Raw genomic sequence first — 57,210 nt, 5'->3', positions numbered from 1 at the left:
CGGCGATCGCCCGCCTGCTCGCCGGCGAGCGATCGCCGGGAGACGCGGCGGCGGCGGCGGTCCTCGACTGGCTCGGAACGGGAAAAACGCCCTAAGCTATTGAAACAGGCGCAAACGGGCCTTATTGCAATGGCCTTGGCCTAGGGGTGTAGCTCAGTTGGTAGAGCATCGGTCTCCAAAACCGAGGGCCGTGGGTTCGAGTCCCTCCGCCCCTGCCATTTCCGGAAGGTCCGTTCCGGGGCGGCGTATCGGGTCAGAAGCTGCTTTGTTCGGATTTTTTATTGTATCCGATTCCGATGATTCTCGGTGGAATCATCACGGAATAGACCTCGACATTTTCCATGCCCTCGAAAAGAACTTCGCGATAACATTGTGGGCTGAAACGGTAATAATCGCCCGGCCAGTTGTGAATGTCGAGGGTGGAGGTTCCCAGTGTTAGGAAATGAAACTTGTTGATCAGGAAGCGTCTGATCTTCGTCTTCAGCGCCGGAAGCCTCACATTGTCCAATATGTCATAGCCGGGCGAGGCGATGGCGATCAGCGCGCCGTTTTTCGCAATGCGCTTGATTTCGGAGATGGTTTTCCAAAAGAACTTGTCATGCTCAATGACTGAGTTTGTGATGATCGTGTCGAAGTAACTGTCGCTGAACTGCGGCATGTCGTTCGCGTTTGCCTTGACTATGTTGTATCGTTTTTCATCTGACGTCGCGCCGAAGATATAACTTTCGCCGCCGTCGAGATTGACGCCAACGCGCTCGGCGCAGTTGTCGAATGCTTTCAGATTCAGGAGGCTGTCGGAGGTCGGCACGGCGCCTATCTCCAGAACGCGTTCTCCGACATTCCGGCCAGACAGAATTTTTTCAAATTCTGCAAACATTTGCGGTGTCATACTTTCCCCTTGGATTACCCCTGATAATATTTCCCGTTAAAGAGAGCGATGCGGGAATGCAATCTTCGTCCAGCGCGCCGCAATCGCTTCTCTTGCGCAATCATTGTGCCGCAGCTGTGTAGAATTGGCGCCTGAATGGTGTATAAGTTATTGATTTTCTGAATATTATTATTTTATTGAGGTGGAAGGGGCGAGTATCCGACGTTAAAAAGAAGCCGCGAAAGGCTTGCGCGAATTTATCTGCCCTCGAAAGCCGCCATGCAGGCGTGGAGAGGGAAATCAGGGAGTGGCGGCTCGGCGAAGTCGATAGCTCGGTGCTGGATTTCGCCCCGGCGATGCGCGACAATAAAGCTGGCGTTTGGGGAGGCTTTTTAATGATCCGGTTTTGCAGTTTAGCGCGGTTCGGCGCAGTGCTGAGCGCGCTGGTCGTGCTGCTCCTTGGCGCCGGTCTACAAAGTTGCGGACGCGCGCATGCGCAGGAAGCGCAGTTGCAGGCCGGCCTCTGGTATCCCGTCAGCTATAATATCGAGGATTATTACATCAACCTCTTTCAGCTTGGCGACAACAATTGGGGCGTCAACAGCCAAAGGCTCAGCAACGAAGAGCTTTTGGCCGGGGGCTATATCAGCCCCGAAGGCTATCCGCAGAAAATGCCGGAGAACGACCGCCTCTATTATGGCGGTTTTCTTCAGGGGGAAAACTGGGATGGCAAATGGCTTATTCTCTGGGGCCCGGCGGCGTGCGCTGAGTTCAAAATCAATGACGGGCCCGGCGACGAGGTTTCCGTCTCGCCGGGACGGCTCGCCTTCACGCGGGATTATGAGAAAAATCCGAGGCTCGGTTTCAGGGTGACGATAACGCGCCTCGACTGTCCGCTGACCGAGCTTGCTTATATCCGCGCCGAAAACGAGGACGCTTATAAGGCGGGCGAAATCTGGAATCCGCGCCTTAAACCCTATCTCGCCGATTACGACATGCTGCGCATGATGGACCCTATGGCGGGCGGCACGGCGACCGTCACGCATCCCGACCAACTGGCGAAACCGGGCTCGCTTTTCTGGGGACGGGCCGGATGGCCGCCTTCTGGAACGGCGAAACCGCTGCAGCAATCCATGCCGCTGGAAGCCGTCATCGACGCCGGGATCGCTTACGACAACGCGCTGTGGCTGAACGCGCCGCTGATGCTGGGCGCGCCGCAATCCTTCTGGGACCTGCGGCCAGAAAGCGGCGACGGGCAGGAGTGGAATCAGGCGTTTTTCGCCATGGTGCAGGACAACGCCGAAACGATCCTCGACAGTCCGGCCTGGGACGCTTACGCCGACGCGCTGATCGCCGCGATGGCGAGCGAGGGCTATCCGCAAAACCGCCCGCTTTACATCGCGCCCGGCAACGAGGTCTGGAACTGGTCCAGACAATATTGGCTGGGCTCCCATTACGCCCATGAACTGGCGAAAGGTCTTCCCGAAATCGGCGACAATCTCCGCCATGGCTATGGCGTGCTCGTCGCCCGCCTGAAAATGGCCATCGACGGGGCGCAAGCCCGCGCCGGAACGGATTTCGACATCACCGTGATTTTCGAGGGCCAGACCGGGGCGGGTACGACAAAGGCGTCGCTTGAAGCCGCCAAAGCGTGGCTCGAATCGAAAGGCGAAAACTGGGACGATTACGCGCCGGGATTCGGCTCTTCCGTCGCGTCATACTGGTACGCCGACTGGTGGGGGCCGATGCTGACGGACGCGGAGCGCAGGACATATTGGCAGGTTTCCAAGAAAGAGCGGGAAGCTTTAAAAGGTCTTGCCAGGGAACGCTGGCGGGAAAGCATTGCGAGCGATCCGGAAGGAACGGCTGAACGCGTCGCCGATTTTATCCTGAACGGACCGGCGTCGGGGTTCGGCCTCACGCTTGCCTACCATCTCGCAACGCTTCGCACGCTTGTTGACGTGAGCGAAGGCCAGTACGGCGTGCGCTTTGTCGGCTTCTATGAAGGCGGGTCGCATTTCGGCAGGCCCGACTGGATGGACAAGGACTGGTACGAGACCTTCCTCTGGGGCGAACAGGGCGGGCGGCTGAATTACGAAATCAATGTCGCGCTGGCCAAGGCGTTCCCGAGCGTCATGCTGTCGAACTACATCCTCGCCGGAGTGGTCGGAAACCACCCCTTCTCCGAAGGCCCGCTCGGGGCGGACAACCCTTATGCGGTGAGCTGGGGGAAGATTAAGGAAGCGGTGAGGGGACAGTAAGCCCCGGCCCAGGGCCCCGGAATGGCGGGGCGCGGGGGCTTGTCCGGCCTTGAAAAGCCCCCACGAGGTCCGCAAACGGCCCATCGCAGGGGCTTTTCAAGGCCGTAAAATGGGGGCGGACCCCATTTCCCCAGCCAGCCGCCTTGACGGGGCTGCGAAAAAGTATACCTAGGGCCAATCTTCCGGAATTTTCGAAGATCGAGAGCGCGAACCCCGCGCACGAGAAACTGTGTCCCGAAGGCGGCTTGGAATGGCGAAAAGCAAAAAATCCGGCGGCGACGCCTCAGTAATCGAAGGCAAAGCGGCCGAAGTCACGAAAAAGAAAAAACGCACCAGTCCGTTCGAGTTCATTCAGCAGGTGCGTAACGAAGCTGCGAAAGTTACTTGGACGACGCGCAATGAAACGGTGATCTCGACAATCATGGTGCTGATCATGGTGGCGATCATGTCGATCTTTTTCTTCGGCGTGGATCAGGGACTGCGCTTTGTCGTCTGCCACGTTCTCCCGATCGATTGCGTCGGGTCGAGCAATTAAGAATTCAAGAACGGAAACCGTCATGGCCAGCAACTGGTATATCGTTCACGCCTATTCGAATTTCGAAAAGAAAGTCGCCGAGTCCATCCTGGCCTCCGCGAAAGAGAAGGGACTCGATCCTCTCATCGAGGAAGTTTTCGTTCCGACTGAAGAAGTCACGGAAGTGCGCCGGGGCCGCAAGATCAATACGGAGCGTCGTTTCTTTCCGGGCTATGTGCTCGTCAAGATGACGCTCAATGACGAGACCTATCACCTGATCAAGGACACGCCGAAAGTCACCGGCTTTCTCGGCTCGGGGAACAAGCCGATGCCGGTCCCGCAAAAAGAAGTGGACCGTATTCGCGGCGTTATCGAGGAGGGGGAAAGCCGTCCGCGCTCGACCATCACCTTCGAGATCGGCGAAACCGTGCGCGTCACCGACGGGCCGTTCGCTTCTTTCTCCGGCATTGTCGAGGAGGTCGACGAGGACACCGAGCGCGTCAAGGTCGCTGTGTCGATCTTCGGGCGCGCGACGCCGGTGGAGCTCGAATTTACGCAGGTTGAAAAGGGCGCTTAACGCGCTTCTATAAGCCTCGCCGCATTCGTTTTCAGGCGGCGCAGGATCGCGAGATCAAACCAGAAGTTCACCGGGTCGAAACGCGGGCGCAGGCCTTTGCAGGCGTCTTGCGTATAGATTTCCGAGACGGCTTCCGGCATAGCCCGGACGCCTTCTTCTTTCAGAATTCGATAAAGAATTTTTTTCTGAAAATGCCGTTCGGAATAGCGCAGCAACCGGCGGGCGTAGAGTCCGGCGTCGCGCAGGCTCGCCTGCAGGGACTCGAATTCGAAGGTCGCGTCTTCGGCGATGACGATCCGGCGCTTATGGCTGTCGTCTTTCCCGCCCTTCAAATCCGTCAGCAGAAGATAAGACAAAAGCCCGTCCTCGCCTTTGGCGCCGAAAGGCAGCCTGATGCGTTTTTCACGGAAAAGGGCGAGCGCATCGCCGGAAAGCGCGTAAAGATTGCCGCTGAGATAATGATTGGCGATGAGGCTGCGCGCCCACGCGCGCCGGCTGCGTCCTGAGGCGGGCAAGGCCGCGGCGGCGTAGCTTTCCGGCGAAGCGGCGAGGGCTTTGGCAAGCGCTGTCAGCGCGTCCGGACTGGCTGCAATATCGCCGTCGATGAAGACATGCGCGCCGGCGCGCGCCGGCGCAATCCGATGAACATATTCGTTCCAGGCGTTCACCTTATCGCCGACAGGCAGGTCGTGGACGCGTATTCGCGGATCGGCCGCGCCGAGCGTGCGCGCCGTCAGCCCGGTATTGTCGGCGGACCCGTTGACCAGAATATGGACTTCATCCGTCTCGCCGAGCCCGGCGCGCACGAGCGAGCCGACGCATTGCGGCAAAAGCCGTTCTTCATTTCTGGCGAAAATGCATGTTGAAAGCATGGGTCCCGCATCCGTAAGGCGCTTCCAGCCATGCTCAGCAAGATGCATTCCAGCGGAAATTAACCTTCGCGGGCGTTGTCCTCCGGCGGCTCGGGATGCTTTGCCGGATCGGTGTCTTCGAAGGTTTCATGAAAGCGCGGCGGCGACCGGTGCGCGGCGAGGCGCACCATTTTGTCAAACCAGCGCCAGCGCCGGCGCATGGCGAGGATGAGCGGGCGCGCGGCCGGATTGGCGGCGGCGATCATGATAAGACCGAGCACGATAAGGACAACGCCCAGGGGCAGGGGAGATATGGCGGCGATGACGCCATAGATCACCAGGATGGCCCCGGTCAGGGTCGTTGCGGCTCTTGCGAGCATCTTGAAGCGCTCCGTTTCGAGAGAAGGCCGGCGGGCAAGTCCGGAACTTTATGCCGATCCTTGAGGAAACGCCACGTTCCGCGCGGGCGCCTAACGGACGGCGCTAGAGCGTCAGCCGCCGCTCATGGAAAAAGGCGTAGTCTTCCGCGCACGCCTTCGCGACCTCTTCAAGCTCCGGGCTCAGCGTCAGCGCGCGTTCCTCATAGGGCTTGAAGCCGGTCGAGGCGCGCACTGCGTCATACCAGTGGTCGGCCCAGACGCCGTCGCTCGCGCGCGGGCCGGCTTCCCATGACAGCATCTCCTCCATGAAGGGCATGTCCAGCGCGGCGCAGAGCGCGCGCAACATAGCGCCCGGCGCTTTCAGGATGTCGCCAGCGTCGATGACGGGGGCGGGCGATTGTTTATAGAGGCGGCGCTGAACGCGGTAGCTGTCGATGATCGGCCGGACGTCGTCATATTTGTTCTTGTAAGAAGCGACCATGGCGCGCGGGTCGCGGATCAGGTGAAGAACCTTCGCGCCTTTGAGCCAGCCGAAATCCGAAATATCGGCGAAATGAAAGGCGATGTGTTTTTCGAACACATAGGCCGGGCCGGCAGCCGGGGAGCATAGGTCTTCGACCACATCCGCCCAGTCCGTCGGCATGCTCGCCATGATCTCGGCGCGCATCGGATGATCCGCGCCGCTTGTTTTCAGATACCAGCCATAGAAAGGCTCGTCCCGGACCTCCGTATCTGGACGGCTTTCGAAACTGCGCATCATCGTTGTGGAGATGTTGCGCGGGCCTGAGAACATGATGATCCGCATGCGGGTGGTTTATTCCTGATTGTTTTCAGCTGACTTCTTCTTGGCCAGCGCTTTCTGGACCGGCGCCGCATCGGTGTTTTGAGCGGGCTCGGCGGTGACTTTCGGCGCCTGTTTCTTCTTCGGCTCGATAACGTAAGGTTCCGGTTCGGCGCCGGAATATTCGTCGATCATGCGTATGATATGGCGGGAGGAGGCGATGACTTCCTTGCCGCCGTCGCTTTTCAACCGCGTGAACTTCGCCTGATTCTCCATCGCCTGAATGGCGGCGTAAGCCTTGTTTGCGGCCGCGTGGAGATTCTCAAGGAGATCGTCGAGCTTCGGATCGTCGCCGGCGAGCTTTTTCTCCGCCACCGATCGCAACCGGACGATCTCGCTACGCACTTCCTGATAATGTTTGCGCAGCTTTCGGTCTGCAAACCATGCGCCGATAAGCGCGCCAAGCGCCATGCCGCTGACCGCCGCCGCGGCTCCGATAAGAATGAAATTCAACACCCCAAACGCCCCTTGTCCGCCAAACAACCCCAAGGGGGAAATTCTCGCATTTTATGGCCGTTTGACAAGACCGCGAGGGGGCCGGGAGGCGCCCAAACACCATTCAGCCGCCCGCATCATAGGCTTTGAGGAGCCTTTTTGGCGCCTGCTCACGCCAGACGCGCAGGAGATTCGCCTTCGCCCAGTCCATATCGAGGCGGTCCGGGCGCACAAGGACGAGTTTGTGGTTTTTATAGTGATCCGTGAAGAAAAACGTTTCCGGCTCGGCCTCGACGAGCATATCGCGCTCTTCGAAAGGGACTTTGAAGACCGGCGCGTCTTCCGTCGGGCTCCAGAAAAACCAGAGCTTGCCATGAGCTTTGAGGCAGGGCTGGCCCCAGGAGACGGCTTCCGTGACGCCGGGCAGATCGAGCGACAGCGCGAGCGCCTTCAGATCGTCATAGGCGATGCGTTTTCGTTTCGCCATCGTCAGCGCCCTTGAGAAGGTCAGTCGAAATTCACGCGCCGTCCGTCTTTGATGTCGTTCGCCACGCGTTCCTTGTAGAGGCCGCGCAGCTTTGCCACCATCGGGCCGGAAGCGGCGCCGAGCGTTCTACCGTCGATTTCCGCCACCGGCGTGAGTCCGGCGAAGGTGCCGGTGACAAAAGCTTCGTCCGCATTATAGGCGTCATGCAGCGAGAAGTTGCGTTCATGGACGGTGACGCCGGCCTCGCGCGCGGTTTCGATAATGACTTTGCGCGTGATGCCGCCAAGACAGAAATCGCCGGTGGAGGTCCAGATTTCGCCGTCTTTCACGATAAAGAAATGCGTGGAGTTGCAGGTCGCGACAAAGCCGTGCGGGTCGAGCATCAGCGCTTCGTCGGCGTCCGCTTTCGCCGCCTGAATGCACGCCATGATGCAATTCAGCTTCGAGTGGGAGTTGAGTTTCTGGTCCTGCACGTCCGGGTAGCCGCGCCGGACATGGACAGTGAAAAGACTGAGGCCGCGCGCGCCGGCGTCCGGGGAGGGCGTTTTAAATTCCGGAATGATGACGATGGTCGGCGGCGTAATGGTCGCGCGCGGGTCCTGATAAGGCGTCGCCTTGACGCCGCGGGACGTCATGAGGCGCACATGCACGCCGTCATGCGCTTCGTTCGCGTCGAGGCAGGCATAGAGCCGTTCGGCGAACTCGGTCTTGCTGAGCGGAAATTCGTAATCGAGGGTTTTTGCGCCAGCATAAAGCCGCGCCAGATGACGGTCGAGAAAAGCGATGACGCCTTTGCCGTCCGGTCCGGCGTAAACGCGCAAACCTTCCCAGACGCCGTCGCCGAGCACGAAACCGGAATCGAAAACCGAGACCTTCGCGTCGGCGCGCGGAAACAATTCGCCGTTGATGTCGATAAGGATGGAGTCGTTTCGCGGGTCGGGCGCATAAGCGTGTGTCGAATGGGTCATGGCGCCTTTATCGAACAGCACAGGTCGATCCGCAATCGGGGACGTTCAAAAGCCAGCCGGAAGCCGCGTCTCAGGCTTCATGCATTTGTTGCACAATTTATATTGTCGCAAATTATTGGAATGTGCGGAAGGGCGGATTTTAGGCGGCGGCGCCTATAGGAATCGGACCCAAAAACGTCGGGAACGCACAAACATCGCGGCGGCGAGGCTTGTGCGTTCCCGTGATGCCCAGAACCTCGTCCCCCGCCGGTCTCTCCCTTCCGGCTGGCTGGTTCTGGTAGCGGCATTCTCCCTACAATGTCGGCACATTACCCTGTAATTCAGCGTCGCTATAGGAAATATTGGCCATCTCAATATTAAACTGCAGAATTAGAAGCTTGCCAGCGGCAATGACAGCGCCTCGGAGCGCTGGCTTTGGATCTCCGTGATCAGCTGAGCCTGGTTGCCCATGAGCTGTCTCGGCGTCACGCCGATGAAGGTCCTGAATTCCTTGATGAAATGGGATTGGTCATAATAGCCGTCGCCGGCGGCCGCGAGCCAGTCCGTCTCGCCGGCGCGGATCCGGTCGGCCGCACGCAAGGCGCGGTATTTGCGCTGCAGATATTTCGGCGACGCCCCGAAATAAAGTTTTGCGATCCGGTCGGTCTGACGTCGGGACACATCCATCGTGGAAAGCAGCGAATCGAGACCGAGATCGTTCGGATCGAGCAGCCAGCGCCCCAGCGCTTCCGGATATGGCGCTGTGCGACGCGCGCCTTGTTTCATTAAAATTTGAGCGAAAAACCGGTCCGCCGCGAAGGCCAGCTCGCTGAGACTGCGGGCGTTGCGCATTTCCTCGATGCTCGAACGCGCCATGCCGCCCGCGAAAGATGTGAGGTCGATGACCCGGTCCGTGGCCTCCTCGGCGCTCACGCCGCAAAGCGTCATCCATCCTTTCGGGCGCACGCCGATGCCGAAGACGCGCGTGCCCGCTTCCGCCTCCATGCAGTAAGCGCCCATGGTGGGACCGATCAGAAACGCCGAGATGATTTTCTGTTTGTCCCCGTTGGGCATGTGCAGGAACCCGCCGCCGCCAAGGACGACGCGAATATTGCCCATTTCCGCGCAAAGCGGCTGGATCGTCGGATTGTCCGTTGAGAAATAATAATAGGCGCGGACATAGTCGCGAAGATCCGCTCGCGGCATGTAATATTCCAGCGCCATCGCCTTCCCCTGCGCAATTTACACACGCATTTTACTGCGCCAATGAGCCCGTTTTGCGGCGAAAATGCGAAACGGGCCGTCAAATACTCATTGCAGCGGCGGCATCTCGTCCATCGCCTCGCTTATCGTCTCTAAATATTCCGGATGCTCGCTTGTAAGTGTCTGCATGGCCATGCCGATCCGCATTTGCGGTTTGGTCAGATCGTTTGCGCGCGCCGCCATGGCGGCGGTCAATTGCATCTTGTTCGCCTCGTTGAATTTCTCGGCGAGAATTTCAAATTCATTTGTCGCATCGGCGATGACCTGCGCCGCCGTCTGCGCGCCCGCTTCCGACTCCACCGCCTCCAACGCATCGGCGATGCGTGTGAGGTGTACGGAATAAACCTCGACGGCTTCGCTTGCGCTATCCGCGTTCTCGGCGTTGACGGTTTTTGCGTCGGCGCCGGCCTCTTCGCCGCCGCTGCAGGCGGCCGCGCCCATCGCCATCAAAACAAGCAATATTTGCTTGAAATTATTCATATTTCCCTCACCCCGGAACGCTTGAAAAACGCCTCTTCCGTTATTCAGCATTTCCCATGATCGTCAAGCCGTCATAAGCAGGCGCGACGCCCGCCGGAAGCCGGTTTTTGAGGGTTTCGTAGTCCATATGGACGTGCAGGTTAGTGAGAATACCCTTCTCGGGCCCGACGCGCGCCAGCCATTCCAGGGCGAGATCGAGATGGGCGTGGGTTTTATGGGGTTTGTATTGCAAGGCGTCGACGATCCAGCATTTTACACCAGTCAGTGTAGCAAAGCTTTCTTCGGGCAGGCCGACCACGTCGCTGGAATAGGCCATATCGCCGAAGCGAAAACCGAGAGAGTCGACATTGCCGTGAAACTGCAGGAACGCTTTTACCGGGATCGGCCCGCTCGGTCCGTCTACGGAGAATTCCTCACCGCAAGGCGGCATGTCGATTTTTTCGAGGATCGCCGGATAAAGACTGCCCGGCGGCTGTTCGAAACAATAATCGAACCGCTCCAGAAGACGGCCGGCTGTCGCGTCATCGATATAGACCGGCATGCGCCGGCGCATCTGCAGGGCGAAAACGCGCAAATCGTCGATGCCGTGCGTCTGGTCCGCGTGATCATGGGTGAACAGCACCGCATCGAGGCGCGAACAGCGCGCCGCCAGCAATTGCGCGCGCATGTCCGGCGACGCATCCACCAGAACGGAGGTCACCTTGTCATGGGCGAAACCGTGTTCCGGGTGTTCGCGCTGCACCAGGATCGAACAGCGCGTGCGGCGGTTCTTCGGTTCGTTCGGATCGCATTCGCCCCAGTCGCCCGCCCCGTCAGGTCCGCCGAAACGCGGCACGCCGCCGGAGGAGCCGGAGCCCAAGACGGTGATGCGCAACTTAGCCGTCATGAAACCTCTTGCGGCGCGCGCGCCTTTGAAAACAGGCGGAAGAAATTATCCGTAGTGACGGCGGCGATCTCCTCGACGCTCATCCCTTTTATCTCCGCCAGCTTTTCCGCCACATGAACCACATAAGCCGGCTCGTTGCGCCGTCCCCGCTTCGGGACTGGCGCGAGATAAGGACAGTCGGTCTCGATGATGATCCGCTCCAGCGGCGTCGTCTCGGCGACCGCGCGCACATCGCTTGCATTCTTGAAGGTGATGATGCCGGAAAAAGAAACGTATCCGCCGAGCCCGAGCGCCGCCTCGGCGAGCGCCGGCCCGCCCGTATAGCAATGGAGGAGGGGGACGAAGCCCCCTTCCCCATGCGCCTCTTCCAGCTTTGCGCGCATGAGGTCATCGGCGTCGCGCGTATGGATGATCAGCGGCAGCCGCGTTTTCTGCGCCGCGGCGATATGAGCCCGGAAGACGGCTTCTTGCGCCTCGCGGTCGGAATATTCGTAATAGAAATCGAGGCCGCATTCGCCGATGCCGACAACGTCGTCATCCGCCGCCATGTCGACCAGCGTCTCAGCGGAAAGATCCGCATAATCCTTTGCATGATGCGGATGCACGCCGACGCTGCGCCAGATATTCGGATCGCGCGCGGCGATTTCTTTGATCGCCTCGGTCGACGACAATTGATCGGAGATGGTCAGCATCGTTCCGACGCCCGCCTCGCGCGCGCGCGCCATGACCGCGTCGAGGTCTTCAGCGTATTTCTCCGAATGCAGATTAACGTGACTGTCGACAAACATCGGATGCGCCATCAGGCGGCCTGCGCCTTGAGCGCGGCTTTAAGGTCGAACGCCATCGCCTGAAGCAATTGCGCGCGGTCGAGATTAAGCGCTTCGCCGCGCCCCGAAAGCTGCGTCAGCGCCTGCCAGGCGTCGAGGAGCGCGCCGGCGGAAACGCCCTCGAAACCTTCCGCATTCCCTTGCATCGCCGCCATGCGCGCCGCGTCGCTGAGCCCCGTCAGCACCGTGTCGAGAAACACCGGCCAGCACCCTTCCCCGGCTTTGCCTGAAACCCCGGCGATGATTTTCGAGATGTCGCCGCCTTTTTGCGCCGCATTGAGAAACGCTTGCGCCAGGCGGATGGCGTCGGCCCCCTCGCCCGCCGCCAATGTCAGCGCATAGCCGGGCCGGCCGCGGGCGTGATCGGCGATGTTTTTCGCGTCGCCCATGCTGACGGCTTCGGAAATCAGGAACTTTTCCACAACATCATTAGACAGCGGCGGCAGATCGATGCGCCGGCAGCGCGAGCGGATGGTGGGCAGAAGCCGCCCCGGCGTCGCGGAGAGCAGCAGCAGGAGCGTTCCCGGCGGCGGCTCTTCCAGCGCTTTTAAGAGCGCGTTGGCGGCGTTGCGGTTCATATCGTCAGCGGTGTCGACAATGGCGACGCGCGCGCCGGCGCCCGACGCCGTATGGCTCAGAAACGATGTCAGCTTCCGGATGGTTTCGACCGTAATTTCAGCCTGTTGCTTGCCTTTTTTCTCGTCCCACAGCCGCTCGGCGACAAAAAGGTCGGGCTGCGCCTGGCTGGCGATCAGGCGAAAGACCCGCGCCGTTTCGGGCATGTCCAGCGTGTCGCCCGGTTCGAGCGCTTGGCGGTCAAGAACGGCCCGGGCGATGCGATAGGCGAGCGTCGCCTTGCCCGCCCCTTCAGGCCCCGCCAGGATCCAGCCATGGCTCAGCGTCCCGGCCTCAAGGGCGGCGCGCAGGCGCTTTTCCAAGGGCTCGCGGCCGATCTGGCGCGCGCGTGCGCGGGGCGGGATCAAGTCCTCTTCCATGAGATGGTGTTATTCCGTTTGAGCCGCCTATGGAAGGCGGGATCAGGCGGAAAAAAGGCCCGGCAGGCGCGCCTCCACAGCTTTGCGGAGCTGCGCGGCGACGCTTTCCTCATCGCCCCGCGCATCGACGACGAGACAGCGCTCCGGTTCGCGCCGGGCGATCTCCAGAAAGGCCTGGCGCACCTCTTCCTGATAGGCGGTTCCCTTCGATTCGAAACGCTGTTCACCGCCATGCCCGGCGTTTTTTTTGTCTCCGGCGCGATGGCCCGCGCGTTTCAGCCCCTCTTCCACCGGGATGTCGAGAATGATGGTGAGGTCCGGGCCGCGCTCGCCGACCACGAGCTTGTAAAGCGTCGAGACGGTTTCTTCGCCGAGCGATCCGGCAAGTCCCTGATAGGCCATGGTGGAGTCGGCGAAGCGGTCGGTGATGACCACCGCGCCGCGATGCAGCGCCGGGATGATGGTGCGCTCGAGATGGTCTTCGCGCGCGGCGTACATGAGGAGCGCTTCGGCGAGCGGCGACCAGCGGTCGGCGTCGCCTTCAAGAATGAGTTTGCGGATGGCCTCGGCGCCTTCCGATCCGCCTGGCTCGCGCGTCAATACGACCTCGCGGCCTTCGGCGCGCAGGATTTCGGCGAGCCGTGTAATCTGCGTTGTCTTGCCGGCGCCGTCTCCGCCCTCGAAGGAGATGAAGAGGCCGGTCCAGGCGTCGGGCGCGTCCATTTTATTGCGCGGCTTGCGCTTCAGGAAGCGCGGTTTCGTCATGGGGTTTGGCCAGAAGCTTTTTCGCGGCGAGGCCGATCTTGCCCCATATGCCCGTCTCTTTCACCGGCTGGCCCGCATAGAGCGCATATTCGCGCGCGGGCCCGGACGGTGTTTCGACGCGAAGAAAGCCAATCTGCTGGTTTTCCTTCACCGGCGCCGCCACCGGCCCCTGATAGACGATGGTCGCCTTGGCCTCGTCCATGAGCGAGCGGTGCATGATGAGTTTCACCGGCTCGCGCGCGATCAGCGGCACATGGGCGTCTTTGCCTTTGAAGACCTCGGCCGCGCCGACGATGTCGCCCGGTTCGAAGAAGGTCTTAGTAGAGAAATCGTTGAAGGCAATGCGCATCAGCCGCGCCGATTCCGTTGCGCGTTCGCGTTCCGAGGAAAGGCCGTTGACGACGACGATGCGCCGCTCGCCGTTCTGCACCGCCGAGCCGACAAGGCCATAGCCGGATTCTTCCGTATGCCCCGTTTTAAGCCCGTCCGCCCCCTCGACCATGTCGAGGATCGGATTGCGGTTCGCCTGACGGATTTTCTCCCAGGTGAATTCGCGCTCGGCGAAGAGCGCGTAATATTCGCTGTAGTCGGAAATGATCTTGCGGGTCAGGAGCGCAAGATCGCGCATGCTCATCTTCTGATCCGGCGCGGGCTTGCCGTGCGGGTTGCCGAAGGTGGAATCGTTGAGGCCCCATTCATGCGCCTTGCGGTTCATGAGCTCCACAAAGGCTTCTTCGGAGCCGGAAATGTTTTCGGCCACCACGATGCAGGCGTCGTTGCCCGACTGCACGATGATGCCGCGCAACAGATTAAGGACGGAAATCTTGTCGCCGACGCGCACCCACATGGACGAGCCTTCGCGTTCGCGCCACGCCTTTTCGCTGACGTCGAATTCATCGGTGAGCTGTAAGGAGCCGTTTTTCAGGCGCTCGAACACGATGGCGACGGTCATCAGTTTCGACATGGAGGCCGGCGCCGTCGGCGTGCGCGCATTCTTCTCGTAGAGAATTTCGCCGGTGCGATAATCCATGATGACGGCGTAATCGGCCGGGGTTGTGATCGGCTGCTGGGCGTAGGCGGCGCCGGACAGCAAGACCGCAAGGCCGGCGAGAATTTTTAAAAACTGCAAAACGCGTCTCCTTCAACAGTCTGATCCGCCGGTTGAGAAACCGGGACAAACGCCTTGATTTTAAACGCCCTTTTCGGGCCGTCTTATGGCGTCAACGTGACCAGCGCGGCGTCAGCATAGCCCGCCAGCCGCACCGCTTCCAATCGTTTGGCCGCCGTTTCGATAGAGGAAAACGGCCCCAGATTGACGCGGTAAAACACAGTTCCGGCGTCGGTTTCAACGCGCGACATGCGCAAGGTCCCGAGATCGCCAAGCTGGGCGCGCAGGGCGTCGATATGGTCGAGCCGGGAAAGCGCCGCAACGCGCACGAGATAAAGCGCCTCCAGCCCGGCGCCGGCCGGGGCTTTGGAATGCACCATGCGCGCGTCTTCCGGGGCTGGCGTCGACAAGTCCGCCGCCGGGATTTCCACCTCGTCGGGCGCGCCGCCCTCGGCCTCTGCGATCGCCGTCTTCTCAGCGCCAGGGGTCAGCGCCGGCGCGTTTTCCATGCTGGTGAGAAGCTCGGAAATGGCGTCGCCGTCCGGAGCGCCGCCGCTGGGTTTGACCGTTTCCTCCCGGACGGGCGCCGCCCGCGCGATACGTTGCGGTTTCGAGGCGTATTTCGGCGCGGCGCCGTTGAGCGGCGCCGGACCGGCGTAGCGCACCCGCACCCGCGCCGTGCCCTGATGCTCAAAGCCGAGGCGGCGCGCCGCCTCCCGCGATAAATCGATGATCCGGCCATGAGCGAAAGGCCCGCGGTCGTTCACCCGCACGAGGATCGAGCGGTTGTTTTCGAGATTGGTGACTTCGACCATGGAGGGCAGCGGCAGGGTCGTATGGGCCGCCGACAGCCGGTTCATGTCGAAGATTTCCCCATTGGCCGTCAGCCGGCCGTGAAACTGGGATCCGTACCAGGAGGCGACGCCGGTTTTCGAATAATGCGGGTCTTCTTCGGGCCGGTACCACTTGCCGTTGACCTTATAGGGCTTGCCGACCTTGTAATGCGGGGAACCGCCCTTCCCGCCGCCAGGCCCCGTAGCGCAGGCCGCGGCCAGCGCCATCAGGAAAAGCGCAAAGAGTTTCTGGAGAAAGGACGCCGGATGGCTCATCGGGGGCACGCCTGAACTTGTCGCAATTAAACGGGAACCAAACGCCTCAGGCAATAAGCGGCGAGTGTTAACGCCTCATTAACTGTAGCTTCCAGTCCCTTGCGGCTTCCGGCGGGCGCGCCATTTCCCGCCCCTCGCATTTTGCGTCGCCCGTCCTAACGCTCCGGCGCGCCCGGCGGCGCAGCACAGTGGTCGCTCCCGCCCGCCTCCGGCGGCCGAGTTTACGGTTTGCCTTCGACCGCTCCGGATGAAGATCGCTCAGTTGCTTCAATCAATTCGGCAATGTAGACAGCAGCCGTTGTGCTACCGGAGGGGTGGCAGAGTGGTCGAATGCGGCGGTCTTGAAAACCGTTGAGCGTGTGAGCGTTCCGTGGGTTCGAATCCCACCCCCTCCGCCAGCTTAGGTGTTGATCATCAGACGTCAGTCCGCCCCGGCATGGCTGTCTCACCCACGTTCTGCAAGAATGCGCGCCTTCGCGCGCGGGGTTCGAATCCCACCCCCTCCGCCACTATTTATCTCGCGCGAGCTCGCTTCGCTCGCGGCTCCGAAGGGGCGCCCTGGCCGGGCGGCGGCCAGTCGGCCGCGCTTGGAGCGTAGCGCAGAGCTCTATGTTTTTTGCAGCTGGTTGCTAGATTACACCCCGGACGGAATTTTCGCGCGCATCATTTCTTTGCGGTCGAATTTGCGCCCGTCGGCGATAAAGGTTCCGTCCCCGACCGCATGGATCATTCTTTGGTCCTTGCGGGCGCTGTCGGCATAGGCGGCGAGCCCTTCAAGCACGATGATGTTGTGCCGGTCGACGAAATCGACGATCCGGCATTCAATATTGCCGAGACATTCCTTGATGAGCGGCGCGCGGACGTGCTTCGCCTTGACCGGCGTGAGGCCGAATTTCTCGAATTTGTCCGTGTCTTCGCCGGAACACATGCCGACGCCGACGGCCTTATCAATAAGGTCCGCGCCGGGGATAGCGAACACGCATTCCTTCGTTTCGCGAAGCGCGGCGTAGGAATAGTTCCACGGCCCCGTCGTCATGGCGAAGCTCGGCGAGAAATCCATCACCATGGTCCAGGTGATGGTCATGATGTTATTGGCTTGGCCGTTATTCGTCGTCACCAGCACGACCGGTCCCGGTTCGATGAGCGTGAAGGCTTTACTGAGCGGCAGCGTCTTCATGTCATATCCCGAGCAGGTCTTTCACGGCGGGCCAGGATCGCGCGCCATTGGCCCGCATGTTTTCAATAAGGTCCGCCGGCATCCATTTGAAAAAGGCCGGCTCGAAAGTCGCCCGCGCCCTGATGCGGGCGAACCAGTCTTCGACGCACGGCAGGCGCCCGTCCCGCCACATGCCATGGCATTGCAGCATGGCGAGGCGGTTTAGATAAGGCGCAAGCGCGACATCGGCCATGGTGAAGGCGCCGCCGGCGAGCCAGTCGCTTTTTTCGAGCGCCGCCTCCATCTTGTGGAGATAGCCGTCATAAAGCCGGATTTTGTCGGCGACGCCGGGCGCATCGAGGCCTTCCTGGATCCATCGCCATTTAAGCTCGCGCGCCGCGCGTCCATCCGGCCCCGCGCCTTTCAGGAAATCGTCGAAGGAGCCGGCGCCGTTGCGCAGGATCGCATGGCGATGCGAGAGCACATAGGTGAGCGCCGAACAGGCCGGGTGCAGCTCTTCATCGACCGCCTTGGTCCACAGCCGCACTTTTGTCCGCGCCAGCGGGCTTTCCGGATAAAGCCGCGGCGTCTCCGGGAAGGCCTCTTCGAGATATTCGCAGATGACGGTCGATTCCAGAATGATCTCGCCGTCATGGACCAGCACCGGGACTACGGCTTTCGGGTTGATCGCGAGGAAAGCCGGGTCGAATTGCTCGCCCTTTAAAAGGTCCACATAATGGCCGGTCCAGTCGAGCCCCTTCTCAGCGAGTGCGAAACGCACCTTCGCGGCGCAGGCTGAGGATCCGTGGTGATAGAGTTCGAGCACGCTCAGTCTCCTCCCGCGTAACAGCCGCAGCATAGCGGTGCGCAGGGACAAAAGAAAACGCCGCACCGTTTCCGGTGCGGCGTCGATCTTGAGAGCGTGAAGCGCTTCTAGAAGTTGCGTTTCACCGTCACGGCCCAAGTGCGCGGCTTGCCGGGCGAGCCATAAACATGACCCACAGCAGCAATATCGTTCACCTTGGTCGTGAAGTAGTATTTGTCGAACATATTCTTCACCTCGAAGGCGATGCCCCAGTCGCCGTCGCCGGAGTTCCACATGACCCGGGCGTTTCCGAGGAAATAGCCGTCGATCAGGTTGTCGGCCACCAGCGTGTCGATCGGGCCGCCGCCGCCATTCAGACCGATGTCTTCAAATCCTTCCGATTCAGCAACAACGTCGCTTGGGATCAATCTTTCGCGGACATTGCCCGCTTCCGTGAAGATCTCCGACTGGTAGGAGCCGTCGACCCGGAAGCTCAAATCGCCGCCGAACACATTGTTGACGTCATACTGCACGCCGAAGCTGTACTGCCATTCCGGCGTGTAGGGCGTGACGTCGCCGAGCGCGACGCCGGTGCCGGCCAGTTCGTCGATCTCCTTATACTGGAAGTCGAGATAGCTCAGCGACGCGTCGATGCTGAAGTTTGAAGTCGGATAGAAGAACGCTTCCGCTTCGAAGCCTTTAACCTTCGCCGAACCGACATTGTCCGGACGCAGGCAGGGCGTCGCCTGATCCATATCCGCCAAGTCGGCGCAATAGGTCGAAAGCAGCACGATGTTGTCATAGGGGAAATAGAACCCGGCGACGTTCAAGCGCAGCGTGTCGTCGAAGAGGTCGGATTTGAAGCCGATCTCGTAAGACCTGATCGTTTCCGGCACGTGCGGCGTCGCCTGGCTCGGGAAGAACGGCCGGGCGTTGAAGCCGCCGGCGCGATAGCCGGTCGCAATCTGGCCATAGACCATGAGCGCGTCGTTAAAGCGGTAGTCCGCGGCCACGCGCCAGTCGAGCCGGTCGTTTTTGAAGGTCGCTTCCGTGCCGTTGATGCCGAACAGCAGGCAGTTCGGCTGGTTGCCGAGGCCGACCGGCCCGGCGACCATGGCGCCGAGGAAGAAGTTGCACGGCCCTTCGATATCCGTGTAGTCCGGATTGTGCCGGAAATACTGATACTCTTTCTTGTCCCATGACTGGCGGACGCCGCCCGTCAGGTGGAACGCGTCGCTAAAGTTGAAGGTGACGTTGCCGAAAATCGCCTTGTTGTTCGAGGGTGTCGGGTCGGGCCCGTGGATGAAGTCGATCCCGGCATAAGGCAGATCGACGCGCGCGGTGTAGAAACCGTCAGTGTCGAAATAAAAGCCGCCCAGCGTGAAGTCGATAAAGTTATCGGCCAGCGTTCCGTTCAGGCGGATTTCCTGGCTGACCTGCTCATTGGTCTGTTTCTGGTTAAGAATGTTCGGCGCCAGCGGCGAGCCGTCGACGTCGTAAGACCAGTCGGTTTCATATTTCCGGTAGGACGTGATCGAGTAGACCGACAGCGTGTCGCTCAGATCGTAATTGATCGTCAGCGCGGTTCCGTAATTGTCCATATCCCGGTGCGGATCGAGCGCAAAGGGTTTGTAAGGCTGTTGCGAGTCGCCGGGATAGAGATCGTTGAACGTCGCATAAGTGATGTAACGCCCGTCAAACTGGGTCTGCGTGTCGCAGCTGTTCACGCCATGCGGCACGAACATGCAGTTATAGGGAATGGCGGCGCCATCCGTGCCGGTAAGCCAGGGCCGGGCCGGATTGGCGTTCATATACCCTTCCGCGTTGGCCAGTTGGAGCGTAGCGACGCCCGCTTCATTGCGCTCGCGCGTGTAATCGCCCGACAGATTAACGTCGAGGCGATCGTTCGGCGTCCAGCGGAAAGCGATCTTGCCCGCCGCGATGGCATGACCGCCGAGCGTGCCAAGCACCGGATCGTTGCCGGCGGCCTGTGTCGGCACATTGGTGCCCGGATGGGTCAGGTTGTAATCGAGACGCTTAATGTAACCGTCTTCGTTCTTGCTGACGGCGGAAACGCGCATGGCGAGGTCTTCCGTAAGCGGAACGTCATAGATGCCGCGGATGTCAAGCCGGTCATAGGAGCCGTAGGTCACCTGAAGCGAACCGGAATTGTCGCCGCGCGGCTTCACCGAATACATCTTGATCGCGCCGCCGATGGAGTTCCGGCCGGCGAGCGTGCCTTGCGGGCCGCGCAAGACTTCGACGCGGTCAACGTCCATCAGGTCGAGCAGCGAACCGGTCAGCGTCGGCAGATAGACGTCGTCGATATAGATGCCGACGCCGGGTTCGACCGCGAAGTTCGGGTCGTTCTGGCCGATGCCGCGGATATAGGCGATCATGGCGGAACCATATTCCTGGTTCTGCCCCGCCAGCGTAACGTTCGGCGCCTGGCGCGCGATTTCGGAAATTTCGGTCTGGCTGCGACGGTTGAGCATGTCGCCGCTGACCGCCGTCACGGCGAGCGGCGTGTCCTGCACGTTCTGTTCACGGAACTGAGCCGTAACAACGATCTCGTCCGTTTGCGCGAGCGCCGCATCGGCAAGGCCGACGCCGCCCGCCAAGGCCGCCATCGACACGCCCATGCGCGCGATATTTCTGGATATAGTTTTCCGCGTGGTCATTCATACCTCCCTAGAGCAACATATTTCGAATCGTCTTGACTGCGATTTCTTTTTGTCATGCCTACCATAATTGATATGGCGAAACCGTTTAAATTCGCCAAAAGTTCAATTTGCGATAACCGATGTTGCTAAACGGCAACGTAATCCGTTGATATACGGAGCAATATTAGTGTTAGAATAAGATATCATGGTATTGTTAACACCATGATAATTGGACGCGCTTCCCTCATTCGCCAAAGCTGCTGCGTGCATTGTCAAATGTCGAATTTTACGCCCTGCGCGAGCGGCAGCGCCGTCGAATAATTCACCGTCTGGGTTTGCCGGCGCATGTAAGCCTTCCATGCGTCCGAACCGCTTTCGCGCCCGCCGCCGGTTTCCTTTTCTCCGCCGAAGGCGCCGCCGATCTCGGCGCCGGACGGGCCGATATTCACATTGGCGATGCCGCAATCCGAGCCTGTTGCGGATAGGAATGTTTCCGCCTCGAGAACGTCGCGGGTGAAAATGCAGGAGGACAGGCCTTGCGTGACGGAATTTTGCAACGCGATGGCGTCTTCCAGGTTTTCATAGCGCATCACATAAAGGATTGGCGCGAAGGTTTCCTCGTTAACGACTCCTTCATGGTCTGAAAGCTCTGCAATGGCGGGGCGCACATAACACCCCTCGCCTTCAAGGCGCTCGCCGCCGGCGACGGCCGCGCTCTGTTCTTTCGCACGGGCGAGCGCGTCCTGCATTCGTTCAAGCGCGTCTTTGTCGATGAGCGGTCCCACAAGCGTTCCCTCCTTCAAGGGATCGCCGACCGGCAGGGATTGATAGGCGGCTTTCAGGCGCGGGACGAAATCATCATAAATGCTGTCATGCACGAACAGCCTGCGCAGGCTTGTGCAGCGTTGCCCCGCCGTGCCCGCCGCGGAAAAGCAGACCGCGCGCAAGGCGAGATCGGGATCGGCGGACGGCGCGACGATGCCGGCGTTGTTGCCGCCGAGTTCTAAGAGCACGCGGCCGAAGCGCCTAGCGACGCGCGGGCCTACGTCCCGGCCCATGCGGGTCGAGCCTGTGGCGGAGACAAGCGCAATGTTTTTGTCGTCAGCGATCCGCTCCCCGGCTTCGCGCCCGCCGATGACGACGCTCATCAGGCCTTCGGGCGCGTCGCCGAATTTCTGCGCGGCGCGTTCCAGCAAGGACTGCACGGCGAGCGCCGTCAGCGGCGTTTTCTCGGACGGCTTCCAGACGAGCGTGTCGCCGCAGACAAGCGCCAGCGCCGCATTCCACGACCACACGGCGACGGGAAAGTTGAAAGCGGAGATGACGCCCACCGGCCCCAGCGGTTGCCAGCTTTCGCGCATGTGATGGCCGGGGCGCTCCGAGGCGATGGTCAGGCCGTAAAGCTGGCGCGACAGGCCGACGGCGAAATCGCAGATATCGATCATCTCCTGCACTTCGCCGAGCCCCTCGGAAAGAATTTTGCCGCATTCGATGGTGACGAGCCGGCCGAGGGCGTTCTTGTGCGCGCGCAGCTCCTCGCCTAACAGGCGAACGAGCTCGCCCCGGCGCGGCGCCGGAACCTTGCGCCAGCTCTGAAAAGCCTTTTCAGCAAATCGGATCTTGGCGTCGATCTCCGCATCGTCGTCGGGCGCGACCCGCGCGATTTCCGAGCCGTCGATGGGGGTCGCCACCGCAAGCGGGCCTTGGGTGAACAGGCGGTCCTCGACGCCGAGGTCGTACATCAGGTCGGTAATTTTCATGAGGCCCGTCTCCTTTGCGCCGCGTCCTACACCCCTACCCAGCCCTTCAGCAATGCGCCGATGACATAGGCGAAGCCCGCCGCGGCCATGCCGATCGTGAAAGTTTCAAGGGCGGACGTCCACCAGCGCGCCGTCGACCATTTAGACTTCATGGCCCCGATGCCGAGAAAGACAAAACCGGTCATGACGACGGCCGCTGCAAGCGCATTTGCGCCGGCGCCGAACAAAAAGGGGAGCAGCGGCACGGCGCCGCAAATGAAAAACGCAGCAAAAGTCGCCGCGCCGGCCATTATGGCGGAGCGTTCGACTTTCGGGGCGCCGAACTCTTCTTCCAGCATGACGGATATCCAGCGGTCATGGCTCTCCGTGATGATCTCGACCGCCCGTTCAAGATCGTCGCCTTCGAATCCCTTGGCGGCGAAAATCTGACGGATTTCCTCGCGCTCGCCTTCAGGGGTCAGTGCGATATGACGGCTCTCCATTTCCCTGAGGCGCTGATAGTCGTCTTTTTCCGCCTTCACGCCGGAATAGTTCCCGGCGGCCATGGAAAAGCCGTCGGCGATGAGATTGGCGGCGCCGAGAATCAGGATGACGCCTATGGAAAGCTCGGCGCCGGCGACGCCCGCGACGACGGCGAAGGTTGTCACGGCGCCGTCGATTCCGCCAAGCACCCAGTCGCGCAAATAGCTGACCGTCGGGCCGTCTTTCAGCCTTTCGGCGATCGCGGCCGGACTGTGGCCGTGTTCGATCTCTTGTTGGGATGCCGTGGGGTCCATGACGGCGTCATATGACGCGCGCCGCCAAGTCCCGTCAATCAACCTTTCGCTCCTGAGAACGTCTTGCAAAACGGGCCCTTATCGCATCCACGCCGATGCGGCTTTCGGCGAGATTGCACGCGGAGCGATGGCGGCGTAAGCCATGCGCAAAACAGCCCCCTTGATGAGAGACGTCATCGCATGACCCGCAAATATGACCGCGTGCCGGAGCTCAGCCTCAAAGCTTATACCGACGGAAGCTTAAGCGAACGCCGCGATTTTGAAGAGGCCTTGATGGAAGGCTTTAAATATTTCGGCTTTATCATCCTGAAAGACCACAAGGTGAGTCGCGATCTTTTGCAGCGCGCTTACGACAAGAGCGCGGAATTTTTCGCGCTGCCGGAAGACTACAAGATGCAGTTCTTCAGGAAGGACGGCCAGCGCGGCTACACCCCCTTCGGGCGCGAGCACGCCAAGGATTCAAAATATCCGGACCTGAAAGAATTCTGGCATGTGGGCCGGGAGTTCGACGCCACATCCCCCCTCGCCGACGCCTATCCGGCGAATATGTGGCCGGATAAACCGGAAAGCTTTCGCACGACCTTTATAGAGCTTTACGACGCGCTCGAAGAAGCGGGGCTCGTCATGCTCGAAGCGCTGGCGCCGTCGCTTGACGTGCCGCGCAATTTCTTCCGCGACATGGCGACGGACGGCAATTCGATCCTGCGTCTTCTACACTATCCGCCGATCCCGGAAGGCGTTGAGCCGGGTTCGATCCGCGCGGCGGCCCATGAAGACATCAATCTCATCACCATCCTCGTCGCCGCCAACGGCGCCGGGCTGCAGCTTCTCGACCGCGAGGGCGAATGGCTGCCCGTAGAGACCGATCCCGACAACCTCATCGTCGACGCCGGCGACATGCTGGCGCGCGTGTGCAACGACGTCATCCCGGCGACGACGCACCGCGTCGTCAATCCGGAAGGCGCGGTGAACGAGTCGCGCTACTCTATGCCGTTCTTCATGCATCCGCGCTGGGACGCCATGCTTTCCTGTCTCGACAGCTGCAAGGGCGACGGCGCGAAATATCCCGACATCACCGCAGAGGATTTCCTGCAGCAGCGGCTCCGCGAAATCGGGCTTGCCGGATGACGGCTAGAATCTGCATTCAGCAAAGCTGGAATTAATTTCCGCTCACCCCGGCGAAAGCCGGGGCCCAGAAGCGGCAAGCGCCGGAATGAGAGACTCTGGATCCCGGCTTTCGCCGGGATGAGCGGGAAGACAGCACTACCTCTTTAATCAACCGTCGAAATCCTCGCAGTGCCAGCAATCCTCCATCATGCCGTCGCTGGCGCCGATGGGACTGCCCGGCGGGATCTCCGCCGCCGGCGTTGACGGCGCGGCGGGCGCCGCCGGCCGGTCGAGATGGGCCTCGATGCGCGACTGCAGCCAGGCGTTATGCTCGCGCGCCTGCTGGCCGCTGAACAGCGACGGGTTCAGCCGGTTGGCGATGGCGCGCAGTTTCGCATCCGCCAGCGCCCGCGCCGCCGGGATCGCGTCTTCGTTGCGCGACAGCGCGATGAGCGAAGACACGAACCGGTCCTGCGCGACAGTCATGAGCGGCTGCGCGCCGGGCCCGGCCGCCGCAAAGACTTTCGCGTCAATGGCGTTCAGGACATCGCCGAAACCGAGCGCCTGCGGCGCGCGCCGGCGCTGCTCCACAAGGCGCGCCGCGCGCGCGGAATCGAGGAGCGCATCGATCGTGAGGCTGACCGCTGTGTCGGCGGCGCTCATGAGATCGAACATGGGGCGCGTATCGTCGTCGAACACTTCGCCGCTCCCGCCGCCGCCGAAGCCTCCCATTTGCGGCGTCATTTGATCGAGCAGGCTTGCCGGCAACATGAGCGCCTCCGGGTCGAGCGTGTCGATAAGCGCGGACAGCGCGGCGCGCTGCTTTTCATCGGCAACGACAGAGCCAGCGGATAGATCGTCGCCCTTGGTCTTGTAGGCGAAGTCGTAACCGCCGACGAGTTTCGCCGCGGCCGCGACCTGATAGCGGTGATAAAGATAGACCGGCACGATCACTTCGCGCAGTTTCGACAAGGGCTGGCCTTCATGGATGGCGCGCGCGCCGAAATTGTCGAGCGCGACCTTGCGCACCGCCATGGTCTCTTTCAGCGCCGCGACGGCGTCTTCGCCATTGTCCCAGACGCTGGCGTAGGGATTGCCCGTCGAAACGCTGCGCCCTTCACTATCGGCGACATAACGAAGGCCCGACGCATAGGCGTCTTCGAGAATTTTATCGAGCGTCGCGCGTTCATCCGCATCCGCCGGAAACTGCGCGTAAAGCCACGTCGCCGCGACTTTGTCCCACTCGCCGATGCCGACATCATAGGCCTCGCTGAAATCAAGCGCGCCGTCATCGCCCACCGTCACCAGCGGCGCCGGGTAATCCATCACCGAGGCGCGGCCGTTGGAAGAGGCGGCGAAATTGTGCGCGAAGCCGAGGGCGTGGCCGACTTCATGCGCCGAGAGTTGGCGAATGCGCGCCAGCGCGATCTCGACCGGATCGTCCGTCTCCCCTGTGCCGGATTTCTCAGCGCCGGCGAGGCCTTCGAAGATCATCCGGTCCTGGCGCACGCGCTGCGAGCCGAGAATGACGCTGCCTTTCAGCATTTCGCCGGTGCGCGGATCGGAAACGCCGCCGCCATAAGACCAGCCGCGGGTCTGGCGGTGGGTCCAGGAAATGACATTGTAGCGGATGTCCCGTGGATGGGCGCCTTCGGGGAGAGGCTCGACGCGGAACGCGTCTTCGAACCCCGCTGCGGCGAAAGCGTCGGCCCACCAGGAGGCGCCTTCGATCAGCGCGTCGCGGATCTGCGGCGGCGCGCCTGAATCGACGTAAAAGACGATGGGCTTTTTGACCGGACCGGACGCCGCTGACGGATCGACGCGTTCGAGCCGGAAGCGCCGCGCCACGGAGCGGATAATCGAGTCGGAAAGCGGCGCGGAGAAATCGTAATAAGGAATGTCGATAGCGCCCGAGCGCACGTCATAAGGGCGCGGTTTGTACCCGTCGTCCGGCAGGCGCGCCAGCGTATGGTGCATCACAATGGTGATCGCGCGCGCATCCGCCGCCGTCGCCCGGACTTCGCTTCCCGGCTTGTCGCTTGTCAGCGTCAGGAAAGAGTCGAACTCCACATTGTCGGGAAAGGCGAGCGCGTTCGCCGCGTCGGGAAAGGTGCGGTCTTTCGCGACTTCGTAAGTCCCGCCCTTGGGGTGGTCTTTCAGCGCCTTGACGACGCCCAGCGAGTCCCGCGTTAAGAATCCCGATATGTCTACAAGGCTTTCGCCGTTCGGGCCGGTCGCGGTCACCTCGCCCGCCCAGAGGAAAGAGCGTGCAAAGGATTCCCGCACGGCCTTGCGCTCCAGCGGATTGTCGGCGCTGGCGCGATAGGTCCAGTTCTCCTGCTCGGCGATCATCCTGTCGCCGACGCGGCGGAAAGCGACGAGGGAGCCGCTGTCGAACAGACCGCGGTCGAGTCCCACCGGATTGGAGCCGAGCCCGGAGGTCAGCCCCGCTGCGTAAATAGCGCGAAGGGCGACGCCGTCCTCATCGGCTGGCGGGAACACCGCATAGACCTTGCCGCCCTTTTCATCGGCGTAGAGGGTCAGGAAGCCGTCCTTGCGGGTGAAATCCTTGACGCTGTCGTCGACCCAGCCGTCATCGGAGGATGCCGCGGGTTGCGGCGCCGCAGCTTCCGCCCCATCGGGCGTATTTTTCGGCTCTTCACCCTGCCGGGCGCAGGCGACAAAGACGAAAGCGGCGACAAAAAGGGCTGCAAGACGCATGGGGCTTCCTTTCGGGCTGGCCGGGCTGGCGCGCCGGAAGCTGCCGGATTTTCCGGGGAATTGCAAAAAGGAATGCGATCTCCGCTGCTTCCCGCATTTGCACAACGCCCCTGCGCCTCCCTATAGTCGCCCTCTGAAGCCATGAAAAAGAGAGCGTTTTCCCGTGAAGTTTGCCGGCACCAAGGATTATGTCGCCACCGAAGATCTGAAAGTCGCGGTCAACGCCGCCGTCGCGCTGGAGCGCCCGCTCCTCGTCAAGGGCGAGCCGGGCACCGGCAAGACCGTGCTTGCGGTGGAGGTGGCTAAGGCGCTCGGCGCGCCGCTCCTCGAATGGCACATCAAATCGACCACCAAGGCCCATCAGGGGCTTTACGAATATGACGCGGTGGCGCGCCTCAGAGACGGCCAGCTCGGCGAAGAGCGCGCAAAAGATGTCCGGAATTATATCAAGCGCGGCAAGCTGTGGGAGGCGTTCACGGCGGATCAGCGCCCGGTGCTCCTCATCGACGAGATCGACAAGGCCGACATCGAATTCCCGAACGATCTCCTGCAGGAACTCGACCGCATGGAGTTCTATGTCTACGAAACGAGCGAAACGGTGAAAGCGAAACAGCGCCCCATCGTCATCATCACCTCGAACAATGAAAAGGAACTGCCCGACGCGTTCCTGCGCCGCTGCTTTTTTCATTACATCAAGTTTCCCGACGCCGAGACCATGGCCGAGATCGTCGAAGTGCATTTCCCAGGCATCAAGAAGCGTCTCGTCTCCGACGCCATGAAGGTGTTTTACGAAATCCGCGAGGTTCCGGGCCTCAAGAAAAAGCCGTCGACGTCGGAGCTCCTTGACTGGCTGAAACTGTTGATGGCGGAAGACCTGCCCGAAGAAGTTTTGTCAGAGCGCGATCCGCGCAAGGCGATCCCGCCGCTCCATGGCGCACTCCTGAAGAACGAGCAGGACGTGCATCTGTTCGAACGGCTGGCGTTTCTGGCCCGGCGCGAAGGGAATTAATGCGGGCGCAAACCCATCGCATTACCGCCAATGGCCTTTCCCATTTCGTGCGCGACAGCGGTGAAGAAAGCGCGCCGGCTGCGATCCTCATGCACGGATTTCCGGATTCGTCCGCCGTGTGGGACAAGGTCACTCCCCTGCTCGTTCAAGCCGGCTTTCGCGTCATCGCGCCGGACATGCGCGGTTTCGGCGAAACCGACATGGCGGCAAGCGTCGCCGATTATGAAATCCAGACCGGCGCCGTCAAAGACGTGCTCGGCGTCATGGAGGCGCTGAAGATCAAAATCGCCCATGTCGTGGGTCACGATTTCGGCGCGCCGATCGCCTGGGCCCTCGCCGCGCAGCATCCCGAACGCTTCAAGACGCTGACGGCGATCTCCGTCGGCCACACCCGCGCTTACCTCAAAGCCGGGTGGGAGCAGAAACGCCGCGGCGCTTATATTCTTTTCCATCAGCTTCGCGGGATATGCGAGGCCGCCTACAAGGCGAATGACTGGGCGCTGTTGCGCAAACACTGGTCGGCCCATGGCGACATTGAAGAGACGATCCGCCTCCTATCCCGCCCCGGGCGCCTTGCCGCCGGGCTCAACTGGTATCGCGCCAACATCTCCCTCGCCCGCATGATGAAGCCGCCGCCGGCGGGCAGTCTTGGCGAGGAAATCGTGCGCATTCCAACGCTCGGGATATGGAGCGACGGCGAGGCCTATCTCACCGAAGCGCAGATGACAGGCTCGGCGGACTATATGGACGCGCCCTGGACCTATGAGCGGATCGAGGGCGCAAGCCACTGGATTCCCTATGACGCGCCGGAGATCCTTGCGCAGGCGATGCTTTCGCACTGGCGAAAATACGGGTGAATGTCGCCTGGTTTGGGCGGCCTTCCCTCGCCTTCAAAAAATCCCTAAGCTTTCAAAACACTGTCTTGCGTAGAGGGGTTTCGGGGCATGGACGCGTTATTCGGCATTTTGCCGCTCCTGTTGATTTTGCTGTTCATTTTTTCGCGCAATCTCGCGAACCAGCAGCGCCATGCGGAGCTCGTCAACAAGTTCTCGAAAATTCAGAAAAAGCGCAAAAGCCGGATCATCGCCATCGTGCACCGGCAGGAGCCCATGGGCCTCCTCGGCATTCCCATGCTGCGCTATATCGATCTCAACGACGCCGAAGACGTGCTCGATGCGATCCGCAAGACGCCGCCCAACAAGCCGCTTGAATTCATCCTGCACACGCCGGGCGGGCTCGTCCTTCCCGCCGTGCAGATCGCCCGGGCGATCAAAGCCCATCCCGGCAAGAAGACGGTGTTCGTGCCGCACTACGCCATGTCCGGCGGCACGCTGATCGCGCTCGCCGCCGACGAGATCGTGTTGAGCCAGCATGCGGTCTTAGGTCCTATCGATCCGCAGATCGGCGGTCTTCCCGCCGCGTCGGTGGTGCGCGTCGCCAATGAGAAACCTATTCAGAACACGGACGATTACACCCTCGTTCTCGCCGATGTGGGCGCCATGGCGATCACCCAGTTGCAGAAAATCGCGCGCGAGCTGCTTTCCGGCACGGTCTCGGAAAACGCCGCCGTCGCGGCTTCCGAGCAATTGTCATCGGGGCGCTGGACCCATGACTATCCCATCGGCTACAGCGAGGCGAAGGATATCGGCCTTAATGTCTCCAACGACATGCCCAAGGAAATCATGGAGATGATGGCGCTGTTTCCGGATACGCTGCGGCGCACGAAAAGCGTCAGATATGTCGAGGACCAGCAGCATGCGCCGGCCTCCAACGCCACAACCGACCATCGCGTGACGCTCACCGGCTATCAGCCGCAGCCCGGCTCGCGCAGCTACAGCTACGGCCCCTGGAACCCGAAAGAGCTGAAAGGTCCAGACACGCGCGAAGGAAAACGCAAACCATTCTGGCGGCGCGGCGAGGAATAACTTTTAATACATGAACTCCGCTTCTTCCGGCACGCGGGAAAAAGCGATCTTTGCGCCGAGATAATTGAGCGCAAGCCCCGACTGGCTGGCAAGCGAGATATGACGCTTCGCCTCCCCGGAAGGCGCGCCGAGGCGGCGGAATTTGGCGTCGAGATCGGCGTTGATGTCGTCGATCGCCTTCCACAGCCCGGCCCGGCGGCTGTCGGTTTCGGCCTGGGCCGGCTCGGCGAAAAGGTCGAGCTGGTCGATAGCGGTCTCGCCGGGTTTGGAAAGTCCGTGCAGATAAACGGTGACCCCGCCGATGCGCGGCGCGGGTCCCTCGCGCCGCTGGCGCGTCAGAAACGTTTCCCACATGTCGTCGAGGGTTTTCAGGAACAGGAAACTGTCCTGGGAATGAGAGAAACGCCGCGCCGTTTCCCAGCCGCCTTCGGGCCGCAGCCGCGCCGAAAGGCTCAAGGAGCTCGCAAACAGGCCGTAATGGCGCAGGCGCGATGCGGCTTTCAGCAACAGCGCCCGGGCGACGATGCGCGCCTTGTCCGGCGTTTCATGCTCGCGCGTCAACACCCGGCTGTGGCCGATCATGGATTTCTTCGTGGGCTCTTCGACGGTTTCGAACCCGTGCAGCCCGTACCAGAAACGCTCGCCCATCACCGAGCCCCAGATCGCCCGCGCCTGTTTCGGCTGCAGGTTCCAGAGCTTCAGGAAATTATCGATTCCGGCTTTTTCGAGACGGTTCATGACGCCCGCGCCGACGCCGGGAATGTCCGTAAGCGTCATATCGGCGAGTTTGTGCGGAAGATCGCGCGCCTCGAGCACCGTGAGCCCGTCGGGCTTCACCCTCTCTGCGGCGAGCTTGGCGAGAAGCCGGCTCGGCGCCAGCCCGACAGAGGCGCGCAGGGCCGGGCCGACATTTTCCGCAATTCCCTGTTTGACGCGCCTTGCGGTTTCGACGGCGCGGGCCGGGTCGCGCTCCGAACGCGACAGGCGAAACGCCGCCTCGTCGATGGAATAGATTTTATCGAGCGGAAGATGCCGCTCGATCTCTTTCATCAAAAGCTTGTGCACGGCGACATAGCGGTCGTGGCGCGCCGGCATGACGGCGATCCCCGGGCACATCCGGCGCGCATCGCGCACCGGGGTGCCGCGCCTGATCCCGTAGCCCCGCGCCTCGTAACTCGCCGCGATGGCGCCTGTATGTTCCGAAGCGAGCGGCGTGACGATCACCGGCCGGCCCCGCAGCTCGGGATGGTCATGCTGCTCGACGCTGGCGAAATAGGCGTTGAAATCGAGAAACAGATAAGCGAGCGGGCGGTCCGCGCTAGGGGTGACGGCGTCATCGGGGCTCGGTTTCCTGTCCTGGTCGGGGGCGGCAAACATGAGAACAAAAATAGAACATTTATTCCCGCCTGTCCATCACTTCCGCCTGAGCCACGACCCAAGCCTGAGGCCGGCGCTTATTGGAGGCCGTGCGCTGCGATTTCGATGCGCGCCGCCGCGCCGTAAAGCGCCGACGCTTTGCCCTCGGTCGAGGCGTCGGTGAGGCTGTTATAGGGCGCGAGCGCCAGTTCGATCTGCTCATGGGCGAGCGCAATGGCGTCGCTTTCGTTAACGTCCTGCGTGTCGATTCCGGAAAGAATCTCTCGCGACGCGATCAAAAAGCCGTAGGCGTCCTGATATTCATGGGCGTTGACCACGGTCCCGTCGTCTTCGACGCCGATGTCGAATTCGTCCGCGGCGGTGCGCACGATCTCGGACACCGCGAGCAACTGTTTCGCAACGCTGGCCTTCGGCGTGTTCGCCGTTATGGCGGCGACAACCTCGCGATACGGCCCCTCGACATCCCCGCCCGCCTCGGCCGCCGCTGCGAGCGCGCTCAGCTCTTCGGCGAAGCCGTCGAGACCGCGCGCTTCGAAAGCCGGAAGCAGCGAGGCGTAGAGCTCGCTTTTGGGATGCTTCACATGGGTCATGGCCATGTCCGTGACGCCGCCCCGATAGAGCTCCGTAAAGGCGATCAGATGGCCGCGCACCAGCCCCAGGACATGCATATAGGCGACATCGCTCGAGGCGGGATCGGTTGCGGCCGCGCCTTCGCCTTCGCCCTCTCCCTCGCTGGCGCCGGATTCGCCCTCGCCCGCCGCGACGGCGGAGAGATCGGCGTCGTTATCTGCGCCTTCCCCGGCCTCGCCCTCGCCGCCGCAGCCGGTCAGCGCCAATGCGCTCGCCGCCGCCAGGGTGGAAAGGCCGGTCATCAGTTTCACGCGCCGCGTCATCTTGCTCCTCCGCTTATCTTGCCAGCATGATAGTGGTTCGCTGGGTAGATGCAAATCATTCTTAATAACTAGGGCCCCAATGCTTCTCCATATCGACAAGGTTCTGACCAAAGACGACTGCCGCGCGATCCTGGACGCCCTTGATGCCCCGGCGCTCTGGCGCGACGGCAAGGCGACCGCCATGGGCGGGGCCCGGGCGGTGAAGGACAACCAGCAGGCCGACGCCGCCTCCCCGGCGGCGAAAGGTGTTCTGTCGAAAATCGAAGCCGCCCTCGCCGCGCATCCGGTTTTCAAAGCGGCGGCCCAGCCCGCCTCGTTCGCGCGCCTTGCCTTGAACCGCTATGGCGAAGGCATGGCTTACGGCGATCATGTGGACGCGCCTTACATCGACGGAACGCGCACCGATCTTTCCTTTACGGTCTTCCTGACGGAGCCGGACGAGTATGAGGGCGGCGCGCTTGTCGTCGACAATGCGGGCCATGAAGACGCGATCCGCGGCGCCGCCGGCAGCGTCGTCCTCTACCCGTCATCCTCATTGCACAGAGTCGAAGAAGTGACCTCCGGGGCGCGGATCGCCTGCATCGGCTGGGTGAAAAGCCGCATCCGTTCGTCTGAACAGCGCGCGCTTGTCTTCGAACTGGAGACGGCGCTCGCCGACCTTAAAACAGTCGGCGCGCCGCTGGGCGTTTATAACCGCCTCCTCAATCTGCGGAACAATCTCCTGCGCACATTCGGAGATTAGGAATGGCGGAGATCAGGAAGCGGTCGGGGTCTAGAACCAGTAGCTCTTGTTGAGACGCTGCATGAAGAGCGGCGTATTGGACGGCGTCATGTCGATGTTCCAGTCCACCTTCTGGCCCAGAGTTGCGTCATAGGACGTCACTTCAATGGCGTAGCCCTGCGCTTCGACGCGCACCCACAATTTCCCTTCGTTCGACCGCGCCGGAACGCCGGCTCGGATGACAAGTGAATTCCCCTGCTGGCGCATCAACCCGCCGGCGCTGCGGAACAGGTTGAAGGTCTCGCCGGTATCTTCATTAAGAAGGCGGCCGCGCAACGATCCTTTGCGGACCATGGTGTCTACTTCGTCCGGCAGGCCTTCCGGAAAATTGATGGTGAGATAGACATCGTATTTCGCTCCCCGGCTGTCCTGAACCTGAACATATTGCGCGGGCCTGTAGCTCGCCTGATAGATGCGCGCCTGCCCAAGAGAAGCTTCCTGTTGAGATGGCGATGGTTCAAGCCCGGGCAGCGTGTCGTTGATGGCTTCGAGACCACCGGAAAGATTGGAAGGGACCGCCGTCATCATCACGGCGAGCAGACCGAAACCTTGCGCAAAGGCGCCCTGCCGCGTGATCGGCTGGAAATAGAAAATCGAACCGGCGCCGAGCAGCGTCAGACCGACCACCACCATCCAGAGAGGCACCTGGCCGAAGCCGAGAATATTGCCGAGCTGCACGACCCACTGGTTGATTGTAAAAAGCGCGGACGCCTCGCCCGACTGCTGATAGTCGGTCACAAGCGCGGAAATGATGCCGGCCGACCCCGCCAGCGCCAGCCCCGCCATATCCACCAAATTATAGTCGCCAGGCGTTTTGACGCCCTGCTTCACACCATACGGCATTGAAAAACTCCCTCACCAAAACCCCTCGGAAGTCCGATTTAACCACAAAAATGCGAAAGGTTTAAGGCGGTTTCTTCGACCTTTTCAGGCTTGCGGAGCCTGTCGGGGCCGCAAGCCGCCGAAATCCACGTCGAACAGATGTTCGAGGCTGGAGCGGGAAAGTCCTTTTTTGACAAAGTCATAGGCCGTCACGTTCAGGGCTTTGACGGCGATCCGCTCGATCTGCAGCCCCGCGCGGTTTTCGGCCGGCGTCACGTCCACATCGAGAAGATTGATGCAGGCGAGGTCCTGTTCAAAGGCTGCAATGGTGGACAGGCCGCCGCCGCAGGCCCATCCGAGCGCAATCCGGTTGACGCCTTCATGGGCGACGATCAGCGCCGAGCGCCACTCCTGTTCCAGGATCAGCTCCCGGAGGGCTGCTGTTATGCGGGTTTGGGCGTCTTCGAAGGTCTCGCCGTCGGGCAGGAAAGACGCGCCGGGCCGATGCGCGTCGTCGAAACTGTAGGCGAGCCTCGCCGCCAGCTCTTCCCGGGTCGTCGCCTTGATCCAGCCGCTCTTGATTTCCTCGAGCCCCTCATGGGCGACGAGCGCCGGGGGCGCGTCATTGCCGGAAAGCACGATTTCAGCGGTCTCTTTCGTGCGCGGCAGGCCGGAATAAACGGCGATGTCGAATTCGGCGTGTTTGAGGGCGTCGCGAGCGGCTTCGGCCTGGGCGCGGCCTTCGTCGGTCAGCGAGACTTGCCGCGGATCGGTCAAATCCGGCGCAAAATAATCCACATGTCCGTGCCGCATCAGATAGATGCGCCGCCTGCCCGCGCCTTTCATGCAGAACCGCCCTTCGCTGCTTTGCCCGATGCGGGCGGCATAGCCGAAACAGGCGGCCGGCGCCAGCGAGCCCGCCAGTTGGCGCCTGACTAAAAAATCCCGCTCACCCGCTCGCATCCGGCCAAAACGGGTGATAAGGTTCGCTTTCTGGGGCGTGGGGCTCGAGAGGGCCGAAACGTTGTCGAGGGGTGTTCTGGGGCGATGGCGTTGCGTTCGCCAACATATCTGGCCGGGGTGTTTCTTTTCCTGGCGATCTCGTTTTTGCTCTATTTCAATCTCGCCGTGCGGCTTGACGCCGGCGCGGCGCTCTTCCGATTCAACCAGTTGACCGAGGTCGGCGCAGACGCGCGCGCCGCCGGTCATGGCGAACGGGCGCTGACGCTCTTGCGCCGCGAAGGCGAGAGCGACGAAAGCCTTTCGCCTTTGATGCTGCGGGTTGCGAACGCCCAGATGGCCCGCAAGAACCACGCCCGCGTCGCCGGTCTCCTGCGCGACGCGCTCGCCACCAACGCCTCCCGCACGCTCACCAAACGCGAACGCGCCGATTACGAAGACAAGCTCGCCCGCGCTTCGATCCTCTCCGGCGACATTGAATCGGCGGTGGCGATCTACGCCTCCTTCCTTGAACTCGCCGGCGACGATGCGGCGCGCGGCGGCGGCGAAGACCCGAACGCCATGAGCGCCTTTTACGCCGAACGGGTCGGCCAGGCGGGAGCGCTCTTCACCGGCGCGCTCAACCATGCGCGCCCCTATGAGCCCGCGCGCGGCGCGCGCGAGGCGCATCTGGCGGCGGCGGGCGACATGGCCTCGCTCGGCGTTTTTTACTCTATGCGTGAAGACGGCGCCTATGCGGCGGCGGGGCTTTTGTCCTCCGCCTACGCCATTCGTCAAAGACTTCTGGGCGGCGATCATCCCGATACGGTTCAATTAACGCTCGTGCTCGGGCCCGTCTATGCGCAGATGGGCCGGCTCGACGACGCCGAAAAGCTTTATCTCGACGCGTTTCACGCGCAGGAGCAGCTGAAAGGCGCGAACAGCCCGGATCTCAGCCTCTACATCAAGCTCCTCACCCGCATCTATGAAAAACAGGGCCGCATCACCGAAGCGCAGGCGCTGCAGGAACATATGCGCAACCTCTTCCGCGATGCGTTCGGCGCTCAGCGTTACGCCGTCAACCGCGAACGCGACCGCCGCGAAGACATCAACCGGCCGGTCTCGAAACAGTTCGTGCTCGAGGCGGCGTATGCGCCGGGCGATCTCGTTTCCGCTGCCGAATATTCGGTGCCGACGGCGAAGTCGCCTAATATCGACGAAATGAAACTGCGCCTCGCCGGCGATCAAGGGCTCGACCCGCGCGAGGCGAACCTGCCCGCGCGTCTCGCCCAACTGATCTCGCTGTGCCGCTCGGAGGCGGGCGAGCGGATTTCCCTGCGCTCAGGCTATCGCTCCTATGGGACGCAAAAAGTGCTCTACGCCAATATCGGCGACAAAGGCACGGTGACGCCGCCGGGCATGTCGGAGCATCAGACGGGCCTCGCCGCCGACATCAATGTGGACGGGCGTTTCATGCGGCCGTCGGACCGGTCCTATCAGTGCTTTGAGGAAAACGCCTATCGCTTCGGCTTCATCCTTTCCTATCCGCCGGACAATGATTACCTTCCCGCCGGCGACAGCTATGAACCCTGGCACTGGCGTTATGTCGGGGTGTCGACCGCGCAGCTCTATCGCGAAGCCGGTCCGCACCAGAAGCCGCAGGAATTTCTCGCCGCCCTGCCCTGCTATCAGGAGCGGGCCGCGAACGGGATTTTTCCCGCTATTGGCGAGAAGGACATCTGTCTTTCCGGCAAACCCGACGTGAAAGTTGCGGCGAGCGATGCAGACGCCGCGCAACCGCAAGACGAGGACGCCAGAGCGGCCCGCATCTTGAATAAACTGCCGGCAGCGGCGACGCCGCGCTGACAATAGACGTGCGGCCGTCCGAGGCCGCCTGCCGGGTGACTTCATGCAGGACAAGATCGGCCGCGCGCCGAAAGCAAGGATCGTTTATGTGGGCGGGCCTGACGAGGCCCGCGCGGCGTTAACCATGAGCTTCGCCGAGGCCGGCTTTGCGCTTGTCTCCCATGAAGACGCCGCGCGCTGCGATATCGGCCTCATCGACCTGCGCGGGCGACGCCTGTCGAGCCGCAAGGCGCAGTCGATCGCCGGCGTGTTGCGCAAATCATCGCCGGAATCGTCGATCCTCATCATCATCGACCCATACATGGACGAAACCGCGCGCAAGGCCCTGCGCCGCCATGGCGAACTTGTCGTCATGCTGACGCGGCCCCAAGGCCTTATCGAGCGCTGCCGCCAGGTCCTGCGCCTGCGCAATGTCGCCGAGGAAGCGGGCGAAAGACTGAAATCGCTTGCAGGGCTGAACCGTCTCAATGAATTCCCGCCGATTGCGGCGCCGGCGGCGCCGTTGCGCGTTCTCATCGCCGGCGAAGCCGGACCGGCAGCGCTCGCCGCCGTGAACGCGCTGACGCCGATCACCGAACAATGCATCTGCGTTTTTTCCGCGGGGCAGGCCCTGCGCGCCGTCGAAACTGCGCGCTTCGACGTCGCCGTCTTTCTCGCTAAGCGCGACAACGACCCGCTGATGAGCCTCGTGCGTTCCTTACGCCGTCATCCCAAACATGCGAGCATGCCGGTGATCTTCCCTTTGAACGATCCCGACCTCGCAGCCGATTATGCAAAACGCGGCGCCGCGGATTTCATGCTGACCGATCATCTGGCGGCGGATCTCGGGCCGAAAGTCCAGATCACGGCGCGGCGTTCGCGCCTGTTGAAATCCATGCGCCGTTTCCTGAAGGCCTGCGAAGGCGACGGCGTGCGCGATCCGGGCTCCGGCGCCTTCACGGCGACCTTCCTCACCGAACATGGCGCGCGTCTCGCCGCCCGGGCCGACCAGAGCGGCCGAAAGATGGCGATGATCGCGCTGAAGCTCCATATGGAGACGAAAGAGGGCGAAGCCGAGCCTGGTCGGCGCGCCTTGCACCAGGCCGCGCGCCTCATCAATCGCGTCACCCGCGCCGAAGATATTGCCGCGCGTGTCGGGGTCGATACGTTTCTGGTGCTGGCGCCGGCGACGACCGAGGCCAATGCCGAAAAAGCGGCGCTGCGCATTCAGGGCGTTCTTGAAAACACCGTCTTTCGCTCCGGCGACGACAAGCAGCTTTACGGCGTCTCCATCGATACGGCTGTCTGCGCGCGCCCGGAAGGATTGTGCATCGAGGAAAGCGTGGCGCTGGCGCTTGCGGCTTTGCGGGACAAGCCGGTCGCGCCGAAGACCGGGTCGCTGGAGTTCAGGTAGCGTTTTTTAACGCCTGTTAGATTTATCCTATCTCTCCATTGTCATCCCGGCCAAGCAGCCGCGCGGCTGTGCAGAGCCGGGATCCAGGGCCGCTTGCTCCGTATTCGGATCATAGATCCCGGACAGCTCAATTCGCCAGGAAAGTCGTAGATTTGGGCCGAATTGGCTTCCGGGATGACATCTGAGAAATGAACCGGATTTCGAAAGCCCCTAAGCCGCCTTCTCGGCGATCTCCGCAATGATCCCGGCGATCTTCTTCGCGCCGCGAAGCCGCGCCTTTTCGTCGGCCCAGTCCTGACGGAAGACGAGTTTCTGGTCCGGGCGCAGCTTCACGTCGAGCGGCGAGCTTCCGATGAACGCGACGAGTCCCGCCGGATTGGCGAAAGCCTCGTTGCGGAAGGAGATGACCGCGCCTTTCGGCCCGGCGTCGATTTTGGCGATGCCCGCCTTGCGGCAGGTCGCCTTGATGGCGACGGTTTCGAGGAGTTGTTCGACCTCGCTCGGCATCCTGCCGAACCGGTCCACAAGCTCCGCGCCGAAGGCGTCGATCTCTTCCTGGGACGTCACATCGCCGAGGCGGCGGTAGAGCGCCATGCGGACATCGAGATCGGTGACGTAAGTTTCCGGGATCAGCACCGCGGCGCCGATATTGATCTGCGGCGACCACTGATCGTCGCCCGCATCGCCGCCCTCGCGCAATTCCGCGACCGCTTCCTCCAGCATGTGCTGGTAAAGCTCGACGCCCACTTCCTTCACCTGGCCGGACTGTTCCTCGCCAAGCAAGTTCCCCGCGCCGCGAATGTCGAGATCGTGGCTCGCCAGCGTGAACCCGGCGCCCAGCGTGTCGAGGGATTGCATCACTTTGAGGCGGCGTTCGGCGGCGTCGGTGAGTTTCTTGCGCGCGCTGGTCGTCAGATACGCATAAGCGCGCTGCTTCGAGCGCCCGACGCGTCCGCGCATCTGGTAAAGCTGGCCGAGGCCGAACATGTCGGCGCGGTGGATGATGATGGTGTTCGCCGTCGGAATGTCGAGACCGGATTCGATGATGGTTGTCGAAACGAGCACGTCGAATTTGCCTTCGTAAAAGGCGGTCATGATGTCTTCTAGTTCGCCCGACCCCATCTGGCCGTGGGCGATCTTGAATTTCAGCTCCGGCAAATCCTCGCGCAGAAATTCCGCGATGTCCTGGAGATCGGAAATGCGTGGCGCGACGTAAAAGCTCTGCCCGCCGCGATAATGCTCGCGCAGCAAGGTCTCTCGCGCCACCACCGGATCGAAGGGACCGACGGTGGTCCGCACAGCAAGCCGGTCCACCGGCGGCGTCGCGATCAGCGAGAGATCGCGAATGCCGCTCATGGCGAGCTGAAGCGTGCGCGGGATTGGCGTTGCGGTGAGGGTTAAAACGTGCGTGTCGGCGCGGAATTCCTTGAGGCGTTCTTTATGCTTGACGCCGAAATGCTGTTCTTCGTCGACAATGACGAGGCCGAGATCGCGGAACTTGATGGTCTTCTGTAAGAGGGCGTGCGTGCCGATGATGATGTCCACATCGCCGCTCTCAAGCCCTTCCTTCGCCGCCTTGACGTCTGCGGCGGAGACCATTCGCGACAACTGCGCGAGCTTTAACGGAAAGCCTTTGAAGCGTTCGGTGAAGTTCTTGTAGTGCTGGCGCGCGAGCAGCGTCGTCGGCGTGATCACCGCGACCTGCCGGCCCGTCATCGCCATGATGAAGGCGGCGCGCAGCGCCACTTCCGTCTTGCCGAAACCCACATCGCCGCAGATGAGGCGGTCCATGGGCTGGCCCTTCGCCAAATCCTCGATGACGTCAGCGATGGCGTTTTCCTGGTCTTCCGTCTCCGCATAGGGAAAGCGCGCGCAGAATTCGTCATAGGTCCCGGTCGCCGGCTCGACCGCATCGGCGTGACGCATGGCGCGTTTGGCGGCGATGGAGATGAGCTCTTCGGCCAGCATCTTGATGCGCGCGCGCATCTTCGCCTTGCGGCCCTGCCAGGCGGCGCCGCCGAGCTTGTCGAGCTGCACGCCGGAATCTTCCGAACCGAAGCGCGACAAGAGGTCGATATTCTCGACCGGCAGGAACAGCTTGTCGCCGCCGTGATATTCAAGATGCAGGCAATCGTGCGGCGCGCCCTGCACTTCCAACGTTTTGAGGCCCTGATAGCGCGCGACGCCGTGATCCACATGGACGACGAGATCGCCAACCGAAAGGCTCGAGGCTTCGGAAAGGAAATTCTCCGCACGCTTCTTCTTGCCCCGCCGCACGAGGCGGTCGCCGAGAATGTCCTGTTCTGAAATGAACGCCGCATCCGGGGTTTCGAACCCGCTTTCAAGGCCCAAGACCGCCGCGACCATGGGCGCGGACGCGGTTTTGACGCTGCGCCAGTCTTGCGCGACCGGCATTTCCTTCGCGCCATGATCTGAGAGCACGGTTTTCATCCGGTCCGCCGAGCCTTCGGACCAGCAGGCGATGACGACTTTCTTCTTGGCGGCGATCAGATTTTTGGCGTGGGCGTTCACCGCATCGAAGACATTGATGTTTTCCGCGGCGCGTTCGGCGGCGAAACCGCGGCCGACTTTCGCGCCGAAATTAAAGGCGCGGATGTTTTCCGGCGGCGAGAACGGCGACAAGGGCCGCAGGCGCACGGTGAACATGCGCTCTTTCCATTCGTCTTCGCTCAAGTAAAGCGCGTCTGGCGGGAGCGGACGGTAAGCGGGCGCGGCGAAATCGTTATTGCGCGGCTTTCTCGCTTCGGCGTCTTCGGCGCGCGCGTCGTAATGATCGCGAATGGAATTGAGGCGTTCTTCGGCGGCCTCTTCGCCCAGATGGTCGATGAACACCTGTGCGCCGCCGATGAAGTCGAACAGCGTGTCCATGCGCTCATAGAAAAGCGGCAGCCAGTGTTCGGCGCCGGCGTGAGAGCGCCCGGCGCTCACCGCCTCGTAAAGCGGATCGTCGCCCGCCGGGCCGAATGTCGCCACATAGCCCTTGCGGAAATGGGAGACGGTCTCGTCCGACAGCAGGATTTCGCTGGCTGCGGCGAGGGAAAAGCCGGAAAGCTGATGCGTCGTGCGCTGGGTCTCCGCATCGAAGGCTCTGACGCTTTCAAGACTGTCCCCGAAAAAATCGAGGCGTACTGGCTCTTCCCCGCCCGGCGGAAAGATGTCGACGAGCCCGCCCCGCACCGCAAACTCGCCCGGCTCGCGCACGGTCGAGGAGCGCGCATACCCGTTGGCGCTCAGATAATTCACAAGCGCGTCCATCTCCATCACGGCGCCCGGCGCCAGCGACAAAGCGGCGTTTTCGATGATCTCTTTGGGCGGTGTTTTCTGGACGGCGGCGTTCACCGATGCGACGACGATAAAGGCGCCCTCTCCGCGCCGCTGGATCGCGGCGAGCGCGGCCATGCGGTTTGACGACACCGCCGGCGACGGCGACACACGATCGTAAGGCAGGCAGTCCCAGGCCGGATATTCGATGACGGGAATGTCGGGGGCGAAGAATTTCAGCGACTGGACCATCGCCGCAGCACGGGTTCCGTCGCGGGCGATGTGCAGGACGAGCCCGTTCGTCGCGCGCGCAGCCTCGGCGACGGCCATGGCGTCGGCGCCTTCCGGCGCGCCGAAAACATCGAGACGGCCTTCGGTTTTCCAGGCGGTCTCGGCGCTGATCGCCGCTGTGCCTGAAACCATTGTTTTTTCGCCGTCCGCCGCCGCCATTTTCAAAAATTCCTCAACGCAAAATGCGCGGGACGCCGATTTGGCGGCCCGCGTTGAGGAGGTGATGTAGGCGGGCGCGGGCGCGATTGCAATGAAGAACGCGCCGCCGGCAGCCCGCGAAAAATAGGTAAGCAATCCTCGAAAATTACGGGTCCCCTCCCATGCGCCGGGGGCCGCGGGCCATTAGCATTCAAACCGTAGTGTATCTTGATGGGAGGGGGGCCAGATGTCCCGAATGTTGCGTATTTTCATGTCTCTCGCCATGCCCTGTGCAATGGCGGGCTCAGTGTTCGCTTTCGGCGGCTTGGCGCCAGCCCGGGCGACGCCGCTGAATATCGGCGCGAGCGTATCCATAAATACGGATCTGCGGGTCAACGGGGGGATCGTGTCCGATGACATCACCCCTACGTTAAGTGTTCTGACAGCGCTGACCGGCGGCGTCGATAGCGCTGTGGACGATGGATCCGCCGTTAACGCGGCGGACAGCTTCAGCCAGGTTGGAAATCCTTTCACCGATCCGCCTACCCCATTCATCGCGACGGCTTTCGATGAAACCGTTCAGCCGGATGGCGACCGGGCGCGCGGTTTCTATTATATCGAATCGACAATAACGCCTGATGACAATCAGAAACCGGCGGTGCTTGACCGGACGCTAACAAGCACTGCGGAACTCGATTTCGCGGATGTCGATACCGACGCCAGCGCTGCAAGCTCGTTCGAGTTGGGGCGGGATCTGGTCCTGACGAATACAAGCGATATGACGGCGTATGCTTTCTCGATCTCCACCGGCTTTGACTACGATCTGGCTGCGTCGGCCGATGCGCTCGGCTCTCAGTCGATCGCCGAAGCTGTCTTCACTCTCTCTTTCATCACAAGCGGGACCGTGTTTCTTAGCGATCCTGCGGCGCTCCTCCAATCGAACATGATCGATGATTCAGATCCAGGCGTTTCAGCCACGCAAAACCTGGTTACGAGCAACGCGCTGTTTGACGGCGTCCACTATAGGGCCAGCGTTTCCGCAACGGGGACCGGCGCGCCGACCGAGGCGTCGCTGTCGGCTGTCGGCCAGTTCTTATTTTCGGTGATGATGGCGCCCGGCTCGAGCCTGCGGCTCAGTTTCTTCCAATCAGAGAACACGATGACGAGCTATGTGGAGCCGCCGGTTTCAGAGGTTCCGCTTCCCGCATCTGCGCTGCTCTTCCTTGGCGGACTTGGCGTGTTCGCCGGCGCCAAAAAACGGCGCGGTCGCCCGGTGCTGTAAGCGGGCGCGCTGGCTTAGGCGCTGAGCGCGGCGTCGCGGAATTTGCGCCGCTCGGCGCTGGCGCCGTCGCTTACAGTCCGCAGCTTGTGCACCATGATATCGGTTTCGCATGCAATCTGATTGCGCCCTTTGGCCTTGGCGAGATAAAGCGCTTCGTCGGCGCGGGTCATAAGTTCCCGAAGCGCCTCGCCGGGCTGGCGCATGGCGACGCCAAAGCTCGCCGTGACGCGATAGGCGCCTGCATCCGCATCGCCATTATCGACCCGCAGGGCGGCGAAATCGCGCCGTATGGCTTCGGCGACGTCCCTCGCGGCGTCCAACGGCTCGCCGACAAGCAGCATGGCGAACTCCTCGCCGCCGATGCGTCCGGCGAAGCGGCCGTAATCGGCGTATTGGCCCAACAGCGCGCCCATTTCCGCGATCACCATATCGCCGAAAGCATGGCCCTTGGCGTCATTCAGGCGTTTGAAATGATCGATGTCCACGAGAATGACAGTGATGAAGCCGTCTTTGCCGCCGCCCGCTTCAAAAATCGGCTCCGCCGCCTCTTCGAAGCCGCGGCGATTCAAAAGACCGGACAGGCGGTCGGTGGCGGACCGCTGCTCGAGATCGGAAACGATCTCGCTCGAAAAAGCGACGAGAAGCGTCATGCCGAGGACGACCGCGCAGGCGCCGACGACGAATTGCAGCACCATCAGGAAGACCGGAAGATCGAACGTCTCCGCCGTCATGCCGCCGGAGAAGTAAGCGACCAGCAAGGGCCGCGCGAAACATTGAAACGCGCCGACGGCGCAAAGCCAGAATACGGCCTTGTCGATTTTCCGCGGCATGTGCTTGCGGATCAGGAAAAGCCCGAGACCGAAAATGACGCCGCAGCCGAAATTCGCCGCCAGCGACGAGCCCCAGCCATAGCCGAATGTAAGGTAACACCAGCTGTAGACGGCCATATGCGCCGCCAACACGGACCCGAACAGCCGCCATGGCGCATGCCCGCGGTAATGCAATGTCAGCGCGGCGGAAAAAAGCATCGCCGTGCCGGCGTAGATGGCGGTGATGGGGATGGAGCCGATCAGGTGGAGCCCGGCCTGCGCGAAAATATCGACGATAAAGGCCGCCGCGCCGACAACATAGGATAAGGCCAGAAGCAGCACGGCCCGCGAAGGGCGGATGGCGTGAATGCAGAAAAATCCTGCTGCGAACAACAGGAAGATCAGCGGATTCATGAACTGAAAATACGCTTCCGCCTGCACCTTGACCCGACTTGCTTGACTTCGACCCGTCTTCCCTTGCTCCGCTCCTAGCGAATAATTCGTAACGCCCGGTTAGTTTTGAAGGGAAATTTGCGCCAAGGTTAACAAGCTCTGAAAAGGACAAAGCCTCATAAGACGGCGTCAGCCGCGCGGGATCTCGAAGGCTTTCAGCTTGTCGAGCACCGTTCCTTCAAGATTAGCCGGCGCGGCGGCGTTTCCCGTAGCCCAGGCGTAAAGCTCGCGGTCGTTCTGTTTTAAAAGCGCTTCGAACTGGTCGAGTTCGCCCTCGTCCATCTCGCCAAGATGGGCTTTCGCAAAGCCGCCGATCAGAAGGTCGGCTTCTTTGAAGCCGCGATAGGTCGCAAGGTAAAGGAGGCGCTTGCGGCGGGTGTCGATGTCCTGGCTCATGATTGCGGCGCCGTCAGATTGCGGATGATAGCGATGATCGTCTCGGTTTCGGCGTGATGCAAGGCGTGGCCGGTCTCCGGCAGCAACGTCAATTGCGCGCCGCCGATGTCTTCGGCCAGTCTTTTTGAATGGCGTTCGGGGCTGACGGTCTTGTCACCCGTTCCCGTCACGATCGCCGTCGGCAGCGTCAACGCGCTATAGCGATCCTGCTGGGCGACGATCTCGGCTTTCAGATTGGCGAGATCGGCGGCGTTGGCCTTGAAATCCGATGCGCGGAACAACAGCGCGAGACCGGTGTCCTCGGCGTAGTTTTCCGGCGGCGCATCGGGCGCGAAAGACCCGGCGACGCCGCTTTGCGCCGCGAGTTGACCATAGACGGGAATGACCAGCCGGCGCAGCAAGACGCCGGCCACCGGCCACTGCGAAACCTTGTTGTACCAGGCGACGCGGCCCGGCCATTCATGGCTCACCGCCGCGAGCAGAACGAGCCCGCTCATCTCGTCCTGATAGTCGAGCGCATACCGAAGCGCGACCGCGCCGCCGAGGCTCTGACCGACGACCACCGGCTGTTCAACGCCGAGCATGTCGACGGCGCCTTTGATCAGCCGCGCCTGCACGCCGAGCCGATAGCCGCCTTCGGGCCGGGAGGAATAGCCGCGGCCCGGCCGGTCGATGAGGATAACCCGGCGGTTTTCGGCGAGCCGGTCGCCAAGCGCCAGCTTCATGTCGCGCATATTGACGCTGGCGCCATGGATTAAAACCAGCGGCGGCTCTGCGCCGTCTCTCGGTCCCATGTCGAGCACATGCAGACGCTCGCCGTCGATGTCGACAAAAGCGCCGAGCGCGGGCGCGCGTTTTTCCGCATTCCACGTCGCGCATCCCGAAAGGCCCAGGACAAGAGCCAGAAGCGCGAGGGCGGCGACGAGCGTCATGCGCGATCGGGCGCTCACATCTCGCCCGGCGCGGCGGTGACGATGGGATGGAAATCTGCGGCCTTAAGGCTCGCCCCGCCCACAAGCGCGCCGTTGACATTGGTGACGGCGAGAATTTCCTTCGCATTGCCGGGCTTCACCGAGCCGCCGTAAAGCAGCCGCGTTCCTTGCGGCGTTTTCGAGCGGATGAAGTCGTGCATTTCCGCGATGTCGTCGATGGTCGGCGTCAGCCCTGTGCCGATGGCCCAGACCGGTTCGTACGCGACGACGAAAGGCTCGCCGGTTTCGGGCAGCGAACCTTCGAGCTGCGCGCCGACGATCTCGAGCGCCTTGCCCGCTTCGCGCTGGTCTTTGGTTTCGCCGACGCAGACGATCGGCGTCAGCCCGGCGCGGAACGCGGCCTGCGCCTTGGCTTTGACGACAGCGTCGGTTTCGCCGTGATCGGCGCGGCGTTCGGAATGGCCGACAATCACAAAGCCCGCCCCCGCATCGGCCAGCATTTCGGCGCTGATGTCGCCTGTATGGGCGCCGTTCGCCTCGGGGTGGCAGTCCTGTCCGCCGATCTGGATCGCCTCGTCGGAATATCTGGCGGCGAAGGCGGCGACCAGCGTCGCCGGCGGGCAGATGAGGACGTCGCGGTCGTCCGGCGCCGAGCCGCCCAGCAGACGGATCAGCGCGTCGATTTCGGCGCTTGCGGCGGCAAGGCCGTTCATTTTCCAGTTCCCGGCGATCAGCGGTTTCATGGGCCTTGCGCTCCCCTCTTAAAATTCAGGCGAAATCGCCGTCGAGGTAAGCGATGGCGGCGGGCCTGTCCAGCCGCGCCGGCAGCCGTCTTGCGCGCAAAAGGGCGGCGCCTCAGTTTGCCTTCGCCCTTCGAGACAGCCCCACTTCTTCATCCTGAGGAGCAAGCCGAAAGCTTGCGTCTCGAAGGACGAAGGAGTGGGGCCCCTCAGGATGAAGGCAAACTGAGGCGCCGCCTCCAAAGGACCGCCCTTGCCCATCGTCGAGGGCCCCACTAGGTTACGCGCCAATTTCGAATCGCGGCCCTTCTGGGCCCAGAAAAACAAGGCGGTATCAATGCTTAGTCAGGTTCGCGGCGTGCTGAAGGGCGCAGTCGCCTGGGTGATCATCATTCTTCTGATCGCGGCCTTCGCCTTGTGGCAGGTGCCGAGCATCACCCAGCTGATGTCGAACGCCACGGTCAAGGTCGGCGGCGAGAGCTTTTCTCAGAACTATGTCAGCAACGAGTTCGACCGCAGCTTCCAACGCGCGGTGCGCGAATCCGGCGGCGGCTACACCCGCCAGCAGGCGATCGCCAGCGGCCTGCCGGCCCAGGTCGTCGACCGCATCGTCACCCAGTCCGCGCTGTCGCAATATACGGAAAAAATGAATCTCGCCCTGCCGCGCGAAGCGATTGCGGAATATTTAAACGAGACCGAAATGTTCCAGAATCCGGCGACCGGCCAGGTTGACCGCGCCACGCTGGAATCGCTCTTACGCCAGAACGGGCTGACGGTCGCCGCCTTCGAACAGATCCTGCGCGAGGACCTGACCCGCAGCCAGCTTGTGGAATCGCTCGCCGCTTCGACGCCGGCGCCGCGCGGCCTTATGGAGCCCATGATCCTGCGCGAGGTCGAGCGCCGCCGCATCGCCTATCTCACCGTGACGGACGAGATGGCCGGCGTTCCCGCCCAGCCGACCCCGGACGACCTTCAGGCCTTCTACGAAGACAATGCGGAGCTCTTCACCGCGCCCGAATACCGGACTTTCGATCTTCTCGTCCTGCGCGACGAAGATTTCCGCAAGGATCTCGAGGCGCCGGAAGAGGAAATGCGCCGGCTCTACGAAGCCGGCAAGGAGCGCCGGTACAACACGCCGGAGCGGCGCACGATCTATCAGATCACCTATGAGACCGAAGCCGAGGCGCAGGCCGCCGTCGCCGATCTCAATCAGGGAAAACCGTTCGAAGCGCTGGCCGTCGAAAAAGGCATGACGCTTGACGGCGCCACATACGAGAACGCCCGCAAGCGCGACATCCTCGATCCGGCTGTCGCCGACGCCGCTTTCGCCGACGGGCTCGAGCCGGGCGCCGTTTTAGAGCCGGTGCGCAGCCTTTTCGGCTGGACCGTGGTGCAGCTCGTCGACGTGACGCCGGGCGAAAGCCGCAGCTTCGAAGAGGTGCGTCCCGAACTCGAAAAGGCCTATCTCGATAATGACGTCAGGAGCCGCATGCAGGACGCCATCGACGAAATCGAGGAAGTGCGCGACACCGGCGCCGGCCTCGCCGAAGCCGCCGACGCGGCCGGTTTCGAAGTCGAGACCGTCGGCCCCGTGGACCGCGTCAGCTTCGCGCCCGGCGGCGCCATCATCGACAAGGTCCCGGGCGAAGCGCTGGCCGAAGCCTTCGCGCTTGACGAAGGCGAACAGAGCGAAGCCCTGCCGCTCTCGTCAGACGACGGCTATTTCTTTGTCGACATGCATGAAATCAGGACGCCCGCGTTGAAGCCTTACGCCGATGTCGAAGACGACGTCCTCCGGCGCTGGCGCGACAAGGAGCGGCGCGCGCGCATCGCCGGGACCGTCGCTGCGATCCGCGAGGAAGTCGCCGCCGGCAAAAGCTTCGAGGAGGTCGCCGGCGAGTTCGACCGTGCGCCGATCGTGGAAATCATCGACCGGCGCTTCCAGAACGACGTCATCAATGAAGACTTCAATGACAAGATCTTCTTCACCGAGCTTGGCGGGCTCGCCTCGGCCCCGGTCGGCGCCGGCGGCGCCCAGGCGGTCGCGGAGGTGCGTGAAATCGGTTTCAATCGCAGCGCCGTGCCGCCCGCTGCGCAAGAGCAGCTCGCGCAGCTTGTGGGCCGCCAGATCGACCAGGAGCTGATCGAGGCCTTCATCAACGCCATCCGCGAGGATTACGGCGTCAAAATCAACCAGTCGCAGCTCGAGGCCCTGTTCTCGGACAGCTACTAATCCGGGCCGCAAGCCCTTCCCCTGCTGAGCTTTTGCGACGGACCGACAGCGCGGCGCGATAAAAATGCGCGCCTTTCGCCCGCAAACCGGCTTACACTGCCCCGCAAATGCGCCCGCCGGCCGGCGGGCGCTCATTTTCATGAAGGGGCACGATCCATGCTGAAATCGTTGAAACTGGTCCTCGCCGCGACAACGGCGCTCGCCGTTCTTCCCGCCGCCGGGGCTTACGCGCAGGAGCCTGCGGACGCCGCCGAAGCCGCGCAGACCGAAGACGAACGCCTCGCCGCGTTTTTCGAAGACATCTTCCAGCGCAATCTCGCCGAAAGCCCGATCCTGCAGGCTCAGATCGGCATGAAGACCGAGCGCTATGGCGAGTGGGACGATTTTTCCGACGCCGAAGCGATCCGCCAGAACGAGGATGTGAAAAACGACCTCGCGCGCCTGCGCGCCGATTTCGATTACGACGCGCTGTCGGAAAAGATGAAGGTCAGCTACCGGATTTTCGAGTTCCTGCAGGAACGCGCGCTCGCCGACTTCCCCTACCGGTTTCACGGCTACGCCTTCTCGACCATGAACAACCCGGCGACCTTTCCGGCGACGTTCCTGCAGAACGTACATAGCGTGGACGATGTCTCCGACGCCGAGGCCTATATCTCGCGCCTTGAAAAGCTCGACCCCGCGATCGACCAGTTGATCGAAGGGATCGACATGGCCGTCGAGCGCGGCGTCGTCCCAACCTCTTTCTCTTTCGATCCGGTGCTGAAAGACAGCGCCAACATGATCAAGGGCGCGCCCTTCGACGACAGCGGCGAAGACAATGCGATCTATGCGGATTTCAAGACTAAAATCGATGCCCTTGAAATCCATAGCGCAGCAAAGGCAAGGCTTTTGTCCGAAGTGGAAGCTGCGCTGACAGGCCCTTATAAATCCGCCTATGAAAATTTTATCGCCAAGGTGGAAAGCTTGCGCAACCAGTCGCCAGGGCCGAACGGCGTCTGGGCGCTGCCCGAAGGCGACGACTATTACCAAAACCGGATCGCGTTCTGGACCAGCGAGAAAGACCTTTCCGCAGCCGAGATTCACAAGATCGGCCTGAAAGAGGTCAAGCGCATCCGCAAGGAAATGAAGAACGTCATGAAAGAGGTCGGCTTTGACGGCTCGCTCGCTGAGTTCTTCGACTATCTGCGCACCGACCCGTCGAATTTTTTTCCGAATACGGAAGAAGGCCAGCAGGCTTATCTAGACCAGTCGAAAGCTTATATCGACGCGATCTACGCCGACGTCGACAAATATTTCAACATTCTTCCCAAGGCCCCGCTCGAAGTGCGCAAGGTCGAGGAATGGCGCGAGGAAACCGCGCCCATCGCTTTTTACAACCGCCCTTCTCCGGACGGCTCGCGGCCCGGCATCTATTACGTCAATCTGAAAGATATGACGAAAAAACAAAAGCACGAGATGGAAACCGTCGCCTATCACGAAGGCGCGCCCGGCCATCATTTCCAGATCGCGATCCAGCAGGAGCTGACCGGCGTCCCGACTTTCCAGAAATTCGCTTTCTTCGGCGCCTATACCGAAGGCTGGGGCCTTTACGCCGAACGGCTGGCGAAAGAGGAAGGCCGCTTCACCGACCCGATGCAGGATTTCGGCCGGCTGCAAAACGAGATGCTGCGCGCCTGCCGGCTCGTCGTCGACACTGGCGGCCATTCGAAGAAATGGACGCGCGAAGAGATGATCCAGTTCATGCTCGACAACAATCCGATGACGGAGGAAGACGCAACGAAAGAGGTCGAGCGCTATCTCGATCTGCCCGGCCAGGCCCTCTCCTACAAGATCGGCATGATGAAGATCCTTGAACTGCGCGCGAAAGCCAAAAAGGCGCTCGGCGACAAATTCGACATTCGCGACTATCACGACGTCGTCCTGAAAAACGGCGCCGTGCCGCTGCCGATCCTCGAAGAGATGGTCGACGCCTATATCGCCGAGAAAAAGGCGTCTTAATAAGCGTTTTGCGGTAAAGGACTTAAAGGGCGCTGCAGCGCCCTTTTTATTTCATTTGACGCGCCCCCCGCACAAGCCGGCGCCGTTCATGACCTCATGGGCGCAAGCGCCGGCGGCGGGCGCCAGGATAAGGCCAAACGCGCATGCGGGGATGAAATTTAATGAATTAAATTTCGTCCCCGTCTTTGCCCGCCGCTTTATGATGGGGCGGTGAAGACGTCCGGAAGCCGGCGGCGCGCCGCCAGGCTTATGGAAGAAGGAAAGAAACCCCGCCCCCCGTGAAACATTTTTACGCAAATGGCGCCAAATCGGCCTGAAAGCCAGGAAAGACGCCAATCAGAGAGATCGAAAGAAGGAAATTACGCAAATTGTTTCACGGAAAAAGACCGGCGGCGATCCGTCCGTTTACGAGTCCCCACGCTTTAAGCGTGGGGTCCACGGGGCCCTCGCTGGACGCCACGGTCAAGCCGTGGCGAGACGCAGGCAGATGGCATTTGAGAATTTTGCCTGCCTTACAGCCGCAAAGACGGCGCGGCGGCGAGCGCTTTGGGTTTCGCGTTTTCATGAATGGTCTTGAGCGCGCTTGCATAGACGAGATCGAAGCCGCGCGCCGGCGCGCTTGTCAGCCAGGGTCCGAGCACGGCGAGCGTTTCTTTGCGCGGATGGCCGATGGCGACCGCATAGCCGGTTTTGCGGGCGATGCGTTCGGCGAGCGCGAGCTGGCTTCTGACCGCCTCTTCGCTGCCTGCTTCGGCGTCGAGGAAAACGTCGCGCGCATAAACGTCGAGCCCGAGCTCCCGGGCCGCGCGGCGCGCCGCCGTGTCGGGCGTCGTCACGGAGTCGAGAAAGAAGACGCCTTTATGATCGAGATAGCCGAGCAGGGTTTTCATCGCCGCAATGTCGGCGGTGAGTTTAGAGCCCATATGATTGTTGACGCCGACATAGCCGTCGAAGCGCCCGAGATTCCAGTCGAGGGCGCGCATGAACTCCGCGCCGGTCATGAAGGAAGTGAGCGCATGGGGCCCCGGATCTTCGACGCCTTCCGGCTCCATGGGCAAATGCAGCATCAATTCGCCGCCGGCGTCATGGGCGGCCGAGGCGATCTCGGCGACATCGCGCCCGTAAGGCAGGAAAGAAAATGTCAGCGGCCCGGGAAGTTCCAGCGCCTTTTCGCTCGCCTGCCGGTTGATCCCCATATCGTCGATGATGATGACGATTTTCGGCCGGATCGCCGACTGCGTTTGGTAGGCGCGCCCGTAAGCGCGCAATGTGCCGGTCGGCGGGGTCAGCCGCTCCGGCGCCGGTTCGGACAGGATCTCGGCCACGATCCGGTCGCGCTCGGCGAGAAAGGCGTCTTCGGGCTCGGCGGGCTGGGCGGTTTCGCTCGTGCTTTTCGCCGTCGCGCGCGCGCCGCGCTCGCCCATATAGGCGGAAATCGCGCCCACGGCGACGCCCGCAAAGGCGATGGCCACGGTCGCGATCAGCCCGGCGTTTCCCGCCCGGGGGGCCGAAAGCCGGGGCTTTCCCGCCCTGATTTTGCGCATTCGCAACATGCCCGCGCTCTGCAAGCCATTTCCTCGCCGCCTTCATATGCTTGCGCCTCTGGCGGGCGGCGTTAAACCAAGAGTGAAACTGAGCAATATTACTGATTCTCCCGACAATGATCCTCCTGATCGACATAACGCGCCAAATGCCTCACGCCGCCGCCGGCAAAGGAGCCGCCCGCCGGTCATGAGCGCCTTCACCCCCCACCTTTCCCGGGCCGTCTCCGGCGCCCCCCTGGCGCCTGCGGAGATGCGCGCCGCCATGGACGCCCTCTTCGCCGGCGAAGCCAGCGACGTTGAAATCGCGGGCTTTCTTTCCGCGCTCCGGGCGCGGGGCGAAACCGTGGCGGAAATCGCGGCGGCGGCCCAGGCGATGCGCGATCACGCGGTCAAGGTCGAGGCGCCCAAAGACGTCATCGACACCTGCGGCACCGGCGGCGACGGCGCCGGCACCTACAATATTTCCACAGCCGCGGCGCTGATCGCGGCGGGCTGCGGCGTCCGCGTCGCCAAGCACGGCAACAAGGCCGCCTCGTCGAAATCCGGCTCGTCGGAAGTGCTGGAGTCGCTCGGGGTGAAGCTTGACATCGCTCCGGAGCGGATCGCCGCGTGCATCGAGGAAGCTAATGTCGGCTTCATGTTCGCCGCCCTCCACCATCCGGCGATGAAGCATGTGGCGCCGGTGAGGAAGGCGCTCGGCGTCCGGACCCTGTTCAATGCGCTGGGCCCCCTTTCCAACCCGGCGGGCGCGACGCGGCAGGTAATGGGCGTCTTCGACCGCGCGCTCGTGCGCCCCATCGCGGAAGTCATGCCGCATCTCGGGGTGACGCGCGCCTGGGTCGTGCATGGAAGCGACGGCCTCGACGAGCTGACGACGACGGGCCCGAGCCATGTCGCTTCGCTGGAAGACGGCGAGGTAACGGAGTTCGAGGTAACGCCGGAAGAGGCGGGACTGGCGCGCGCGAAGCCGGAAGACCTCGCCGGCGGCGATCCGTCGGAAAACGCCGCCGCGCTGTGGCGCCTGCTCGAAGGCGAAAAAAGCGCCTATCGCGATATTTCGGTTCTGAACGCCGCGGCAGCGCTGATCGTCGCCGGCAAGGCGGACGCGCTCGACGCGGCGGCGCGGCTTGCGGAAAAGTCCATCGACACAGGCGCGGCCAAGGCGGCGCTCGAAAACCTCGTTGCATGCTCGAACAGGCGCAAATGACCATTCTCGACGACATCATCGCTTACAAAAAGAAGGAAGTCGCCGCCGCGAAAGCCGCGACGCCCCTCGCCGCCATCGAGGCGCTGGCGAAGGAGCAGCCGCCTGTGCGCGGATTTCGACGGGCGCTGGAGAAAAAAGCCGCGGACGGCTATGCGCTGATCGCCGAAGTAAAGAAGGCGAGCCCCTCCAAGGGGCTCATCCGGGCCGATTTCGACCCGGCGTCCATCGCCAAGGCCTATGAGGAAGGCGGCGCGGCCTGCCTGTCCGTTCTGACCGACGGGCCGAGTTTTCAGGGCGCGCCGGAATTCCTGATCGAGGCGCGGGCGGCGACGGCGCTGCCCGCCCTGCGCAAGGATTTCATGATCGATCCCTATCAGGTTGCGGAAGCGCGCAGTTGGGGCGCGGATTGCATTCTCCTCATCATGGCCTGTCTCTCCGACGATCAGGCGAGCGAGTTGCTGGCCGCCGCGAAGCCATGGAATCTCGATGTGCTGGTCGAGGTCCATGACGAAGACGAGATGGCGCGCGCTATTAAATTGAATGTTGAGCTTATTGGTGTAAACAACCGGAATCTTGCGACTTTTGAGACCTCACTTCTGACGACATCGAGGTTGGCGGCCCTCGCCCCGCCCTCGGCGCTTCTGGTCAGCGAAAGCGGCATCGGGAGCCATCAGGATCTTGTCACGCTCGCCGGCTATGGCGCGAAGGCCTTTCTCGTCGGCGAAAGCCTAATGCGCCAGGAAGATGTAAAGGCCGCAACAAAAGCGCTCCTTCACCCTGTTTCCATTGCTTAATTCAACGCCAGGCATTGACGGGGCATAAGAACAACCATAGAACATCGTTGTCGTTTTGTTCCTTTGTCGTTTCGGGCGTGCAAACAGCCCTGCGTTGAAAGAGCGGACGGCTTCCCGCGCCTGGCGCGAATCCCGGCCCGGCACAGAAAAGCCGGCCGACGAAAGAAGAATCGAGGGCGGAAATGCTCACTAAGAAGCAACATGAACTGCTCGTTTTCATTAACGACCGGCTGACCGAGACCGGCGTTTCCCCGTCTTTCGACGAGATGAAAGAGGCGCTCGATCTGCGCTCGAAATCCGGCATTCACCGGCTCATCACGGCGCTGGAAGAGCGCGGCTTCATCCGCCGCCTGCCCCATCGCGCCCGCGCCCTGGAAATCCTGAAAATGCCCGAAGGCGCGAAAGCCGATCCTGCGCCCGCCCCGGCGCAGCGGGGTTTCAAACCGGCCGTTGTGGACGGCGATTTCAAGCGCCGCCGGCCCGAGATCGCGCCTCGCGCCGCCGCGCCCGCCGGCGCCGGCTCGGTGGACCTGCCGGTGCTCGGCCGCATCGCCGCCGGCACGCCCATCGAGGCGATCCAGCACGAGGTCGACCGGTTCAACGCCCCCGACGCGCTCATCGGCAAAGGCGATCACTACATCCTCGAGGTGCAGGGCGAATCGATGATCAACGCCGGCATCCAGGACGGCGACTATGTGATCATCAAGCGCTGCTCCGATGCGGAGAACGGCGCCATCGTCGTGGCGCTCGTCGACGACGAGGAAGCGACCCTGAAGCGCCTCCGGCGTAAAGGCGCCTCCGTCGCATTAGAGGCGGCTAATCCCGATTTCGAAACCCGCATCTACGGGCCCGACCGCGTCGCGGTTCAGGGCAAGCTTGTAGGGTTGATGCGAAGCTACCACTAGCCGCCCCGCGTCCAGGGTCGGTCGCCGCGGATTTCATTCGCGGTCTTCACGACGAGATCGCCATTGCGGCTGGTCCACACCGCATGCGCGCCGCGCCGCCAGACCGAACGCCGGTCGATGAGATACGCCTTGCAGGCGCGCCAGTCTTCAGGACTTGCGGGAAAGAAGGCGACCACAAGGTCGGCGCGGCCGCAGTCTTCCGCGAGGCTTATTTTGTCTTGCGTGAAAGCGGCGATAACGGCGCTTCGGTCTTCCACTGCGCCCTGGCAGCCGCCTTCGTCGCAGGCGAGAATTTCGGTCATGCGTTCGGGCCGCGCCTTTTCCGGATCGAGCCCCGCCGCCTCTTCCCACAGGCTCGCCGCGAACCGCTCGCGCCGTCTTGAGTGGACAAAAAGCGCCGGCGCGCCCTCGCCTTTGCCGGCGATGACGCCCGCATTGAGACCGGTCGGCGAGACGAAGAGCACCGGCGGTCTTGCGCCGGCGACGAACAGCGCCGCCACGGGAATGGCGGCGAGCCCGGCGAGCCGCCAGGGCGCGCGCGACAGGCACAGCCACAGGCCGCCGGCGCTCAGCGCCAGCATCGCCGACAAGGGCCATTGCGCCGTCACCGACACCGCGCCCTGCAGTCCCGCCACCCAGCCGGCGATGTCGAGAATGCGCTCCATCCACCAGGCCGCTGCGCGCCAGGCCCATGCGTCGAGCCCCAACGGCGTCAGCACCAGCGCGAGGATCGCGAACGGCACGACGAAAAATCCCATGATCGGCATGGCGGCGATATTGGCGGGCAGCGAATAAAGCGCCACGCGGTTGAAATGAAACAGCGCGTAAGGCGCCGTTGCGAGCGCCGCGATGACGTCCGTTATGGCAAGCCCCGCCGCATAGCGTTTAATCAGGGCGAACAAGGAGAAGTGACGGTCGGGGTCGGCGCGCGCGCCCATCCATTCATAAGCGGCGATCAGCGCCGTCACCGCCGCGAAAGACATCTGAAAGCCGGGGCTGAATAGCGCTTCCGGCGTTGTCAGCAAAATGATGATAGCGGCGACGGCGACGTTTCTGAGCGATAGCGCACGCCGGTCGACGAGGATCGCCGCAAACATGATCGCCGCCATGATGAAGGCCCTGCGCGCCGACCATCCGCCTCCGGACAGAATGAGATAAAAAACGCCGGAGGCGAGCGCCGCCGCAGCCGCCCATTTCTTGATCGGATAGCGCAGGGCGACCGGCTCGAACGCCGCAAGCCCAAAGCATGAGTAATCGGGCTTGGCGCCCAGCGGTCAGGCTCCTGTGGCAAGGTCAGTTTTTGACCTGCAAGATGGGAGATGAAGATGAAATACTACGTTGGATTGGATGTTGCGCTGCGTTCACTGGCGCTTTGCGTCATTGACGCCGACGGCAAGATTGCTCTCGAACGAGCGTTGCCATGCGAAATTAAAGACGTCGCTGATTGCATTCGTGATTTTGGCAAGCCCGTCGAAATGATTGGTTTTGAAGCCGGCACAATGAGCCAGCATCTATTCCACGGGCTGGTCGCTGAGGGTTTTGAAGTTGTTTGCATGGAGGCGCGCCAGGTGAGCGCCGCTCTGTCCGCCATGCGTAACAAGACTGACAAAAATGATGCGCGCGGCATTGCGCAAGTCGTCCGGTCCGGCTGGTACAATCCGGTTCACATGAAAAGCCGTTCCAGCCATTGTGAACGAGCGCTTCTCACCAGCAGAAAAACAATCCTTCGCAAATGCCTGGATCTGGAAAACGAAATCCGTGGTCTGTTCAAGGCCTTCGGCATTCGATTGCCGAAGGCGATAAAGCGGTACAACTTCGCCAAGCAGGTGCGGCCCATCATCGAAGCTGACGAAGGCTTGTCACATGCGTTGTTGCCGGTGCTTGATGCTCATGAAACATTGCTGGTCATCTTTGTGGAACTGGATCGACGAGTAAAGACGTACGCACGAAAAGACCCCGTTTGCACCCGTCTCATGACGGCGCCGGGCGTTGGCGAAATTACGGCGCTGAGCTTTAAGGCGGCTATCGATGACCCGACGCGGTTTAAATCCTCCCGCAATGTTGGCGCACACTTCGGGCTTACGCCAAGACGCTTTCAATCCGGCGAGATGGACAATCATGGCCGAATATCCCGCGCGGGAGATGAAGGCGTTCGAGCTAATCTTTATTCGGCGGCAAACTCACTGCTGACACGGTCACGCAATCCATCGAGGCTCAAGTCATGGGCTATGAAATTGATGCGTAGCAAAGGTCGACGTAGAGCAACCGTCGCGCTTGCCCGCAAACTCGCGGTCATCCTGCATCGCATGTGGGTTGCCGGGACAGACTTCCGATGGAACGCTACGGAGGTAACTGCATGATCTAAAACCTCACCCCGTTCCATCGGGATCGTCCTCACTTGGACGAGGTTGGTGGATGAAGCCGATTATGTCTGCTGCGCCTTATAATAAGCGCGACTCAAAGCGAGGCTCTCCACAAACCAATCCGGCACATGCATGCAGCCGCTTTTCATCTTACGAAGCGAACAGACTGCGGAGAGAAGCGTGACCCAAGTGAATACGAAACCGCGGAAAACTAAATTTGGAGCTTGACTGGACCCGCCGATTAGAGAAGCGGACA

General features: G+C 61.9%; 51 protein-coding genes and 2 tRNA genes (1 of these 53 only partly in view). 20 read left to right on the top strand and 33 right to left on the bottom strand.

Annotation, left to right across the window (positions count from 1 at the left end; genetic code table 11):
• Positions 1-95 carry the end of a lipid-A-disaccharide synthase gene (gene lpxB / locus CW354_RS20750; protein ID WP_104832021.1) on the top strand. 1,072 nt of this gene lie to the left of the window's left edge, so the window shows 95 of its 1,167 coding nt (coding positions 1,073-1,167); the start codon falls outside the window, past its left edge; it ends in the stop codon at positions 93-95.
• Between the two features lie 47 nt (positions 96-142).
• Positions 143-218 (top strand) — tRNA-Trp (locus tag CW354_RS20745).
• Positions 219-253: 35 nt separating this feature from the next.
• Here the strand turns inward: CW354_RS20745 and CW354_RS20740 are convergent.
• Positions 254-889: a methyltransferase domain-containing protein gene (locus tag CW354_RS20740; protein WP_104832020.1), complete on the bottom strand. Its 636-nt coding sequence runs from the start codon at positions 887-889 to the stop codon at positions 254-256.
• 266 nt (positions 890-1,155) lie between these two features.
• Between CW354_RS20740 and CW354_RS20735 the strand changes: the two genes are divergently transcribed.
• From CW354_RS20735 to nusG, 3 genes are all read left to right on the top strand, one after another.
• Entirely contained in the window at positions 1,156-3,129 is a 1,974-nt protein-coding gene (locus tag CW354_RS20735; RefSeq protein ID WP_104832019.1) for a hypothetical protein, read from the top strand.
• A 250-nt stretch (positions 3,130-3,379) separates the two neighbouring features.
• On the top strand, positions 3,380-3,664 hold the full coding sequence (gene secE, locus CW354_RS20730) for a preprotein translocase subunit SecE (RefSeq protein WP_104832018.1): 285 nt from the start codon (positions 3,380-3,382) through the stop codon (positions 3,662-3,664).
• A gap of 22 nt (positions 3,665-3,686) precedes the next feature.
• On the top strand, positions 3,687-4,220 hold the full coding sequence (nusG, locus tag CW354_RS20725) for a transcription termination/antitermination protein NusG (protein ID WP_104832017.1): 534 nt from the start codon (positions 3,687-3,689) through the stop codon (positions 4,218-4,220).
• On the opposite strand, the gene CW354_RS20720 is transcribed toward nusG, so the two are convergent.
• The 14 genes from CW354_RS20720 to CW354_RS20655 form a co-directional block, all read right to left on the bottom strand.
• The gene (locus tag CW354_RS20720; RefSeq protein WP_165793883.1) at positions 4,217-5,092 is read right to left on the bottom strand and encodes a glycosyltransferase family 2 protein; all 876 of its coding nucleotides are present in this window, start codon (positions 5,090-5,092) and stop codon (positions 4,217-4,219) included. The two genes, nusG and CW354_RS20720, sit on opposite strands and share 4 nt — an antisense overlap.
• A 59-nt stretch (positions 5,093-5,151) precedes the next feature.
• Positions 5,152-5,451: a hypothetical protein gene (locus CW354_RS20715; protein WP_104832015.1), complete on the bottom strand. Its 300-nt coding sequence runs from the start codon at positions 5,449-5,451 to the stop codon at positions 5,152-5,154.
• 103 nt (positions 5,452-5,554) lie between these two features.
• Positions 5,555-6,256 carry a sulfotransferase-like domain-containing protein gene (locus CW354_RS20710; protein ID WP_104832014.1) on the bottom strand — a complete coding sequence of 234 codons (702 nt, stop codon included), beginning with the start codon at positions 6,254-6,256 and terminating at the stop codon, positions 5,555-5,557.
• Positions 6,257-6,265: 9 nt separating this feature from the next.
• A complete protein-coding gene (locus CW354_RS20705; protein WP_133162406.1) occupies positions 6,266-6,748 on the bottom strand; it encodes a hypothetical protein in 483 nt (160 codons plus the stop codon).
• 103 nt (positions 6,749-6,851) lie between these two features.
• Positions 6,852-7,214, bottom strand: a complete 363-nt coding sequence (locus tag CW354_RS20700) for an MmcQ/YjbR family DNA-binding protein (RefSeq protein ID WP_104832012.1) — start codon at positions 7,212-7,214, stop codon at positions 6,852-6,854.
• Positions 7,215-7,234: 20 nt separating this feature from the next.
• Positions 7,235-8,182 (bottom strand): aminotransferase class IV, encoded by a 948-nt coding sequence (locus CW354_RS20695; protein WP_104832392.1) that lies wholly within the window; start codon positions 8,180-8,182, stop codon positions 7,235-7,237.
• Between the two features lie 369 nt (positions 8,183-8,551).
• Positions 8,552-9,385: a helix-turn-helix domain-containing protein gene (locus CW354_RS20690; RefSeq protein ID WP_104832011.1), complete on the bottom strand. Its 834-nt coding sequence runs from the start codon at positions 9,383-9,385 to the stop codon at positions 8,552-8,554.
• Between the two features lie 87 nt (positions 9,386-9,472).
• Positions 9,473-9,904 carry a hypothetical protein gene (locus CW354_RS20685; RefSeq protein ID WP_104832010.1) on the bottom strand — a complete coding sequence of 144 codons (432 nt, stop codon included), beginning with the start codon at positions 9,902-9,904 and terminating at the stop codon, positions 9,473-9,475.
• Positions 9,905-9,944: 40 nt separating this feature from the next.
• A complete protein-coding gene (locus CW354_RS20680) occupies positions 9,945-10,790 on the bottom strand; it encodes an MBL fold metallo-hydrolase (RefSeq protein ID WP_104832009.1) in 846 nt (281 codons plus the stop codon).
• On the bottom strand, positions 10,787-11,590 hold the full coding sequence (locus CW354_RS20675; protein ID WP_243396500.1) for a TatD family hydrolase: 804 nt from the start codon (positions 11,588-11,590) through the stop codon (positions 10,787-10,789). Before CW354_RS20675 ends, CW354_RS20680 begins: the two co-directional genes overlap by 4 nt.
• A complete protein-coding gene (locus CW354_RS20670; protein WP_104832008.1) occupies positions 11,590-12,612 on the bottom strand; it encodes a DNA polymerase III subunit delta' in 1,023 nt (340 codons plus the stop codon). Before CW354_RS20670 ends, CW354_RS20675 begins: the two co-directional genes overlap by 1 nt.
• Positions 12,613-12,654: 42 nt before the next feature.
• Positions 12,655-13,335, bottom strand: a complete 681-nt coding sequence (gene tmk, locus CW354_RS20665; protein WP_104832390.1) for a dTMP kinase — start codon at positions 13,333-13,335, stop codon at positions 12,655-12,657.
• A gap of 1 nt (position 13,336) precedes the next feature.
• Positions 13,337-14,506, bottom strand: a complete 1,170-nt coding sequence (locus tag CW354_RS20660) for a D-alanyl-D-alanine carboxypeptidase family protein (RefSeq protein ID WP_104832007.1) — start codon at positions 14,504-14,506, stop codon at positions 13,337-13,339.
• Positions 14,507-14,589: 83 nt separating this feature from the next.
• Entirely contained in the window at positions 14,590-15,594 is a 1,005-nt protein-coding gene (locus CW354_RS20655) for a septal ring lytic transglycosylase RlpA family protein (RefSeq protein WP_104832006.1), read from the bottom strand.
• Between the two features lie 308 nt (positions 15,595-15,902).
• Here CW354_RS20655 and CW354_RS20650 point away from each other — a divergent pair.
• A tRNA-Ser gene (locus CW354_RS20650) sits at positions 15,903-15,992 on the top strand.
• 236 nt (positions 15,993-16,228) lie between these two features.
• Here CW354_RS20650 and CW354_RS20645 read toward each other — a convergent pair.
• The 5 genes from CW354_RS20645 to CW354_RS20625 all read right to left on the bottom strand — a co-directional run bounded on the left by CW354_RS20645 (position 16,229) and on the right by CW354_RS20625 (position 22,796).
• Positions 16,229-16,771: a flavin reductase family protein gene (locus tag CW354_RS20645; RefSeq protein ID WP_104832005.1), complete on the bottom strand. Its 543-nt coding sequence runs from the start codon at positions 16,769-16,771 to the stop codon at positions 16,229-16,231.
• A 1-nt stretch (position 16,772) separates the two neighbouring features.
• A complete protein-coding gene (locus CW354_RS20640; RefSeq protein WP_104832389.1) occupies positions 16,773-17,576 on the bottom strand; it encodes a glutathione S-transferase family protein in 804 nt (267 codons plus the stop codon).
• Positions 17,577-17,683: 107 nt separating this feature from the next.
• Positions 17,684-20,236, bottom strand: a complete 2,553-nt coding sequence (locus CW354_RS20635) for a TonB-dependent receptor (protein ID WP_104832004.1) — start codon at positions 20,234-20,236, stop codon at positions 17,684-17,686.
• A 254-nt stretch (positions 20,237-20,490) separates the two neighbouring features.
• Positions 20,491-21,978: an L-piperidine-6-carboxylate dehydrogenase gene (gene amaB / locus CW354_RS20630; RefSeq protein ID WP_104832003.1), complete on the bottom strand. Its 1,488-nt coding sequence runs from the start codon at positions 21,976-21,978 to the stop codon at positions 20,491-20,493.
• Positions 21,979-22,004: 26 nt separating this feature from the next.
• Positions 22,005-22,796 carry a VIT1/CCC1 transporter family protein gene (locus CW354_RS20625; RefSeq protein WP_207764943.1) on the bottom strand — a complete coding sequence of 264 codons (792 nt, stop codon included), beginning with the start codon at positions 22,794-22,796 and terminating at the stop codon, positions 22,005-22,007.
• Between the two features lie 138 nt (positions 22,797-22,934).
• Between CW354_RS20625 and CW354_RS20620 the strand changes: the two genes are divergently transcribed.
• Positions 22,935-23,882, top strand: coding sequence for an isopenicillin N synthase family dioxygenase (locus tag CW354_RS20620; protein WP_104832002.1), 948 nt, complete (start codon positions 22,935-22,937; stop codon positions 23,880-23,882).
• A gap of 147 nt (positions 23,883-24,029) precedes the next feature.
• On the opposite strand, the gene CW354_RS20615 is transcribed toward CW354_RS20620, so the two are convergent.
• Positions 24,030-26,582: a zinc-dependent metalloprotease gene (locus CW354_RS20615; protein ID WP_104832001.1), complete on the bottom strand. Its 2,553-nt coding sequence runs from the start codon at positions 26,580-26,582 to the stop codon at positions 24,030-24,032.
• A 163-nt stretch (positions 26,583-26,745) separates the two neighbouring features.
• On the opposite strand from CW354_RS20615, the gene CW354_RS20610 reads away from it, so the two are divergent.
• The 3 genes from CW354_RS20610 (at position 26,746) to CW354_RS20600 (ending at position 29,516) form a co-directional block, all read left to right on the top strand.
• The gene (locus CW354_RS20610; protein ID WP_104832000.1) at positions 26,746-27,591 is read left to right on the top strand and encodes an AAA family ATPase; all 846 of its coding nucleotides are present in this window, start codon (positions 26,746-26,748) and stop codon (positions 27,589-27,591) included.
• Positions 27,591-28,448, top strand: a complete 858-nt coding sequence (locus CW354_RS20605; protein WP_104831999.1) for an alpha/beta fold hydrolase — start codon at positions 27,591-27,593, stop codon at positions 28,446-28,448. Before CW354_RS20610 ends, CW354_RS20605 begins: the two co-directional genes overlap by 1 nt.
• A gap of 87 nt (positions 28,449-28,535) precedes the next feature.
• Complete coding sequence (locus CW354_RS20600) at positions 28,536-29,516, top strand: SDH family Clp fold serine proteinase (protein ID WP_104831998.1); 981 nt, start codon at positions 28,536-28,538, stop codon at positions 29,514-29,516.
• Positions 29,517-29,519: 3 nt separating this feature from the next.
• Here CW354_RS20600 and CW354_RS20595 read toward each other — a convergent pair whose 3' ends face one another.
• Positions 29,520-30,893, bottom strand: coding sequence for a Y-family DNA polymerase (locus CW354_RS20595; RefSeq protein WP_104831997.1), 1,374 nt, complete (start codon positions 30,891-30,893; stop codon positions 29,520-29,522).
• Between the two features lie 77 nt (positions 30,894-30,970).
• Positions 30,971-31,786: a 4-helix bundle domain-containing protein gene (locus CW354_RS20590; protein ID WP_104831996.1), complete on the bottom strand. Its 816-nt coding sequence runs from the start codon at positions 31,784-31,786 to the stop codon at positions 30,971-30,973.
• 79 nt (positions 31,787-31,865) lie between these two features.
• Between CW354_RS20590 and CW354_RS20585 the strand changes: the two genes are divergently transcribed.
• Positions 31,866-32,528 carry a Fe2+-dependent dioxygenase gene (locus CW354_RS20585; protein ID WP_104831995.1) on the top strand — a complete coding sequence of 221 codons (663 nt, stop codon included), beginning with the start codon at positions 31,866-31,868 and terminating at the stop codon, positions 32,526-32,528.
• 30 nt (positions 32,529-32,558) lie between these two features.
• Here the strand turns inward: CW354_RS20585 and CW354_RS20580 are convergent, their stop codons facing one another.
• Both CW354_RS20580 and CW354_RS23595 read right to left on the bottom strand, forming a co-directional pair.
• Positions 32,559-33,410, bottom strand: coding sequence for a hypothetical protein (locus tag CW354_RS20580; protein ID WP_133162405.1), 852 nt, complete (start codon positions 33,408-33,410; stop codon positions 32,559-32,561).
• An 84-nt stretch (positions 33,411-33,494) separates the two neighbouring features.
• Positions 33,495-34,235 (bottom strand): histidine phosphatase family protein, encoded by a 741-nt coding sequence (locus tag CW354_RS23595; RefSeq protein WP_165793882.1) that lies wholly within the window; start codon positions 34,233-34,235, stop codon positions 33,495-33,497.
• 207 nt (positions 34,236-34,442) lie between these two features.
• On the opposite strand from CW354_RS23595, the gene CW354_RS20570 reads away from it, so the two are divergent.
• Entirely contained in the window at positions 34,443-36,194 is a 1,752-nt protein-coding gene (locus CW354_RS20570; protein WP_165793881.1) for a D-alanyl-D-alanine carboxypeptidase family protein, read from the top strand.
• A 43-nt stretch (positions 36,195-36,237) separates the two neighbouring features.
• On the top strand, positions 36,238-37,587 hold the full coding sequence (locus CW354_RS20565) for a diguanylate cyclase domain-containing protein (RefSeq protein WP_104831992.1): 1,350 nt from the start codon (positions 36,238-36,240) through the stop codon (positions 37,585-37,587).
• Positions 37,588-37,797: 210 nt separating this feature from the next.
• Here the strand turns inward: CW354_RS20565 and mfd are convergent, their stop codons facing one another.
• Positions 37,798-41,292, bottom strand: a complete 3,495-nt coding sequence (mfd, locus tag CW354_RS20560) for a transcription-repair coupling factor (protein ID WP_104832386.1) — start codon at positions 41,290-41,292, stop codon at positions 37,798-37,800.
• Positions 41,293-41,545: 253 nt separating this feature from the next.
• Between mfd and CW354_RS20555 the strand changes: the two genes are divergently transcribed.
• Positions 41,546-42,580, top strand: a complete 1,035-nt coding sequence (locus CW354_RS20555) for a VPLPA-CTERM sorting domain-containing protein (protein ID WP_108723970.1) — start codon at positions 41,546-41,548, stop codon at positions 42,578-42,580.
• 14 nt (positions 42,581-42,594) lie between these two features.
• Here CW354_RS20555 and CW354_RS20550 read toward each other — a convergent pair whose 3' ends face one another.
• The 4 genes from CW354_RS20550 to tpiA form a co-directional block, all read right to left on the bottom strand.
• On the bottom strand, positions 42,595-43,803 hold the full coding sequence (locus tag CW354_RS20550) for a GGDEF domain-containing protein (RefSeq protein ID WP_133162404.1): 1,209 nt from the start codon (positions 43,801-43,803) through the stop codon (positions 42,595-42,597).
• A 168-nt stretch (positions 43,804-43,971) separates the two neighbouring features.
• On the bottom strand, positions 43,972-44,238 hold the full coding sequence (locus CW354_RS20545) for an FAD assembly factor SdhE (RefSeq protein WP_104831989.1): 267 nt from the start codon (positions 44,236-44,238) through the stop codon (positions 43,972-43,974).
• Positions 44,235-45,188: an alpha/beta fold hydrolase gene (locus tag CW354_RS20540; protein WP_133162403.1), complete on the bottom strand. Its 954-nt coding sequence runs from the start codon at positions 45,186-45,188 to the stop codon at positions 44,235-44,237. The genes CW354_RS20545 and CW354_RS20540 overlap by 4 nt, the downstream gene beginning before the upstream one ends.
• Entirely contained in the window at positions 45,185-45,913 is a 729-nt protein-coding gene (gene tpiA / locus CW354_RS20535) for a triose-phosphate isomerase (RefSeq protein WP_104831987.1), read from the bottom strand. The genes CW354_RS20540 and tpiA overlap by 4 nt, the downstream gene beginning before the upstream one ends.
• A gap of 334 nt (positions 45,914-46,247) precedes the next feature.
• Between tpiA and CW354_RS20525 the strand changes: the two genes are divergently transcribed.
• Together CW354_RS20525 and CW354_RS20520 are read left to right on the top strand one after the other, a co-directional pair.
• Positions 46,248-48,143 carry a peptidylprolyl isomerase gene (locus tag CW354_RS20525; RefSeq protein ID WP_104831985.1) on the top strand — a complete coding sequence of 632 codons (1,896 nt, stop codon included), beginning with the start codon at positions 46,248-46,250 and terminating at the stop codon, positions 48,141-48,143.
• A gap of 156 nt (positions 48,144-48,299) precedes the next feature.
• A complete protein-coding gene (locus CW354_RS20520) occupies positions 48,300-50,141 on the top strand; it encodes a DUF885 domain-containing protein (RefSeq protein WP_104831984.1) in 1,842 nt (613 codons plus the stop codon).
• Positions 50,142-50,653: 512 nt separating this feature from the next.
• Here the strand turns inward: CW354_RS20520 and CW354_RS20510 are convergent.
• Positions 50,654-51,685, bottom strand: coding sequence for a divergent polysaccharide deacetylase family protein (locus CW354_RS20510; protein WP_165793880.1), 1,032 nt, complete (start codon positions 51,683-51,685; stop codon positions 50,654-50,656).
• Between the two features lie 187 nt (positions 51,686-51,872).
• Here CW354_RS20510 and trpD point away from each other — a divergent pair, with 187 nt between their 5' ends.
• The 3 genes from trpD to lexA all read left to right on the top strand — a co-directional run bounded on the left by trpD (position 51,873) and on the right by lexA (position 54,591).
• Positions 51,873-52,892 (top strand): anthranilate phosphoribosyltransferase, encoded by a 1,020-nt coding sequence (trpD, locus tag CW354_RS20505; RefSeq protein ID WP_104831981.1) that lies wholly within the window; start codon positions 51,873-51,875, stop codon positions 52,890-52,892.
• Positions 52,889-53,686, top strand: a complete 798-nt coding sequence (trpC, locus tag CW354_RS20500; protein ID WP_104832385.1) for an indole-3-glycerol phosphate synthase TrpC — start codon at positions 52,889-52,891, stop codon at positions 53,684-53,686. Before trpD ends, trpC begins: the two co-directional genes overlap by 4 nt.
• Before the next feature lie 182 nt (positions 53,687-53,868).
• A complete protein-coding gene (gene lexA, locus CW354_RS20490; protein WP_104831979.1) occupies positions 53,869-54,591 on the top strand; it encodes a transcriptional repressor LexA in 723 nt (240 codons plus the stop codon).
• Here lexA and CW354_RS20485 read toward each other — a convergent pair.
• Complete coding sequence (locus tag CW354_RS20485) at positions 54,588-55,862, bottom strand: ComEC/Rec2 family competence protein (RefSeq protein WP_104831978.1); 1,275 nt, start codon at positions 55,860-55,862, stop codon at positions 54,588-54,590. The genes lexA and CW354_RS20485 overlap by 4 nt on opposite strands.
• Positions 55,863-55,916: 54 nt before the next feature.
• Here CW354_RS20485 and CW354_RS20480 point away from each other — a divergent pair, with 54 nt between their 5' ends.
• Positions 55,917-56,951 carry an IS110 family RNA-guided transposase gene (locus CW354_RS20480; protein WP_104828498.1) on the top strand — a complete coding sequence of 345 codons (1,035 nt, stop codon included), beginning with the start codon at positions 55,917-55,919 and terminating at the stop codon, positions 56,949-56,951.
• A gap of 65 nt (positions 56,952-57,016) precedes the next feature.
• Here the strand turns inward: CW354_RS20480 and CW354_RS23760 are convergent.
• Positions 57,017-57,210: hypothetical protein (locus CW354_RS23760; RefSeq protein ID WP_207764630.1), on the bottom strand; the 194-nt coding region annotated here is incomplete at its 5' end.

Source organism: Hyphococcus luteus, assembly GCF_002943565.1.
GTDB classification, from domain to species: Bacteria; Pseudomonadota; Alphaproteobacteria; order Caulobacterales; family Parvularculaceae; genus Hyphococcus; species Hyphococcus luteus.
This window is presented reverse-complemented; position numbering and strand designations above follow the sequence as displayed.

Excerpts from the sequence above, each read along its gene's own strand:
- lexA (WP_104831979.1), top strand. The coding sequence starts at position 53,869 with ATGCTCACTAAGAAGCAACATGAACTGCTCGTTTTCATTAACGACCGG.
- secE (WP_104832018.1), top strand. The coding sequence starts at position 3,380 with ATGGCGAAAAGCAAAAAATCCGGCGGCGACGCCTCAGTAATCGAAGGC.
- CW354_RS20555 (WP_108723970.1), top strand. The coding sequence starts at position 41,546 with ATGTCCCGAATGTTGCGTATTTTCATGTCTCTCGCCATGCCCTGTGCA.
- CW354_RS23595 (WP_165793882.1), bottom strand. The coding sequence starts at position 34,235 with ATGAAAGGCGCGGGCAGGCGGCGCATCTATCTGATGCGGCACGGACAT.
- CW354_RS20545 (WP_104831989.1), bottom strand. The coding sequence starts at position 44,238 with ATGAGCCAGGACATCGACACCCGCCGCAAGCGCCTCCTTTACCTTGCG.
- CW354_RS20655 (WP_104832006.1), bottom strand. The coding sequence starts at position 15,594 with ATGAGCCATCCGGCGTCCTTTCTCCAGAAACTCTTTGCGCTTTTCCTG.
- CW354_RS20690 (WP_104832011.1), bottom strand. The coding sequence starts at position 9,385 with ATGGCGCTGGAATATTACATGCCGCGAGCGGATCTTCGCGACTATGTC.
- CW354_RS20645 (WP_104832005.1), bottom strand. The coding sequence starts at position 16,771 with ATGAAGACGCTGCCGCTCAGTAAAGCCTTCACGCTCATCGAACCGGGA.
- CW354_RS20700 (WP_104832012.1), bottom strand. The coding sequence starts at position 7,214 with ATGGCGAAACGAAAACGCATCGCCTATGACGATCTGAAGGCGCTCGCG.
- CW354_RS20585 (WP_104831995.1), top strand. The coding sequence starts at position 31,866 with ATGCTTCTCCATATCGACAAGGTTCTGACCAAAGACGACTGCCGCGCG.
- CW354_RS20615 (WP_104832001.1), bottom strand. The coding sequence starts at position 26,582 with ATGCGTCTTGCAGCCCTTTTTGTCGCCGCTTTCGTCTTTGTCGCCTGC.
- CW354_RS20510 (WP_165793880.1), bottom strand. The coding sequence starts at position 51,685 with ATGCGCAAAATCAGGGCGGGAAAGCCCCGGCTTTCGGCCCCCCGGGCG.
- nusG (WP_104832017.1), top strand. The coding sequence starts at position 3,687 with ATGGCCAGCAACTGGTATATCGTTCACGCCTATTCGAATTTCGAAAAG.
- CW354_RS20740 (WP_104832020.1), bottom strand. The coding sequence starts at position 889 with ATGACACCGCAAATGTTTGCAGAATTTGAAAAAATTCTGTCTGGCCGG.
- CW354_RS20590 (WP_104831996.1), bottom strand. The coding sequence starts at position 31,786 with ATGACGCGGCGCGTGAAACTGATGACCGGCCTTTCCACCCTGGCGGCG.
- mfd (WP_104832386.1), bottom strand. The coding sequence starts at position 41,292 with ATGGTTTCAGGCACAGCGGCGATCAGCGCCGAGACCGCCTGGAAAACC.
- CW354_RS20600 (WP_104831998.1), top strand. The coding sequence starts at position 28,536 with ATGGACGCGTTATTCGGCATTTTGCCGCTCCTGTTGATTTTGCTGTTC.
- CW354_RS20680 (WP_104832009.1), bottom strand. The coding sequence starts at position 10,790 with ATGACGGCTAAGTTGCGCATCACCGTCTTGGGCTCCGGCTCCTCCGGC.
- amaB (WP_104832003.1), bottom strand. The coding sequence starts at position 21,978 with ATGAAAATTACCGACCTGATGTACGACCTCGGCGTCGAGGACCGCCTG.
- CW354_RS20580 (WP_133162405.1), bottom strand. The coding sequence starts at position 33,410 with ATGCCGTATGGTGTGAAGCAGGGCGTCAAAACGCCTGGCGACTATAAT.
- CW354_RS20550 (WP_133162404.1), bottom strand. The coding sequence starts at position 43,803 with ATGAATCCGCTGATCTTCCTGTTGTTCGCAGCAGGATTTTTCTGCATT.
- CW354_RS20670 (WP_104832008.1), bottom strand. The coding sequence starts at position 12,612 with ATGGAAGAGGACTTGATCCCGCCCCGCGCACGCGCGCGCCAGATCGGC.
- tpiA (WP_104831987.1), bottom strand. The coding sequence starts at position 45,913 with ATGAAACCGCTGATCGCCGGGAACTGGAAAATGAACGGCCTTGCCGCC.
- CW354_RS20595 (WP_104831997.1), bottom strand. The coding sequence starts at position 30,893 with ATGTTTGCCGCCCCCGACCAGGACAGGAAACCGAGCCCCGATGACGCC.
- CW354_RS20565 (WP_104831992.1), top strand. The coding sequence starts at position 36,238 with ATGCAGGACAAGATCGGCCGCGCGCCGAAAGCAAGGATCGTTTATGTG.
- tmk (WP_104832390.1), bottom strand. The coding sequence starts at position 13,335 with ATGGACGCGCCCGACGCCTGGACCGGCCTCTTCATCTCCTTCGAGGGC.
- CW354_RS20520 (WP_104831984.1), top strand. The coding sequence starts at position 48,300 with ATGCTGAAATCGTTGAAACTGGTCCTCGCCGCGACAACGGCGCTCGCC.
- CW354_RS20675 (WP_243396500.1), bottom strand. The coding sequence starts at position 11,590 with ATGGCGCATCCGATGTTTGTCGACAGTCACGTTAATCTGCATTCGGAG.
- CW354_RS20480 (WP_104828498.1), top strand. The coding sequence starts at position 55,917 with ATGAAATACTACGTTGGATTGGATGTTGCGCTGCGTTCACTGGCGCTT.
- CW354_RS20695 (WP_104832392.1), bottom strand. The coding sequence starts at position 8,182 with ATGACCCATTCGACACACGCTTATGCGCCCGACCCGCGAAACGACTCC.
- CW354_RS20715 (WP_104832015.1), bottom strand. The coding sequence starts at position 5,451 with ATGCTCGCAAGAGCCGCAACGACCCTGACCGGGGCCATCCTGGTGATC.
- CW354_RS20685 (WP_104832010.1), bottom strand. The coding sequence starts at position 9,904 with ATGAATAATTTCAAGCAAATATTGCTTGTTTTGATGGCGATGGGCGCG.
- trpC (WP_104832385.1), top strand. The coding sequence starts at position 52,889 with ATGACCATTCTCGACGACATCATCGCTTACAAAAAGAAGGAAGTCGCC.
- trpD (WP_104831981.1), top strand. The coding sequence starts at position 51,873 with ATGAGCGCCTTCACCCCCCACCTTTCCCGGGCCGTCTCCGGCGCCCCC.
- CW354_RS20720 (WP_165793883.1), bottom strand. The coding sequence starts at position 5,092 with ATGCTTTCAACATGCATTTTCGCCAGAAATGAAGAACGGCTTTTGCCG.
- CW354_RS20620 (WP_104832002.1), top strand. The coding sequence starts at position 22,935 with ATGACCCGCAAATATGACCGCGTGCCGGAGCTCAGCCTCAAAGCTTAT.
- CW354_RS20635 (WP_104832004.1), bottom strand. The coding sequence starts at position 20,236 with ATGACCACGCGGAAAACTATATCCAGAAATATCGCGCGCATGGGCGTG.
- CW354_RS20605 (WP_104831999.1), top strand. The coding sequence starts at position 27,591 with ATGCGGGCGCAAACCCATCGCATTACCGCCAATGGCCTTTCCCATTTC.
- CW354_RS20710 (WP_104832014.1), bottom strand. The coding sequence starts at position 6,256 with ATGCGGATCATCATGTTCTCAGGCCCGCGCAACATCTCCACAACGATG.
- CW354_RS20525 (WP_104831985.1), top strand. The coding sequence starts at position 46,248 with ATGCTTAGTCAGGTTCGCGGCGTGCTGAAGGGCGCAGTCGCCTGGGTG.